Annotated in this window: 52 protein-coding genes and 1 tRNA gene (2 of these 53 only partly in view); 21 read left to right on the forward strand and 32 right to left on the reverse strand. The window is 69.6% G+C overall.

The genetic code is table 11. The annotated features are described in order from the left end of the window. The 3 genes from cydB to cydC form a co-directional block, all read left to right on the forward strand. Positions 1–548, forward strand: partial view of a cytochrome d ubiquinol oxidase subunit II gene (gene cydB, locus ITJ43_RS12875; RefSeq protein ID WP_194584246.1) — the 3' portion only. It extends 487 nt beyond the left edge of the window; the window shows 548 of its 1,035 coding nt (coding positions 488–1,035); its start codon lies beyond the left edge, outside the window; the stop codon is at positions 546–548. Between the two features lie 78 nt (positions 549–626). After that, positions 627–2,351, forward strand: coding sequence for a thiol reductant ABC exporter subunit CydD (gene cydD, locus ITJ43_RS12880; RefSeq protein ID WP_194584247.1), 1,725 nt, complete (start codon positions 627–629; stop codon positions 2,349–2,351). After that, on the forward strand, positions 2,348–4,015 hold the full coding sequence (gene cydC, locus ITJ43_RS12885) for a thiol reductant ABC exporter subunit CydC (RefSeq protein ID WP_194584248.1): 1,668 nt from the start codon (positions 2,348–2,350) through the stop codon (positions 4,013–4,015). Before cydD ends, cydC begins: the two co-directional genes overlap by 4 nt. 13 nt (positions 4,016–4,028) lie before the next feature. On the opposite strand, the gene moaA is transcribed toward cydC, so the two are convergent. Continuing rightward, the gene (gene moaA / locus ITJ43_RS12890) at positions 4,029–5,099 is read right to left on the reverse strand and encodes a GTP 3',8-cyclase MoaA (protein WP_194584249.1); all 1,071 of its coding nucleotides are present in this window, start codon (positions 5,097–5,099) and stop codon (positions 4,029–4,031) included. A 182-nt stretch (positions 5,100–5,281) separates the two neighbouring features. Between moaA and ITJ43_RS12895 the strand changes: the two genes are divergently transcribed. After that, positions 5,282–5,509, forward strand: a complete 228-nt coding sequence (locus ITJ43_RS12895) for a hypothetical protein (protein ID WP_194584250.1) — start codon at positions 5,282–5,284, stop codon at positions 5,507–5,509. A 17-nt stretch (positions 5,510–5,526) separates the two neighbouring features. On the opposite strand, the gene ITJ43_RS12900 is transcribed toward ITJ43_RS12895, so the two are convergent. The 4 genes from ITJ43_RS12900 to ITJ43_RS12915 are packed head-to-tail and all read right to left on the reverse strand — an operon-like array spanning position 5,527 to position 8,647. Next, positions 5,527–6,627, reverse strand: coding sequence for a sulfate/molybdate ABC transporter ATP-binding protein (locus tag ITJ43_RS12900; protein ID WP_228495865.1), 1,101 nt, complete (start codon positions 6,625–6,627; stop codon positions 5,527–5,529). Further along, entirely contained in the window at positions 6,624–7,448 is an 825-nt protein-coding gene (locus tag ITJ43_RS12905; RefSeq protein WP_194584252.1) for an ABC transporter permease, read from the reverse strand. The genes ITJ43_RS12900 and ITJ43_RS12905 overlap by 4 nt, the downstream gene beginning before the upstream one ends. Then, entirely contained in the window at positions 7,445–8,251 is an 807-nt protein-coding gene (modA, locus tag ITJ43_RS12910; RefSeq protein ID WP_194584253.1) for a molybdate ABC transporter substrate-binding protein, read from the reverse strand. The genes ITJ43_RS12905 and modA overlap by 4 nt, the downstream gene beginning before the upstream one ends. Before the next feature lie 3 nt (positions 8,252–8,254). Next, positions 8,255–8,647, reverse strand: a complete 393-nt coding sequence (locus tag ITJ43_RS12915) for a TOBE domain-containing protein (RefSeq protein ID WP_194584254.1) — start codon at positions 8,645–8,647, stop codon at positions 8,255–8,257. Positions 8,648–8,771: 124 nt separating this feature from the next. Here ITJ43_RS12915 and ITJ43_RS12920 point away from each other — a divergent pair, with 124 nt between their 5' ends. Genes ITJ43_RS12920 through ITJ43_RS12935 form a run of 4 tightly spaced genes read left to right on the forward strand, consistent with a single transcriptional unit; the run spans position 8,772 to position 11,852 of the window. Beyond that, entirely contained in the window at positions 8,772–9,890 is a 1,119-nt protein-coding gene (locus tag ITJ43_RS12920; protein ID WP_323741226.1) for a ThiF family adenylyltransferase, read from the forward strand. After that, on the forward strand, positions 9,887–11,152 hold the full coding sequence (glp, locus tag ITJ43_RS12925) for a gephyrin-like molybdotransferase Glp (RefSeq protein ID WP_194584340.1): 1,266 nt from the start codon (positions 9,887–9,889) through the stop codon (positions 11,150–11,152). The genes ITJ43_RS12920 and glp overlap by 4 nt, the downstream gene beginning before the upstream one ends. Then, positions 11,149–11,619 (forward strand): cyclic pyranopterin monophosphate synthase MoaC, encoded by a 471-nt coding sequence (gene moaC, locus ITJ43_RS12930; RefSeq protein WP_194584256.1) that lies wholly within the window; start codon positions 11,149–11,151, stop codon positions 11,617–11,619. The genes glp and moaC overlap by 4 nt, the downstream gene beginning before the upstream one ends. After that, the gene (locus ITJ43_RS12935) at positions 11,619–11,852 is read left to right on the forward strand and encodes a MoaD/ThiS family protein (protein WP_194584257.1); all 234 of its coding nucleotides are present in this window, start codon (positions 11,619–11,621) and stop codon (positions 11,850–11,852) included. The genes moaC and ITJ43_RS12935 overlap by 1 nt, the downstream gene beginning before the upstream one ends. Positions 11,853–11,877: 25 nt before the next feature. Here the strand turns inward: ITJ43_RS12935 and ITJ43_RS12940 are convergent, their stop codons facing one another. The 7 genes from ITJ43_RS12940 to ITJ43_RS12970 form a co-directional block, all read right to left on the reverse strand. Next, a complete protein-coding gene (locus tag ITJ43_RS12940; RefSeq protein WP_194584341.1) occupies positions 11,878–12,306 on the reverse strand; it encodes a molybdenum cofactor biosynthesis protein MoaE in 429 nt (142 codons plus the stop codon). Continuing rightward, complete coding sequence (locus tag ITJ43_RS12945) at positions 12,303–12,779, reverse strand: MogA/MoaB family molybdenum cofactor biosynthesis protein (RefSeq protein ID WP_194584258.1); 477 nt, start codon at positions 12,777–12,779, stop codon at positions 12,303–12,305. Before ITJ43_RS12945 ends, ITJ43_RS12940 begins: the two co-directional genes overlap by 4 nt. A 46-nt stretch (positions 12,780–12,825) precedes the next feature. After that, positions 12,826–13,437, reverse strand: coding sequence for a GNAT family N-acetyltransferase (locus ITJ43_RS12950; protein WP_194584259.1), 612 nt, complete (start codon positions 13,435–13,437; stop codon positions 12,826–12,828). 9 nt (positions 13,438–13,446) lie between these two features. Then, positions 13,447–15,009 (reverse strand): SDR family oxidoreductase, encoded by a 1,563-nt coding sequence (locus ITJ43_RS12955; RefSeq protein WP_194584260.1) that lies wholly within the window; start codon positions 15,007–15,009, stop codon positions 13,447–13,449. A gap of 91 nt (positions 15,010–15,100) precedes the next feature. Beyond that, on the reverse strand, positions 15,101–16,948 hold the full coding sequence (locus tag ITJ43_RS12960; RefSeq protein ID WP_194584261.1) for a helicase HerA-like domain-containing protein: 1,848 nt from the start codon (positions 16,946–16,948) through the stop codon (positions 15,101–15,103). A gap of 5 nt (positions 16,949–16,953) precedes the next feature. Next, on the reverse strand, positions 16,954–17,598 hold the full coding sequence (locus ITJ43_RS12965; protein ID WP_194584262.1) for a phosphatase PAP2 family protein: 645 nt from the start codon (positions 17,596–17,598) through the stop codon (positions 16,954–16,956). Positions 17,599–17,622: 24 nt separating this feature from the next. Beyond that, a complete protein-coding gene (locus ITJ43_RS12970) occupies positions 17,623–19,020 on the reverse strand; it encodes a multidrug effflux MFS transporter (RefSeq protein WP_416361076.1) in 1,398 nt (465 codons plus the stop codon). A gap of 203 nt (positions 19,021–19,223) precedes the next feature. Here ITJ43_RS12970 and ITJ43_RS12975 point away from each other — a divergent pair, with 203 nt between their 5' ends. Both ITJ43_RS12975 and ITJ43_RS12980 read left to right on the forward strand, forming a co-directional pair. Beyond that, positions 19,224–19,931 carry a DUF3105 domain-containing protein gene (locus ITJ43_RS12975; protein ID WP_194584263.1) on the forward strand — a complete coding sequence of 236 codons (708 nt, stop codon included), beginning with the start codon at positions 19,224–19,226 and terminating at the stop codon, positions 19,929–19,931. Further along, positions 19,928–20,611, forward strand: a complete 684-nt coding sequence (locus ITJ43_RS12980; RefSeq protein WP_194584264.1) for a DUF305 domain-containing protein — start codon at positions 19,928–19,930, stop codon at positions 20,609–20,611. Before ITJ43_RS12975 ends, ITJ43_RS12980 begins: the two co-directional genes overlap by 4 nt. Positions 20,612–20,615: 4 nt before the next feature. Here ITJ43_RS12980 and ITJ43_RS12985 read toward each other — a convergent pair whose 3' ends face one another. From ITJ43_RS12985 to ITJ43_RS13005, 5 genes are all read right to left on the reverse strand, one after another. Further along, a complete protein-coding gene (locus tag ITJ43_RS12985; protein ID WP_194584265.1) occupies positions 20,616–22,283 on the reverse strand; it encodes an amidohydrolase in 1,668 nt (555 codons plus the stop codon). Positions 22,284–22,311: 28 nt separating this feature from the next. Beyond that, complete coding sequence (locus ITJ43_RS12990) at positions 22,312–25,179, reverse strand: HAD-IC family P-type ATPase (RefSeq protein ID WP_194584266.1); 2,868 nt, start codon at positions 25,177–25,179, stop codon at positions 22,312–22,314. A 77-nt stretch (positions 25,180–25,256) separates the two neighbouring features. Continuing rightward, on the reverse strand, positions 25,257–26,234 hold the full coding sequence (locus ITJ43_RS12995) for a carbohydrate ABC transporter permease (protein ID WP_194584267.1): 978 nt from the start codon (positions 26,232–26,234) through the stop codon (positions 25,257–25,259). Continuing rightward, positions 26,231–27,577, reverse strand: coding sequence for a carbohydrate ABC transporter permease (locus ITJ43_RS13000; protein WP_194584268.1), 1,347 nt, complete (start codon positions 27,575–27,577; stop codon positions 26,231–26,233). The genes ITJ43_RS12995 and ITJ43_RS13000 overlap by 4 nt, the downstream gene beginning before the upstream one ends. 120 nt (positions 27,578–27,697) lie before the next feature. Continuing rightward, positions 27,698–29,032, reverse strand: a complete 1,335-nt coding sequence (locus tag ITJ43_RS13005) for an ABC transporter substrate-binding protein (protein ID WP_194584269.1) — start codon at positions 29,030–29,032, stop codon at positions 27,698–27,700. 228 nt (positions 29,033–29,260) lie between these two features. Here ITJ43_RS13005 and ITJ43_RS13010 point away from each other — a divergent pair, with 228 nt between their 5' ends. Continuing rightward, positions 29,261–30,277 (forward strand): LacI family DNA-binding transcriptional regulator, encoded by a 1,017-nt coding sequence (locus tag ITJ43_RS13010; RefSeq protein WP_194584270.1) that lies wholly within the window; start codon positions 29,261–29,263, stop codon positions 30,275–30,277. 75 nt (positions 30,278–30,352) lie between these two features. Here the strand turns inward: ITJ43_RS13010 and rplL are convergent, their stop codons facing one another. Then, positions 30,353–30,736 carry a 50S ribosomal protein L7/L12 gene (gene rplL, locus ITJ43_RS13015; protein WP_194584271.1) on the reverse strand — a complete coding sequence of 128 codons (384 nt, stop codon included), beginning with the start codon at positions 30,734–30,736 and terminating at the stop codon, positions 30,353–30,355. Positions 30,737–30,787: 51 nt separating this feature from the next. Beyond that, a complete protein-coding gene (rplJ, locus tag ITJ43_RS13020) occupies positions 30,788–31,276 on the reverse strand; it encodes a 50S ribosomal protein L10 (RefSeq protein ID WP_194584272.1) in 489 nt (162 codons plus the stop codon). Between the two features lie 319 nt (positions 31,277–31,595). Here rplJ and ITJ43_RS13025 point away from each other — a divergent pair, with 319 nt between their 5' ends. The 4 genes from ITJ43_RS13025 (at position 31,596) to ITJ43_RS13040 (ending at position 35,789) form a co-directional block, all read left to right on the forward strand. After that, the gene (locus ITJ43_RS13025; protein WP_194584273.1) at positions 31,596–32,285 is read left to right on the forward strand and encodes a YqaJ viral recombinase family protein; all 690 of its coding nucleotides are present in this window, start codon (positions 31,596–31,598) and stop codon (positions 32,283–32,285) included. A gap of 136 nt (positions 32,286–32,421) precedes the next feature. Then, positions 32,422–34,128, forward strand: a complete 1,707-nt coding sequence (locus tag ITJ43_RS13030; RefSeq protein ID WP_194584274.1) for an MDR family MFS transporter — start codon at positions 32,422–32,424, stop codon at positions 34,126–34,128. Continuing rightward, on the forward strand, positions 34,121–34,585 hold the full coding sequence (locus tag ITJ43_RS13035; RefSeq protein ID WP_194584275.1) for a MarR family winged helix-turn-helix transcriptional regulator: 465 nt from the start codon (positions 34,121–34,123) through the stop codon (positions 34,583–34,585). Before ITJ43_RS13030 ends, ITJ43_RS13035 begins: the two co-directional genes overlap by 8 nt. Positions 34,586–34,733: 148 nt before the next feature. After that, positions 34,734–35,789 carry an NADP-dependent oxidoreductase gene (locus tag ITJ43_RS13040; protein WP_194584276.1) on the forward strand — a complete coding sequence of 352 codons (1,056 nt, stop codon included), beginning with the start codon at positions 34,734–34,736 and terminating at the stop codon, positions 35,787–35,789. Positions 35,790–35,807: 18 nt separating this feature from the next. On the opposite strand, the gene ITJ43_RS13045 is transcribed toward ITJ43_RS13040, so the two are convergent. Then, a complete protein-coding gene (locus ITJ43_RS13045) occupies positions 35,808–36,689 on the reverse strand; it encodes a LysR family transcriptional regulator ArgP (protein WP_194584277.1) in 882 nt (293 codons plus the stop codon). A 27-nt stretch (positions 36,690–36,716) separates the two neighbouring features. Between ITJ43_RS13045 and ITJ43_RS13050 the strand changes: the two genes are divergently transcribed. Both ITJ43_RS13050 and ITJ43_RS13055 read left to right on the forward strand, forming a co-directional pair. After that, on the forward strand, positions 36,717–37,391 hold the full coding sequence (locus ITJ43_RS13050; protein WP_194584278.1) for a LysE/ArgO family amino acid transporter: 675 nt from the start codon (positions 36,717–36,719) through the stop codon (positions 37,389–37,391). Positions 37,392–37,420: 29 nt separating this feature from the next. Beyond that, the gene (locus ITJ43_RS13055) at positions 37,421–37,696 is read left to right on the forward strand and encodes an acylphosphatase (RefSeq protein WP_194584279.1); all 276 of its coding nucleotides are present in this window, start codon (positions 37,421–37,423) and stop codon (positions 37,694–37,696) included. Between the two features lie 85 nt (positions 37,697–37,781). Here ITJ43_RS13055 and rplA read toward each other — a convergent pair whose 3' ends face one another. The 6 genes from rplA to ITJ43_RS13085 form a co-directional block, all read right to left on the reverse strand. Then, positions 37,782–38,471, reverse strand: a complete 690-nt coding sequence (gene rplA, locus ITJ43_RS13060) for a 50S ribosomal protein L1 (RefSeq protein ID WP_194584280.1) — start codon at positions 38,469–38,471, stop codon at positions 37,782–37,784. Positions 38,472–38,484: 13 nt separating this feature from the next. Next, positions 38,485–38,916 carry a 50S ribosomal protein L11 gene (rplK, locus tag ITJ43_RS13065; RefSeq protein WP_194584281.1) on the reverse strand — a complete coding sequence of 144 codons (432 nt, stop codon included), beginning with the start codon at positions 38,914–38,916 and terminating at the stop codon, positions 38,485–38,487. 145 nt (positions 38,917–39,061) lie between these two features. Further along, positions 39,062–40,144, reverse strand: coding sequence for a transcription termination/antitermination protein NusG (gene nusG, locus ITJ43_RS13070; RefSeq protein WP_194584282.1), 1,083 nt, complete (start codon positions 40,142–40,144; stop codon positions 39,062–39,064). Positions 40,145–40,197: 53 nt separating this feature from the next. After that, the gene (gene secE / locus ITJ43_RS15365) at positions 40,198–40,500 is read right to left on the reverse strand and encodes a preprotein translocase subunit SecE (RefSeq protein WP_194584283.1); all 303 of its coding nucleotides are present in this window, start codon (positions 40,498–40,500) and stop codon (positions 40,198–40,200) included. Positions 40,501–40,547: 47 nt separating this feature from the next. After that, positions 40,548–40,620 (reverse strand) — tRNA-Trp (locus ITJ43_RS13080). Between the two features lie 135 nt (positions 40,621–40,755). Further along, a complete protein-coding gene (locus tag ITJ43_RS13085; RefSeq protein WP_194584284.1) occupies positions 40,756–41,190 on the reverse strand; it encodes a pyridoxamine 5'-phosphate oxidase family protein in 435 nt (144 codons plus the stop codon). Positions 41,191–41,291: 101 nt separating this feature from the next. Between ITJ43_RS13085 and ITJ43_RS13090 the strand changes: the two genes are divergently transcribed. Continuing rightward, complete coding sequence (locus ITJ43_RS13090; protein WP_194584285.1) at positions 41,292–43,154, forward strand: HSP90 family protein; 1,863 nt, start codon at positions 41,292–41,294, stop codon at positions 43,152–43,154. Next, positions 43,151–45,946, forward strand: a complete 2,796-nt coding sequence (locus ITJ43_RS13095; RefSeq protein ID WP_194584286.1) for a hypothetical protein — start codon at positions 43,151–43,153, stop codon at positions 45,944–45,946. Before ITJ43_RS13090 ends, ITJ43_RS13095 begins: the two co-directional genes overlap by 4 nt. A gap of 19 nt (positions 45,947–45,965) precedes the next feature. Here the strand turns inward: ITJ43_RS13095 and ITJ43_RS13100 are convergent, their stop codons facing one another. Genes ITJ43_RS13100 through gabT form a run of 6 tightly spaced genes read right to left on the reverse strand, consistent with a single transcriptional unit; the run spans position 45,966 to position 54,016 of the window. Further along, entirely contained in the window at positions 45,966–47,330 is a 1,365-nt protein-coding gene (locus ITJ43_RS13100) for an NAD-dependent succinate-semialdehyde dehydrogenase (protein ID WP_194584287.1), read from the reverse strand. A 34-nt stretch (positions 47,331–47,364) separates the two neighbouring features. Then, complete coding sequence (locus tag ITJ43_RS13105; RefSeq protein WP_194584288.1) at positions 47,365–48,822, reverse strand: NAD-dependent succinate-semialdehyde dehydrogenase; 1,458 nt, start codon at positions 48,820–48,822, stop codon at positions 47,365–47,367. Next, a complete protein-coding gene (locus ITJ43_RS13110) occupies positions 48,819–50,378 on the reverse strand; it encodes an APC family permease (RefSeq protein ID WP_194584289.1) in 1,560 nt (519 codons plus the stop codon). Before ITJ43_RS13110 ends, ITJ43_RS13105 begins: the two co-directional genes overlap by 4 nt. Further along, positions 50,375–51,265: a universal stress protein gene (locus ITJ43_RS13115; RefSeq protein ID WP_194584290.1), complete on the reverse strand. Its 891-nt coding sequence runs from the start codon at positions 51,263–51,265 to the stop codon at positions 50,375–50,377. The genes ITJ43_RS13110 and ITJ43_RS13115 overlap by 4 nt, the downstream gene beginning before the upstream one ends. Next, a complete protein-coding gene (locus ITJ43_RS13120) occupies positions 51,262–52,623 on the reverse strand; it encodes a flavin monoamine oxidase family protein (RefSeq protein WP_194584291.1) in 1,362 nt (453 codons plus the stop codon). The genes ITJ43_RS13115 and ITJ43_RS13120 overlap by 4 nt, the downstream gene beginning before the upstream one ends. A 43-nt stretch (positions 52,624–52,666) precedes the next feature. Further along, a complete protein-coding gene (gabT, locus tag ITJ43_RS13125) occupies positions 52,667–54,016 on the reverse strand; it encodes a 4-aminobutyrate--2-oxoglutarate transaminase (protein WP_194584292.1) in 1,350 nt (449 codons plus the stop codon). 110 nt (positions 54,017–54,126) lie between these two features. Here gabT and ITJ43_RS13130 point away from each other — a divergent pair, with 110 nt between their 5' ends. Continuing rightward, on the forward strand, positions 54,127–55,671 hold the full coding sequence (locus ITJ43_RS13130) for a helix-turn-helix domain-containing protein (RefSeq protein ID WP_194584293.1): 1,545 nt from the start codon (positions 54,127–54,129) through the stop codon (positions 55,669–55,671). Positions 55,672–55,722: 51 nt separating this feature from the next. Beyond that, positions 55,723–55,829 carry the beginning of a response regulator transcription factor gene (locus tag ITJ43_RS13135; RefSeq protein ID WP_228495866.1) on the forward strand. 592 nt of this gene lie beyond the right edge of the window, so 107 of the gene's 699 nt are visible here — the first part of the coding sequence; it begins with the start codon at positions 55,723–55,725; the stop codon falls past the right edge of the window.

The following is a 55,829-nucleotide window of genomic DNA, read 5'->3' on the forward strand; positions in this document are numbered from 1 at the left end:
GGGTCGGCGTGACCACCCTGCTGCTGTTCTTCCTGCACGGCGTCTACTTCGTCGGGCTGAAGACAGACGGCCCGGTGCACCACGATGCACAGGCGCTGGGCAAGAAGCTCGCGATCCCGACGGTCGTCTTCGCCGCCGGCACCGTGGTCTGGACGATCTTCCTGGCCGCGGGACGCGAAGCCCCGCTGCTGTGGGCGGTCATCGCGTGCGGCGTGATCGCCGCCGTCGCGCTGCTGATCTCGGTCGCCGCGAACTGGGCCGACCGCGACGGACGGGCATTCGCGGCCGGTGCGATCACGATCGTGTTCGCGGTGCTGACCCTGTGGCTGGCGCTCTTCCCGTACGTCATGCCCTCGAGCACGGACGATGCGTTCAGCCTCACGATCTCCAACGCGTCGAGCACGCCGCTGACGCTGCAGATCATGTCGTGGGCTGCGCTCATCTTCCTGCCGCTGGTGCTGGCCTACCAGGCCTGGACCTACTGGATCTTCCGCAAGCGCATCACGCGCTCCACGATCGAGAAGGCAGAGCTGACCGGAGCGCACTGACGCTCCCCCGCCGGCCCCGGCACTCGCCCGACGGGTGAGGACCGGGGCCGACGTATGTTTATGAGGCAGGATCGAAGGATGGCGACGGTGACCGAACAGCAGCGCACGCGTGTGCGCCCGGTCGACCCGCGACTGATTCGCTACGCGTCGGCATCCCGCGCCTTCTTCGTCGCGATCGCCGTGATCGGCGCGGCGCAGACCGCCGTGATCGTCGCCTTCGCGTGGCTGCTCACGCACGCCGTCACCAGGGCGATCGAGGGGATGCCGTGGGCCGAGCTCATCGCGATCCTCACCGCTCTCGCGGGCGTCATCGCCCTGCGTGCTGTCCTCCTCTGGGCGCGCGAGGTGCTGTCGGCACGCGCCGCCGCTCGCGTGCAGGCACAACTGCGGGCGCAGCTGGTGGATGCCGTCGGCATCCTGGGCCCGGGCTGGCTCGCCCGCCGCAACACGGCACAACTGGCCGTGACCGCGGGCCGCGGGCTCGAAGCGCTCGACGCGTACTTCGCGCGGTACCTGCCGCAGCTGGTGCTGACGGTCATCACGACCCCGGTGCTGCTGGCGGTCATGTGGTGGCAGGACTGGATCTCCGGGCTCACCGTGCTGCTCACCCTCCCGCTCATCCCGCTGTTCATGGTGCTGATCGGTCTGGCGACCCGCACCGTGCAGCAGAAGCAGTGGCAGACCCTGGGGCGACTCGCCGCGCGCTTCGCCGACACCGTGCAGGGACTGTCGACTCTGAAGGTCTTCGGTCGCCAGCATCGCGCGGTGCGATCGATCGAGAAGGTCACCGACACCTACCGCGGCGAGACGATGCGCGTGCTGCGTGTCTCGTTCCTCTCCGGTTTCGCCCTCGAGCTGCTGGCCTCCATCTCGGTGGCGATCGTCGCGGTCTCGATCGGCTTCCGTTTGCTCGACGGGTCGCTGACGCTCGTCGTCGGGCTGTTCGTGCTGCTGCTCGCACCGGAGGCGTACCTACCACTGCGCCAAGTGGGCGTGCAGTTCCACGCTGCTGCGGAAGGCGTCGCCGCCACGGAGGACATCTTCGCCGTGCTCGATGAGGCGCGCGCCACCTCGACGACACCGTCCGCGGAGCCGACGGCCTCGCCGCGGGCGGTCGGCGGGCTTCTCGACGTGCGCGACCTTCGCGTGCGCCGCGGCGAGCTGACCCTGCCTGCGGTGAGTTTCACCGCCGCGCCCGGCACCGTCACCCTCATCGAAGGCCCCAGCGGCGCCGGCAAGTCGAGCGTTCTCGCGGCGCTGCGCGACGCGGCACCGTTCGCGGGTGAGGCCGAGATCGACGGCGTTCCTGTGACGACCCTCTCCCCCGCCGCGTGGCTCGCCTGGGCCGGCCAGAACCCCGGCCTCATCGCGGGCACCATCGCCGACAACGTCGCGCTCGGCGACGAGGACGACCCGGCGGATGCCGGGGGCTCCCCGTCACGCGCGGAGCTCATGGCCCACGCGCTGCGCATCGCTCAGGCCGACGAACTCGACCCGGCACTCGAACTCGGCGTCCAGGGCGCCGGGCTGTCTGGTGGTCAGGCGCAGCGGGTGGCCGTCGCCCGGGCGGTCTTCCGTCATCTGCGCGGTCGCGCGCCGGTGATCGCGCTCGACGAGCCGAGCTCCGCGCTGGATGCGGAGACCGAGGCGGCGCTCTGGGGTGGGGTGCGGGACCTCGCGGATGCCGGGGCCACCGTGGTTCTCATCTCGCACCGGCGTAGCGCCCGCACCATCGCGGATCAGATCGTCGCGCTGGGCGCAGCACCCGCGGCACCGCGCGCGACGCCGGAGGCGATCGCATGACGCACGCGAACGATGTCCTTCGCCGGGCCATGCCGCCGTGGCGGCGGTTCTGGCCGGGCGCGGCATCCGGATTCCTCTCCGAAGCATCCGCGGTCGCCCTGCTGGCGTGCAGCGCCTGGCTCATCGTGCGGGCCAGCGAACAGCCGGCCGTGATGTACCTGTCGGCGGCCGTCGTGGGCGTGCGCGCGTTCGCCCTCAGCCGTGCCGCGTTCCGCTACACCGAACGTCTCACCAGCCACGATGCCGCCCTCCGGCAGCTCGCCGTCACGCGCACCGACCTCGTCCGCCGGCTGATCCCGCTCGCGCCCGACGGCCTCACGCGCACGCGGCGCGGGTCGGTGCTGGGCGCTCTCGTCGACGATGTCGACGAACTGCAGAACCTGCCGCTGCGCGTCGTTCTGCCGCTCGTCTCGTCGGCGACGGTGGCCATCGGCGCCGTGGCGCTCGTCGCGGCGGTGTGGTGGCCCGCAGCGCTCACGCTCCTCGCCTGTCTCGTGGTCGCGGCGGTCGTCGCGGGAGGATGGGGCTGGGCGGCGGGCTCACGCGCGGAGCGGTCGATCGCTCCGCTGCGCGCGCGCCTCGCCGACGCCGTACTCGATCACCTCGCCAGCCTCGATGTGCTCACCGCCTACGGCGCCGCCGCGCGCAGCGCCGAGCGCATCACCGCCGCCGACGCCGAACTGCGCCGAGCCGTGACCCGCCGCGCCGGCGCGCAGGCCGGAACGACCGCGCTCGTGTCGGTTCTCGCCGGAGCGGCATCGCTGCTGGCCGTGCTGAGCGCCGTCCCCGCCGTCGGCGACGGCACGATCACCGGTCCGGCGTTCGCGGTCGCCGTGCTCGTGCCGATGGCGGTGTTCGAGGTCTTCGCGGCCGTTCCCGCCGCGGCTTCCTCGTGGCGACAGGTGCGCGCGGCGGCCGAACGCATCGCCCGAGCCGTGCCCGACAGCGTGCCCGCCGGTGTGCCGACAGATGCCATCGCCCCGACCGGCACCCCGCCCGACCTCGGCACAGGACTCGAACTGCACGGCGTCGACGCGCGCTGGCCGGGCGCCGACGACGATGCGCTGCACGGACTGGATCTGGCCGTCGCCCCCGGCGAGCGCGTGCTCGTGGTGGGATCGAGCGGGGCGGGCAAGACGACGGTCGCCCACGTGCTGGTGCGCTTCCTCGACATCGCCGCCGGCAGCTACACGATCGGTGGCGTCGACGTGCGAGAGCTCAACCCCGACGACGTCCGCGAGACGGTCGGGCTCTGTGAGCAGCAGCCGATGCTGTTCGACGAGGACATCCGTCAGAACCTCCTCTTCGCGCACGACACCGCCACCGATGCCGAGCTGGAGGCCGTGCTGCAGCGCGTCGGTCTCGGCGACTGGCTGCGCGAGCGCGGCGGACTCGACGCGCGCGTGGGTGAGCGCGGCGCCCTCGTGTCGGGCGGACAGGCGCAGCGCATCGCTCTGGCCCGTGCCCTGCTGCATGGATTCCCCGTGCTGGTGCTCGACGAGCCGACCGCCGGTGTCGACGTCGATGCGTCCGATGCACTGCTGACCGACCTGTTGTCTGCGGTCGGATCCGACCGCGCGGTCATCTTGATCTCGCACGTCGAGGTGCCCGACGGCCTGGTCGATCGCACCGTCCGCCTGGCCGGTGGCCGTATCGACGCCTGACGGCGAGCGGCTGCTAGCCGCCGATAGCGTTCATTCCGCGCACCGGCTGCAGGAACGACGGGTCGTCGATGGCGTGCCCGGGCAGTTTTCCCGCGACGCACGCGTGCAGCCGCGCCGCGATCGGCTCCGAGCCCGGCTCTTCCGAGCGCAGCAGCGGCAGCAGGTCGTACTCATCGTTGGAGAAGAGACAGTTGCGCAGCTGTCCGTCGGCGGTCAGACGCAGACGGTCACAGGCTCCGCAGAACGGCGCGGTGACCGAGGCGATGACGCCCACCGCTGCAGGGCCGCCATCGAGCAGGAACCGTTCTGCCGGCGCGCCGCCGCGACCCGGGATCGGCTCCAGGCTCCACCGGGTCGCCAGCGCCGCGAGGATCTCGTCGCGCGTGACCATGCGGGCGCGATCCCAGGTGTGACCAGCATCCAACGGCATCTGCTCGATGAAGCGCATCTCGGCGTCGTGATCGAGCGCAAAGGCGACGAGGTCGACGAGCTCGTCCTCGTTGACGCCACGCATGGCAACGGCGTTGAGCTTGAGGGGACGAAGTCCCGACGCCGCGGCGGCGGCGATGCCCGCGCGCACGTCATCGAGCCGGTCGCGCCGGGTGAGTTCGCGGAAGCGGTCACGGTCGAGGGTGTCGATCGAGATGTTCAGGCGGTGCAGCCCAGCGGCGACCAGGTCCGGGAGCACCTCGCCCAGCCGGATGCCGTTGGTGGTCAGCGCGACCTCGACCGGCCCGGACGGCGACTCGAGGGCGGCGAGACGTCGGACGACGTCGACGATGTCGGCGCGCAACAAGGGTTCGCCGCCGGTGAGGCGGAATGTCGTGATCCCGGATGCCGCGGCCACCTGCGCCACCCGCACGATCTCGTCCGTGGAGAGGATGCTGGTGCGAGCGAGCCACTCATTGCCCTGCTCGGGCATGCAGTACGTGCAGCGCAGCGAGCAGCGGTCGGTGAGCGAGATGCGCAGGTCGCGATGCACCCGGCCGAAGCGGTCGACGAGCGGTTGGCCGAGGGCCGGAGCAGTCGGGTCCTCCGCCGACAGACTGCGCCCTGTGCGCAGAGTGAGGGGAACGGCGACCATGGTCCGAGGCTACCCGGCTCACGGCGGGGGTCGGCCGTGAGCACCGTGGGTAGTGACGACGGGACGGCAGAAGGTCTTGCAAGATTCGAAGCTATGTTCTATATGAGGAGCAAGAAGTCCCGCGAGTGCCCGCCTCGGAGCGGGTCCTGTCCACCGGCATCTGCGCCGGTTCAGGGTGATCGATGCACGCGTTGGTGGAGACCGGACTGAGGGATTCGCTGTGGCCGGCGTGGGACAGTGTCGTGACTCGGCTGCGTGCAGCGCGGCGGCGGATTGCGGCGGCCTACGCCGATGAGGCAGCGATCCTCGCCGAAGCGGTTGATCTGGTGGTGCTACGCGACCACCCACCCGCGACCGTCAGATTCGTGGCCGCTCCGCCCGAGCGCGCGGAAGGACACCCACCGTTCTGAGACGGCAGACGCGTAGATCAGTGCGCGATCACCCGCACGGCCGACGGATCGACCCGCAGTCGAACGAGGTCTCCCTCGCCGAGCCGGCCGTCCGTGATCGCGGTGATCGGAACATCGCAGACGATGTCCGGCTCCGCCGTGCGCACGCGCGCACCGGATGCCGTCGCCTCCAGCCGCACCACCGGAGCGGTCCAGGTCGCGACAGCATCCGCAGCATCCACGACGTCCGCCGCCTCCCCCTGACCGAACGGCTCCGTCGAGAGCTGCGGGTGCACGGCGGCGTGCGGGATGAATGCGACAGCATCCCCGTCGGCCCACCCCGGCGCCGCCAGTCGAAGTCGGCCGGAGCGCCAGATACCCGACTCGATCCGCCCGGGCACGCGATTCATCCCCGCCAGCGTCGCGACGAAGTCCGACGCCGGCGTCATCAGCACGTCGCGGACGGCGCCCTCCTGCGACACCCGGCCGTCTTCGAGGACGATCAGGCGGGTGGCGAGCGCGACCGCATCGACGACATCGTGCGTCACCATCACCGTGGTCACCTCCGCGGCGGGCAACCGCGCGACGAGCATCGCACGGATGTCGCCACGCGTCGCGGGATCGAGCGCCGTGAACGGCTCGTCCAGAAGCAGCACACGGGGCTCGGTCGCGAGCGCACGAGCCAGCGCGACACGCTGCTGCTGCCCGCCGGAGAGTTCCGCCGGACGCCGATGGCCCCGACCTGCGAGCCCGACGCGCTCCAGCCACTGCTCCGCCCGCGCACGGCGCTCGACGCGCGCGGCCGCCCGCCCGCCGCCGCCAGAGACGGAAATCCCGAAGGCCACGTTGTCCCGCGCGGACAGATGCGGGAACAGGTGCGGATCCTGCCCGAGCAGCACCACTCCGCGGCGCTGCGGAGAGGTCTGCACGTCGGCAGAGGAGACGACCTCCGAATCGATGCGCACCTCACCGCCCGAAGCGCGCAACAGGCCCGAGATCACGGCCAACACGCTCGACTTGCCCGCGCCACTCGGTCCCATGACCGCGACGACCTCGCCTCCGGCCGCGGTGATCTCGGCATCCAGGACGAATCCGTCGCGCTGGACGATCACGTGCGCCGCGAGTGCCGGGGCGGTCATCGCGCCCCCGCACTCGCGGGGCGCCACCCGCGCACGAGCAGCAGCACGACCAAGGCCGTCACCAGCAGCAACAGCGACAACGCCACCGCCGTGCCCTGCGTGACACCCGCCCCGTTGAACGCGGTGTAGATCGCGAGCGGCATCGTCTGCGTCACACCGGGCGCATTGCCGGCCAACAGCGCGGTCGCCCCGAACTCACCGATCGCCCGGGAGAAGCACAGCACGACGCCGGCGACGAGTCCCGGTGCCGCCAGGGGCAGTGTGATCCGCCAGAAGATCCGCCACCGGCCCGCCCCGAGCGCCGCGGCCGCGCGCTCGTAGCCGGTGCCGGTGGCGCGCAGCGCTCCCTCCAACGCCAGCACGAGAAACGGGAGGGCGACGAAACTCTGCGCGATCACCACCGCCGTCGTGGTGAACGGGATGCGCACCCCGATCCCGGCGAGAACCTGCCCCAGCCAACCATTGCGGCCGAGCAGAAAGAGCAACGCGACCCCGCCGACCATCGGCGGAAGCACCAACGGCACGGTAACGACCGCCCGAAGGATGCCGGCGAGTCGAGACCCCGCGCGGGCGAGCAGCAGCGCCAACGGCACCCCGAGCACGAGGCACACGAGCGTTGCGAGTGCCCCGGTACCGAGCGACAGGCCCAATGCCGACAGCGCGGCCGGCGACGTGATGTCGGCCCAGAAAGTCGTCACATCGACGCGACCGACGAGCGCGACCAGCGGAATGACGAGAAACGCGATCCCGACGATCGCGGGTACCAGCAGCCCCGGCGGCACGAACCCGCGCTCGGCCTGCGCGCGCGGGCGACGGATCATCGCGGACTCCCGAATCCCCACCCCGACAGCACGGCGCGGCCGGCGTCGGAGCGAACGAAGTCGACGAACGCCGTCGCCGCGGCCGGATTCTTCGCGCCGGTCAGCGCCGCGATCGGGTAGGTGTTGACCACCGCGTCGGCACCGGCCGTGGTCACGGTCTCGACATCGGTGGTCGTCTTGGCATCGGTGACGTAGACGAGCCCGGCGTCGGCCTCCCCCGATGCAACCTTCGTCAGGACCGCGGTCACGTTCTGCTCGTAGCTGTCGACCGACGGTGTCACGCCCGCGTTCTGCAGCAGTGTGGCGGATGCCGAGCCGCAGGGAACCTCGGCCGCGCAGAGGACCACGCTGAGTCCGGGCGTGGCGAGATCGGCGAGACCGGTCACCCCACCGGGGTTGCCTTTCGGCACGACGAGGGTGAGGACGTTCGTCGCGAACGGTTGCGCGGCACGAGCCACACCGGCATCGAGCACCTTCGTCATGTTCTTCTGATCGGCCGATGCGAACACGTCGGCGGACGCTCCCTCGATGATCTGCGTGGCGAGCGTCGACGATCCGTCGTACGTGATCGGCCGGATCGTGACCGCCGGGTTCTGAGCTTCGAAGTCGGCGGCCAGTTCGGTGAAGGCTGCCTTCAGCGACGCCGCGGCGTAGATCGTGAGCTCGCCCGAGAGCACAGGGGTCGCCGCGGACGACGCGTCTGCGGACGACACGGCCGGCTGCGGCGCGGCGGCGGCGCAACCGGCAAGAAGGGCGGCGAAAGCCGCAGCAGCGACGAGGGCGACAAGCGGATGACGGCGCACGGTTCAGTCCCTCGGTGTCTCGACGATGACGGTGGTGGCCTTCACGACGGCGACGGCGAGCGACCCGGGCTCCAACCCCAGTTCGCGCACCGCTTCGGCTGACATCAATGAGACGACGCGATGCGGGCCCGACTGGATGTCGACCTGGGCCATGACGCCGTCGATCTGCACCCGTGTGACGAGCCCAGTGAAGCGGTTGCGAGCGCTGGAGAGGACATCGTTCGGGTCGTCTGCCGCATGGGCGATGTCGACGGCGCGCGCCGCCAGCACGTCGCCGGCGATGCGAGCGGGCGACCCGCCAGCCGCAGACAGCGTGCCCTGGTCGACCCATCGACGGACGGTGTCGTCGCTCACGCCGAGCAGACGGGCGGCCTCGGCAATGCGATACGTGCGCATATGTCGAGGCTATCGCGCATTCGCGGACTCTCGGCTCGAAAACAGACGCATCTGCGGCAGTGGAGCGGAGCGCGGCCCGTCGCCGACGGCCCGGTCGTGCGTGGCAGCGGTTTACGCTGACACCGTGGCCCTGCACCCTCTCGTCGACCCCGTTCCCGCTCTCAGCCCCGCCGAGCGTACGCGCACACAACGCCACCTGGTGCTGTCCGGCATCGGAGAGGTGGGGCAGCGGCGCCTCGCCGGCGCACACGTCGCCGTCGTGGGTGCCGGAGGCCTCGGCTCCCCCGTGATCATGGCCCTCGCCGCCGCCGGCGTCGGATCTCTCACCGTGATCGACGACGACGACGTCGATCAGAGCAACCTGCAGCGTCAGCTCCTGCACCGTCACGCCGACATCGGAGCGGCGAAGACCGCCTCGGCCGCGCGCGTCGCCGCCGACCTGTCGCCCGAGACGGTCGTGACCGCGGTGCGCGAGAGGCTGACCGCCGGCAACGCAGACCAGCTGCTCAGCGGCGCCGACCTCGTCGTCGACGGCAGTGACACCTTCGAGACACGCACAGCGGTCGCGGGCGCCTGCGAGGCCCTCGGCATCCCCCTGGTCTGGGGCGTCGTGCAGGAGTTCCATGCGCAGGTCACGGTGTTCTGGAGTGCACCTCCGGCCGGCATCGAACCCGTCCGCCTCTCCGATCTGCACCCCGCCGACGCGGTCGGAGAACCACCGACGTGCGCGGAGGTCGGGGTCCTGGGCGCCCTGTGCCTCCAGGTCGGCGGAATCCTCGCCACCGAGGCGGTCAAACTGATCGTCGGCATCGGCGAGCCACTCCTCGGGCGCGTGCTCGTCATCGATGCGCTCCGCGCGACGCAGACCGAGGTGCCGCTGCGCGCGGCGGCATCCGCCGCGTCGGCGGTGGCGCCCATGCCTGCACCGACGTCCACGACGATCCCGGCCGCGGCCCCGGACGAGATCCGCGAGCTGACCGCGACCGAGATGCTCGCCGCTCAGGATGCCGGCGCCACCCTGCTCGATGTGCGTGAGCCGTGGGAGACGCAGAGCGGCATTCTCGCCGACTCGGTGCTGATCCCGCTGGGCGATCTGCTCGCCGACCCGGCGCAGTTCGAGGACGATCGCGTGGTCGTCATCTGTGCCCACGGTGTTCGCGCACGTCACGCCGCGGAGGCGCTGCGCGCCCGCGGCGTGACAGCCGACATCCTCGCCGGTGGCCTGGCCGCGTGGCAGGCATGACCGGCTCCGAGCTGCGCACGGTCGAGGAGCACCTCGCCGACGTGCTCGCGGCGGTGGCGCTGCTGCCCTCGCGTGCCGTGCCGCTCGCGGAGGCGGCGGGAGCGACGCTGCGCGAACCGCTGCGCGCCGCGGTCGACATCCCGGTCTTCGACAACTCGGCGATGGACGGCTTCGCCGTGCGCTTCGCCGACGTCGCCGACGCGAGGCCGACCTCCCCCGTCCGGCTGCGGGTCGTTGCCGACATCGCGGCCGGAAGCGCTGACGACCCGGCGATCGGACCGGGCGATGCCGCACGCATCATGACCGGAGCGCCCGTGCCGAGCGACGCCGACGCGATCGTGCCGTTCGAGGACACCGCCGGCGGGCTGTCCGATTCTCTGCAGACCGCCGTCGTGGAGAGCGCCCCGCGTGCAGTCGGAGTGTTCGTGCGGCGCGCCGGCGACGACGTGCGCGCCGGCGACGTCCTCCTCGAGGCGGGGACGCTCCTGGGACCGCTGCAGATCGGCGCGGCCACCGCGGCGGGCATCACCACGGCGACGGTCTCGCGTCGACCCCGGGTCGGGATCGTCTCCACGGGCGACGAGCTCGCGGTGGCGGGATCCCCCCTCCGGCGCGGTCAGATTCCGGAATCCAACGGCGTGCTGCTCGCCGGTCTGTCCGCCGCCGCCGGAGCCGAAGTTCTTCCCCTGGTACGCGTCGACGACGAGGGCGCTGGCTTGCGTGACGCGGTGGCGGAGCTGCTCGCGGCATCCGTCGATGCCATCGTCTTCTCCGGCGGCGTCAGCGCCGGAGCGTTCGAGGTCGTACGCACAGAGCTGTCGGCGGCGATGGCGTTCACGCGGGTCGCCATGCAGCCGGGCAAGCCACAGGGCTTCGGCCGACTACCCACCCCCACCGGAACGGCGTTGCTGTTCGGGCTGCCCGGCAACCCGGTGAGCGCGGCGGTGTCTTTCGAGGTGTTCGTGCGCCCGGCACTGCTCGCGATGCAGGGTCGGCGCATGATCGAGCGCCCTGCGCTGCGTCTGCCCGCCGGCACGTCGTGGCACACGCCCGAGGGCCGGCGCCAGTACCTCCCCGCGGTCATCAACGTCGCCGCCGATGGGTCCTGGAGCGTCCGGCCGGCGACGACGGGTGGATCGGGTTCTCACCTCGCCGGCGGGCTCGGACACGCCCGCGCTCTCGCCGTCGTGCCCGCCCACGTGACCGAGGTGCACGAGGGCGACCCGGTGAGCGTGCTGCTGCTGGAAGGATGGGACGCATGAGCTTCACGCACCTCGACGACGCCGGTCATGCCCGCATGGTCGACGTCACGCAGAAGCAGCCGACGGTGCGGGCGGCGACCGCATCCGGCCTCGTCCGCTGCGCGCCGACCGTCGTCGCGGCGCTGCGCGACGGCACAGTACCCAAGGGCGACGTGCTCGCCGTGGCGCGCATCGCCGGCATCCAGGCGGCAAAGCGCACGCCCGAGCTGCTTCCGCTCGCACACGTCATCGGTGTGCACGGGGCGAGCGTCGATCTGCACATCACCGACGAGGGCGTCGAGATCACGGCCACCGTCCGCACCGCCGATCGCACGGGCGTCGAAATGGAGGCGCTGACAGCCGTCGCCGTGTCAGCTCTGGCCGTCGTCGACATGGTGAAAGGCATGGACAAAGCCACCGCCATCGAGTCGGTCCGCCTGATCGCGAAGACCGGTGGCAAATCGGGCGACTGGGCGCGGGACGCCTGATGGCGCGGGTGCGCTACTTCGCCGCCGCAGCAGAGTTCGCCGGCCGTGACGACGAGATCCGCGCGGAGCACGACCTCGCCGCTCTCCGGGCCGCGTGGAATGCCGAGTACCCGGCGCTCGGACGCATCCTGCCGCGGTGCGCCGTGCTCGTGGATGGTCGCCGTACAGACGGCGACGCACGGTTGGGCGTCGACACGCTCGTCGACGTGCTCCCCCCGTTCGCCGGAGGCTGAGGGTACTGAACGGTCGGGGCCGGCGTCAGCCGCCGAGGCCCTTCCAGGCGGCGGTGCCGTCGGCCGAGAGCTGACGCTTCCAGACCGGGAGTTCGCGCTTGATCGCTTCGATGATCTCGCGGCAGATCTCGAACGCCTCGGCCCGGTGGGGTGTCGCGACGACGATGACGACGGCGACGTCGCCGACCTCGAGGCGTCCGATGCGGTGGCTCACCGCCACGATGGCGCGGCGGTCGCCGATCGCGGTGACCGCGATGTCGTGGAGAGTGGCCTCGGCATCCGGATGCGCGGAGTACTCGAGCGCGATGACCGCACCGGCCGCATCGGGATCATGATCGCGCACCGTGCCGATGAAACTGGCCACGGCGCCCGCGGCGGCATCTTCGACGGCGGCGAGATGCGCGGCGACGTCGAGCTTCTGGTCGCTGAGGCGAGCGATGCGCACCGACATCAGTGGTCTGCCCCGTCGAGCTGTTGGCACACGTGATCGGCGATCGAGAGGATCACCGGCATCCCCGACACCACGGCGGCCGAAGACCCGGGAAGGTTGACGATCAGGGCCGCGCCGGCGATGCCTGCCCTCCCTCGCGACAGCATGCCCCCGGGCTTTTCCGCGACCGAGCGACGCCGAAGCTCTTCCGCGATGCCGGGCACCTCGCGCTCGATCACGCGGTCGGTGCCCTCCGGCGTGAGATCACGCGGCGCGACACCGGTTCCGCCTGTCGTGACGATCAGACGCGCACCGCCCGCGACCGCTTCGCGCAGCGCTGCCTCGACCGTGTCGACGCCATCCGGGATGACGCGGGCATCGGCGCACTCCCACTCGGCCTCACGCAGTGCGGCGACGGCGAGGGGACCGGCGGTATCGGCGCGCGCCCCGCTCGCGGATCGGTCGGAGACGGTCAGAACGACGGCGGAGGCGGACACGCCGCCAGCCTACGCCCGCCCGATGCCCGCCGAGCGGGAGAGCGGGCTACAGAGGCATGCCGAAGGCGGCGACGTCGACGGGCGCCTCCAGGCGGGTGAAGCCGAGCCGCTCGTAGAAGGCGATGGCGTCGGCATTCGTCCCCGAAGCCACCAGGTGGATGCCAGGGCTCTCGGCAGCACGCAGAGTGTCGGTGAGCGCGGCGATCAACCGCCGCCCCCACCCCTGACCCTGCAGTTCGGGCAGCAGGTCGATGTGCAGGTGCGCGGGATACCTGACGGCGAACGACTCGGCGTCAGCCCGCCGACTATAGGCGTAGCCGAGCACAGCATCCTGTCGCGAGCGCGCGGACTCCGGCAGATCCGTCGCCGGCTGTGGCCAGCGCGCACCGACGCGCGGCCACCAGTCGGTGCGGAACCACTCCTCGAACCCGTCGGTGTCGTCGGTGCCCACCACATAGCCCGCGACCCGCCCGTCGTCGGTTTCGACGACGAAGGCGAGGTCCGGATGCCGCGCGACATACGGCAGCACGAACACCTCGGCCCAGATGTCGTCGTCATCCAGGATGCCGGTGCCGTCGGAACCGGCGTCGGCGGTACGCAGGCAGATGTCGGCGAGCGCCGGCTCGTCGCCGGAGCGGAAGGGGCGCAGGTGCGGCATCCGGCGATTCTATGCCGCGGGCGCGCCAGCCTCGGGCGCGGCCCGGTGAGCCTCTGCTGCCGCCGTGATCCGATTGGCCATGCCGCGGAAGATGAACCCGTGGAAGGGCAGCACCGACAACCAGTACAGCCGTCCCGACAGACCCGAGGGGAAGAACACCGCGCGCTGGCGATACACGGCGCCACCGTCGGGTCCCGGCTCGCACCCGAGGTCGAGCCACGCGAGTCCGGGCACTTTCATCTCGGCGCGCAGTCGCAGCAACCGCTCGGGTTCGACCTTCTCCACGCGCCAGAAGTCCACGACGTCCCCGACGGCGATGCGCCTGCGGTTGCGTCGACCACGCACGAGACCGACCCCGCCCACGAGCCGGTCCATCCAGCCGCGGAGGGCCCAGAGCACGGGCGCCGAGTACCACCCGTTCTCGCCGCCGATGCCCTCGATGACCTCCCACAGCCTTTCCGGGCTCGCGGCGGTGACCGCTGTACGCACATCGGTGTAGACGGTGCGCCCAGCCCACTCGGGGTCGGACGGCAGCGGATCGGAGGCGACGCCGCTGACCTCGGCATCCTGCCAACTCGTCTCGACGCTGTCGGCCGCGACCCGTCCGAGGGCGAGCGCGACGGCACGACGGTAGGAGGTGAGACCGCCCGCCGGGGGCGGGATGATCGCGTCGATGTCGTGATCGTCCATGACGCACTCGTTCTGCAGCGAGGCGATCAGCGGGCGTGCGATCGCGCGCGGCACCGGCGTGACGACATTGACCCAGTGCGAAGCGAGACCGGGCGTGAGCACCGGAAGCGGCGCGATCGGACGCTGCGGAAGGCCCGCCTCGACCGCGTATCCGTTCATCATCTGCCCGTAGCGCAGCACGTCGGGGCCGCCGATGTCGACGGCGCGATTGACGTCGGGGGCGACCCGCGCCGCGCCCAGGAGGTAGTGCATGACGTCGCGCACCGCGATCGGCTGGATGAAGTTGCGCACCCACCGCGGGGCGGGCATGTACGGCAGCACCTCGGTGAGGTGGCGGATCATCTCGAACGACGCGGAGCCCGACCCGATGACCACGCCGGCCTGCAGCACGAGGGTCGGCACACCGCTCTGGAGGAACACCTCGCCGACCTCGACGCGCGAACGCAGGTGCGGGCTCAGCGGCACGCCATCGGGATGCAGCCCGCCGAGGTACACGAGACGGTCGACGGATGCCGCGGCCGCCGCCGTGGCGACGGTGCGCGCGGCGGCGAGATCGGCGTGCTCGAACCCCGTGCCCGCGGCCATCGAGTGGATCAGGTAGTAGAGCACGTCCACGTCGTCGCAGGCCTCGGCGAGGGCGGCAGCGTCAGCGGCCGCGCCGACCACCGCTTCGACGTCGTCGCCCCAAGCGAACGCCGCGAGCCGTGCCGCATCGCGCACGAGTACCCGCACCCGGTACCCGGCGGCGATCAGCCGCGGTACGAGGCGCCCGCCGATGTAGCCGGTGGCGCCCAGCACGAGCGCGCGCGGCGCGGTGCCGTCGGCGCGCGGCACGGCGCGCAGTTCGGGTTCGCGCCCGGTGGGCGAGGACTGCTCACTCATGCCCGCCACGCTAGCCCGCCCGGCCCCCTCTCCCCCACCCCTTGCGCGAACCGCGACGTTCTGCCCGAGCCGCAAGAAGGGAGCGAAGCGGTCAGCGACGGCCGTTGCCGAAGACGCCGCGGATCACGGAGTTCAGGATCGTCTGCGTCGACCGAGAGTTGAGCACCTTCTCCAGCGGCGAGCTCTCCCGCGCGCGCGACGTACGCGTGGTGCGCGTCGTGCCCCCGGTCGAGCGCATGATGCGGTCGTACTCCTTCTGCCGCTCGCGCTCCCCTGCGGCATCCGCCTTGGCGACGGCCGCCTGCTGGCGGGCGAGTTCTTTCGCGGCCTGCTCCTGGGCTTTCGCCTGCTCAGCCGCCGCCTCCGCCTCGGCCGCGGCGTTCATCTTCGCGGTGAGGATCTCGCGGGCCGACTCGCGGTCGATCGCGGTGCCGTACTTCGCCAGCAGCGGCGAGGCGTGCACGGCTCGGTCGATCTCGGGCGCGGGCGACGGCGACATGAGTCCCTGCGGCGCGCGCAGGCGCGTCCACGCGACGGGGGTCGGCGCCCCCTTCTCGCTCATCACCGTGACGATCGCCTCACCGGTGCCGAGCTCCTGCAGCACCCGCTCGAGGTCGTACCCGCTCTTCGGGTACGTGCTCACCGCCGCGCGCAGCGCCTTCGCGTCGTCGGGCGTGAACGCGCGCAGCGCGTGCTGCACCCGCGAGCCGAGCTGCCCGAGCACGTCGGAGGGCACGTCCTTCGGCGTCTGCGTGACGAAGAACACCCCCACACCCTTCGACCGGATGAGGCGGACGGTCTGGGTGATGGCCGACACGAAGGCCTTCGACGCGTCGCGGAAGAGCAGGTGCGCCTCATCGAAGAAGAACACGAGCTTCGGCTTGTCGAGATCGCCGACCTCGGGGAGCACGTCGAACAGCTCGGCAAGCAGGTACATCAGGAACGTCGAGAACAGCGCCGGCTTATCGGCGACCCCCGGGACCTCCAGCAGCGAGATGACCCCGCGACCGTCCGATGCCGTGCGCAGGAAGTCGCGGACGTCGAACTCGGGCTCACCGAAGAACACATCGGCGCCATCGTCGGCGAAGGTGATGAGCGTGCGGAGGATGACTCCCGCGGTGGCCGCCGAAAGGCCGCCGAGATCTTTCAGCTCCGCCTTGCCCTCGTCGCTCGTGAGCCACGATAGTACGGCCCGCAGGTCGGACAGATCGACGAGTGCGAGCCCGTTCGCGTCGGCGTAGTGAAACACCAGACCGAGGCTCGACTCCTGCGTCTCGTTGAGCCCCAGCACCTTGCTCAGCAGCAGCGGGCCGAACGCCGACACGGTCGCGCGCACCGGAACGCCGGCGCCGACTCCGCCGAGGGCGAAGTACTCGGTGACGGATGCCGCGGGCGCCCAGTCCTGGCCGATCGCGGCGGTGCGGGCCCGCAGCTTCTCGTTGGGTTCACCGGGGGTGGCGACACCCGACAGGTCGCCCTTCATGTCGGCGGCGAACACCGGAACACCCTTGGCCGCGAGTTGCTCGGCAAGGCCCTGCAGCGTGCGCGTCTTGCCTGTTCCGGTCGCGCCGGCCACCAGCCCGTGCCGGTTCATCATGGCGAGCGGAATACGGATCTGCACCGCCGGCAGCGGATCGGTGTTCACGAGCGCGCCGAGGTCGAGAGTCAGCGCGTCGAACGCGTACCCCTTTGCGATCGCCGCGACCTGGCCGGCATCGAGGGGTCCGGATGCCGCGGCATCCGTCGGGGCCGGCGGTGCGACAGCCGGCGCGGCTGCCGCGGGCGCGTCCCCTGCCTCGCCGTGTGCGGCCTCGGCGCGGGCGGCTTCGGCGCGGGCGGTGGCGAGCGCCGCTGTGGCCTGGGCCAGTCTCAGTGCGGCTTCGGCGGCATCCGCGTCGGCCTGCAGGCGGGCGAGTTCAGCATCATCGACAGCACTCATGGCGCTCAGCCTAGCGAGCGGGCCCGTTCACCTTCCCGGTCGAGGGTGCGAGTGAATACGGCGGCGATGATCAGCGTCGCACCGATGCCGACGAGCGCTCCGCCCACGGTGTCGCTGAGCCAGTGCGCGTGCACCTGCGTGCGGCTGAACGCCATGGCGAACACCCACGCACCGCCGACGATGGCGACACCGATACGGGGAAACAGGACGACCGCGATCACGGCGATGGTCGCGGCATTGCCGGTATGGCCGGACGGGAACGATCCGCTGTCGGAGGAGACGATCATGTCTTCGGGGCGCGCACGGCCGAAGACGGCTTTGAGCAGCTGCACGACCGCGACGCTGCCGACCGACGCCACGACGACGAACAGTGCTCCGCGGGGTCTGCGCAGCACCAGCATGAGGGCGACGCCGCCCAGGGGAACGACGAACGTGGCGAACCACCCGCCGCCGAGGAAGTTCATCACGAGGGCGGCCGGGTCGAGGAAGGCGAAGTGATCGACGAAGACGTTCCACCATTCGTCGACGTTCACGTCGGCCTCGACGACGACCTGGATGCCGAGCCAGACAGTCACCGCGATCAGGAGCACTCCCACGACCAGCCGCTGAAGTGCGACCGTCGTGAGGTCGTCATCGGTGGGGGCTCTCATCGCCCCATTGTGCCCGACGCCGACTCAGGGAGCGAGGCGTTCGACGGTTCGCGGGCGCACGATCGCCCACAGCGCCGTGCAGCCGATGAGCGCACAGCCGACCATCACCGAGGCCATCGTGGTCGCCGTGATGCCGGCGTCCTTGGCCAGCCACCCAACGACCGGCGAGATGATTCCGGCGACGCCGAAGTTCGTCGCACCGAGGATGGATGCCGCGGTGCCGGCCGCCTTGCCGTGGCGATCGAGGGCCAGCACCTGGACGCATGGGAAGGTGAAGCCGCAGCCGGTCATGAACACGAACAGCGGCACCATCGTGCCCCAGAGCCCGAGACCGAGCTGATCGCAGACGATGATCGCCACGGCGGCGAGCACCAGCACACCGGTCGATACGGCGAGCACCCACTGCGGGCCGAAGCGCGCGGCCAGACGCGCCGCGACCTGCACGCCGATGACGAGGCCGAGTGAGTTGGCGGCGAACAGCAGCCCGTATTGCTGGGCGTCGAAGCCGTACGTCTCCTGGAACAGGAACGACGACGACGACAGGTACGAGAACAGACCGCTGAAAGACATGCCGCCGATGATCAGCACGCCGACGAAGACCCGGTCGCTGAACACGGCCCGGTAGCGCTGGAGCACGGTCGTCGCGCCCCGCTCGTGACGACGTGCCGCGGGCAGGGTCTCCGGCACGAGGGCGATCGCGGCCACGAGCATGACAGCGCCGTAGATCGCGAGCACCACGAAGATCCCTCGCCACGGCATGACCGTGAGCAGCGCTGAACCGATCAGCGGGGCCACGACCGGCGCGGCGCCCGACACCAGCGCGAGCCGGCTGAGCATGACGACGAGGCGGCGCCCCCCGAACAGGTCGCGCACGATCGCCATGGCGACCACTCCGCCTGCCGCGGCGCCGACGCCCATCAGCACCCGCGCGATGGAAAGAAGGGTCAGATCAGGCGCGAGGGCTGCGGCCGTGCTCGCCACGACATGCAGTGCGGTCACGGCGAGGAGCGGGACCCGCCGGCCCACCTTGTCACTGAGGGGACCCACGATCAGCTGGCCGAGCGCGAAGCCGATCATCGTGCCCGTCAGCGTCAGCTGGATGGCGGCCGCGGAGGTGCGGAAATCCGCCTGCAGCGTCGGGAACGCGGGCAGGTACAGGTCGATGGTGAACGGTCCGAGCGCGGTGAGCGCGCCCAACAGGATGATGTACACCACCCGTCGCGACGCGGAGATGGCGTCACCCGGATGCAGCACGACCGGCGCCGTCGCGGGGTGCGCACCCAACGTGCGGATCGCTCCGGTGGCGGAGCGATCGGCGGGCGCGGTGGGGCGGGCGGAGGTCGAGGGGGAAGCGGTGGTGTCGCGCACGGTGTCCAGACGGGGTGGGATGACGGTCAAGGCGGCGGGGCCGGCAGCGGGCACGCGTGTAGCCGGAGCGGCTGCCGAAGAGTGGGACAGGGGTGCCGATTCAGGGCGGGAGGCTACCGGCGGGGATGCTCGAAACGATTCGAGCCAAGTTCGATCTTAATCGTTTCCCCAGCCACCGAGGCATGCAGACGCATACGATCGGAGGACCGCTCCGCTCCGGGACGGTCACCGCCCGTCTCCAAGCCGAGGACATCCCCATGACCCCGACGCCTCCCGGCAAACGCACCAGTGGCAATCCCGCCGCACGCGCCCACATCGAACTCACGGTGAAGCAGCAGCGCGAGCAGCAGAAGCAGCAGAAGCTCGCCGAGTATCAGCGTCAGCTGGCTCGGCGCCGGCGCAGCCGACTCACCTGGTGGATCGTAGGCGGCGCGGCCGCCGTCGCCATCGTGGCGGTCATCACGGCATCCATCGTCTTCGCACCGAAGCCGGCGGGCTACCAAGCGGGCGGCACCGGCGCCACCATCGAGGGCGTCGAGACGTTCTCGAACGCGACCCAGCACGTGTCCGGCACCGTCGACTACCCGCAGAATCCGCCCGCCGGCGGCCCGCACAATCAGTACTGGCTCAACTGCGGCATCTACGACCAGCCGCAGACGAACGAGAACGCCGTGCATTCGCTCGAGCACGGCGCCGTGTGGGTCACCTACGACAAGACGCGGGTCAGCGCTGCCGATCTCGATGCGCTGAAGGCGCAGCTGCCCCCCTCGTACGCGATCCTCTCGCCGTACGAGGGCTTGCCCACCCCGATCGTGCTCAGCGCGTGGAATGCGCAGCTAAAACTCGACAGCGCCACCGACAGCCGCATCCCGACGTTCTTCGAAGAGTACTGGCGCAGTCAGAATGTGCCCGAACCGACCGCCTCCTGCAGCGGCGCGATCGACGGGCCGGGCAAGCAGTCGTGACCGAACCGGCGACCCCGTCGGCCCGCGCGCTGCCCCCGTGGTGGACGGTGCTGGTCGTCGCGATCGCGATCGCCGGGGTCGCCTTCGCGATCGGACGCTTCTCGACCTTCGGGCCAACCGCGGCGGCGGCGCCGGGAACGCAGTCGGCCGAGGCGGGGTTCGCGCGCGACATGCAGGTGCACCATGGCCAGGCCGTGGAGATGGCGATGGACATCTATCGCACGACCGATAACCCCGACGTGCGGGTGCTCGCGTACGACATCGCCACCACGCAGTCGGCGCAGAAGGGCGAGTTCTACGACTGGCTCGTCACCTGGGGACTCCCCCAGGCCGGCGGGCCTCTGATGGCATGGATGGATGCCGCGGACACCGCGCACCACCACGGCGGCTCCGCCACGTCGGGCGCGCGACCGTCCGACGCCGAACTGATGACGCAGATGGGAATGGCGAGCGCCGCGGAACTCGCCGAGATGCGTGCGCAGACCGGAACGACGGCCGACTGCACTTTCCTCCAGCTGATGATCCGCCACCACCGGGGCGCTCTGCCGATGGCGCAAGCGCTGCTGCAACTCGGGCACGACCCGCGCGCCCTCGCCGTGGCTCAGGGTGTCATCGACACACAGTCGGCCGAGATAGACCTGATGACGTCGCTCCGGTCGCAGCTCGGCTGCACAGGCTGAGCGCTCACTCGCACGCAGGGCACGCGCGCGCCGAGGCCGCGGTGCCCGCCGCACCAGCGGCGCTGCCGGCCACGACCTCGCCCGCGACGACTGTCCATGCCGTCGTGGTCTGCGCGATCTCGGTGACGTCCGTCCGGAACGGGTCACGGTCGGCCACCGCGATATCTGCCGCGGCGCCCACGACCAGCCGGCCGGCTGTCCCGTCGCCGATGAGCGTGTGCGACCCGCGGGAGTAGGCGGCGAGCGCGACGGCGAGTGGGAGAGCTTCGTCGGCGCCGAGCGGCTCGGCATCGGGCTGTCCCGCCTCCCGGCGGGTGACGGCGACGGCGATCGCCTGCCACGGATCGGGCGCCGAGACCGGCCAGTCCGATCCCATGGCCAGGGCGGCCCCGCTGCGCCAGAGCGACCCGAACGGGAACTGCCAGCTGCTGCGTTCAGGCCCGAGCAGAGGCTCGGTCACGGTGCGCATGACGTCGCTGCGGCACGCCCACAGGGCCTGGGCGTTGACAGTCGTCCCGGTTGCGGCGAACCGCGGCACGTCAGCGGGGTTCACCACCTGCAGATGCGCGATGTGATTGCGCACTCCGCTCGGCGCCGGTCCCGCGGCAGCGAACGCATCGAGGGCCTGGGTGACGGCGGCATCGCCGATCGCGTGGACATGAACCGGAATATGCGCGGCATTCAGCTGCGCGATGACGGCCCGCACGAGGTCATCGTCGAAGTAGCGGAGCCCGGTCGATCCGTCGGCATAGCCGTCGCGCAGCGCCGCGGTCTTCGATTCCACGATGCCGTCGAGCATGAGCTTGGCGGTGCGCGTCGCGAACCCTGCCGCCTCTCCGCGCTGAGCGCGCTCGCGCACCGCCGAGACGAAGTCGGCGACGCCGTCGACGGTGAGATCGCGCGGCACCCACACCGCACCGGTCGGCCGACCCCGGAGCCCCGCGGCGAGGGCCGCGTGGTACGCGTCGGTGAAGTCGGGAATGCTGCCGAACGACGCCAGCGCCGCCTCCTGCCACCCTGTGATGCCGAGAGAGAGCAGGTGGTCGGCGGCTCGACGAATGCCGGGGGCCAGCTCTGCCGCGGCGGGCTGCGGCGCGATGCGGCCGACGAGATCGACGGCACCTTCGCGCAGAGTTCCCTGCGGCGCGCCGTCGGCATCGCGCACGATCCGTCCGTCCGGCGGGTCTGCCGTCGTGCGATCGATGCCTGCGAGAGCGAAGGCGCGGGAGTTGGCCCAGCCGCCGTGGCGGTCGCTGTCGAGCAGGAGAACCGGCCGGTCGGGGACGACGGCGTCGAGGGCCGCGCGGGAGGGGGTTCCGCCCGCGAACCATTCGGCCCGCCATCCGCCACCGCGCACCCAGGCGGCCGGATCGTCGAGGGCGGCCGCGTGTGCACGCACGCGGTCGAGACAGCCCTGCTCCGAACCTGCGTCATCGAGGGAACAGTCCAACCCTTCGAGCGCGACGAGACCGAGGTGCACGTGCGCGTCGGCGAACGAGGGGGAGATGAGTCCTCCGGCGGCATCCACCTCTTCCGCGTGCGGCAGGGCGCCGCGCACATCGCTGCGGCTGCCGACCGCGACGATGACGCCGTCGCGGACGCCGACGGCGTCGGCATCCCGCAGCTCGGCGCCGTCGAAAACGGGACCTCCCGATACGATCAGCTCGCTCATCGCCCGGCCTGCCTCTCTGGAATCACGCTCAACTGGCGTGCAACACGGGGCGGAAGAACCGTCGTGCATGCGGGGTCCACAGCGCGAGGACGATCAGTACCGACACCACGATCTGCGCCACCGACCATCCGTCCCAGTCATGGTCGACCGCGAGACTCCACGCCTGCAGCGCGACCAGCCCGACGGCGAGGACGCTGACGAACAGGCGCGAGAGCCCGCTGCCGCGCCCCAGCCCCGACGCCGCGGCCATCGACAGCAGCCCGAACAGGATGACGCCGACGCCGATGAGCGAGACGCTCATCACCATCGAGCCGGGCACATCGTACCGGCTGAGCAGGAAGAGGATGCCGAACATCGCATTGGCGATGCCGCTCAGATACACCAGCGCGACGCCGATGGTGACGGCGACCGGACGCGATACCTCACGCGTGTGCGACACGGTCGATCGGGGCGCGGACGCCGCGAGGGCCCGTGCGACGTAACGGCGCTGGACCATGCGGACGACCTCGATCAAGACGATCGCGCCGATGCAGGCTGCCGTCACGACGAGCGCGGTGTTCTGCGACGGGTCGACGAGCAGGAAGAACGACCGCGACAGCGCCACCGAGAAGATCACGACCAGCGCGATGAACATGCCACCGACGACGGCACCCTTGTAGCGGTTGAGCGGGCGGCTGAGAACCGCCAGGATCCAGATGCCCACGACGGCCAGGATGATGGTCGCTCCGGTGCGCAGCTCATCGACGCCGACACCCGCGCTGCGCACGCTCAGCGTATAGATGGTGAGCGTGCCCGCCACGATGACGCCGGTCGGGATGGCGAAGCTCAGCGAACGGCGGAGGAAGCCGGGGATGTAGCGCTGCGCGTTCGGCATGAGCGCGAGGAAGAACGCCGGGATGCCGATCGTCAGGCCGTCGGTGATCGACAGCTGCCGGGGCAGGAACGGGAACTCCAGCAGGAGCACGCCGAACAAGATCGCGAGCAGCGTCGCGTAGGTCGTCTTGGTGAGGAAGAGCATCGACACACGCTCGATGTTGGCGATCACCTGACGCCCCTCCGCGACGACGTCGGGCAGGTGCGAGAAGCGCCCGTCCAGCAGGACGAGCCGGGCCACGGCCTTCGTCGCGGCGGCCCCCGAGTTCATCGCGATGCCGATGTCGGCGGTCTTGATGGCGAGGGCATCGTTGACCCCGTCGCCCGTCATCGCGACCGTGTGTCCCCGCGACTGGAGCGCGACGACCATGCGCTTCTTCTGGTCGGGGCTCACGCGTCCGAACACCGCGTGCTCCTCGAGCACGTCGGCCAGGGCCTCGTCATCATCGGGCAGCTGCCGGGCATCGAAGCCCTCCTCGGCATCCACGCCGACCTCGCGGGCGATGGCGGCCACCGTCCGTGGGTTGTCGCCGGAGATGATCCGGATGCCGACGCCCTGCGCACGGAAGTACTCGAGGGTCTGGGCCGCATCGCTGCGCACCTTCTCGCGGAACGTGAGCACAGCGACCGGGATGAGATCGGCGGGCAGCCGTTCGGCCTCCGCATCGGCGGCGGTGAGCTCGGTCGGCGCGTACGCCAGCACGAGGGTACGTCGCCCCGTCGAGGCGCGCTCGATGACCGCGGCACCCAGCGGATCGTTCGCATCGGTGGCGGCGGCGCCGAAGACCATCTCCGGCGCGCCGAGCACCCAGGCCCCGGCGGGGTCGCCGTCGTCGGCGAACGAAGCCGCACTCCACTTGCGCGCCGACGAGAACGAAATCGTCTCGCGAGCCGCGCGGGCGCCGCCCGCCGCGTCGGGCGCGAACGGCTCTCGCAGCGTGCGAGCGGTCGCGTTCGCCTCGGGGGCGGCCCCGTACCACGCGAGCGTGCGCCGCCAACCGGCGACCTCGTCGAGCACGAAAGCGTCGTCGTACGCGATCTCGCCCTCGGTGAGGGTGCCGGTCTTGTCGAGACAGATGATGTCGACGCGCGCGAGCCCCTCCACGGCCGGCAGTTCGTTGACGAGCACCTGCCGGGCGGCCAGACGCGCGGCACCCACCGCGAAGGTGATGGAGGTCATCAGCACCAGGCCGAGCGGGATCATCGCCGTCAGCGAGGCGATCGTGTTGACCACCGCCTGCACCCACGATCCGCTCTCCCAGGCGACCCGCCAGCCCCCGGCGACCTGCATCTGAGCGTTGAGCACGAGCAGACCGATCGGACCGATCCCCCACCCGACCCACGTCAGCACGCGGTTGATCGAGTCGCGCAGCTCCGAGCCGACGAGCGAGAACCGCTTGGCCTCGTCGGCGAAGGTATTGGCGTACGAGTCCGCGCCGACGCGGATGACCTGGGCGTCACCGTCACCGCCGACGACGATCGAGCCGGACAGCGCTTCATCACCCGCTTGCTTGTCGACGGCATCCGACTCACCCGTGAGCATGGACTCGTCGATCTGCAGCCCGCGCGAGCCGACGACGCGGGCATCGGCGGGCACCTGATCGCCCGCGCGCAGCACCAGGATGTCGCCCAGGACGACCTCCGTCTGCGCGATCTCCCGCTCCACCCCACCCCGCCGCACACGTGCACTCGCCGCATTGAGGAGCGCGAGCTTGTCGAGCGCCGCCTTGGCGCGAAACTCCTGCACCGAGCCGATGACGGCATTGGCCACCGCGGCGAAGCCGAACAGGGCGTCCTGCCAGCGCCCCAGGGCGAACAGGATGCCGAAGCAGGCGAACACGATGCCGTTGAACAGCGTGAACACGTTGGCGCGGATGATGCTCGCCGCGCTGCGGCTGGTCTCTGCCCGGTAGGCGTTGGATCTGCCGTCCGCGGTCCGGTTCTCCGCTTCTTCCGCGGTCAGGCCGACGGCGGGATCGACCTCCTCGATCTCGGGTTCGATCGTGTCCCCAGGGGTGGTCATGGCTTCACCCTAAAGGAGCGGCGCGGCTCATGTGCCCACGAGTTCCGCGCCGCTCCCGGTGAGGTTCGATCCGCCGATCAGCCCTTGGTCGCACCGGCCAGCAGGCCGCGGACGAAGAAGCGCTGAAGGGCGAAGAAGACCACCAACGGAACGATGATCGAGATGAAGGTTCCGGCCGCCTGCAGGAACCACTGGTCGCCCCACGTGCCCGACAGCGAGTTGAGCGACTGGGTGATCGGCAGCGATGACGACGGCGCGAAGATCGTCGCCACCAGCAGGTCGTTCCACACCCAGATGAACTCGAGCACCGCGAACGACGCCAACGCGGGAGCAGCCAACGGCAGGATCATCCGGAAGAAGATCTGTCCGTGTCCGGCCCCGTCCACCCGCGCCGCCTCGATGACCTCGCTGGGGATCTCGGCGATGAAGTTGTGCAGCAGGAACACCGCGAGCGGCAGCGCGAAGATCGTGTGTGCGATCCACACCGTCGCGAAGCTGTGCTCCAGCCCGCGAAGGTCCAGCGGCGGGAACACCGTGACGTCGCCGATCGTCATCCCACGCGAGAACAGACTCAACAGGGGTACAAGGGCCATCTGCAGCGGCACGATCTGCAGAGCGAACACCGCGATGAAAGCGATGTTGCGCCCCTTGAAGTCGATCCACGCGAAGGCATACGCCAACAGCGACGCGATGGCGAGGGCGAAGAACACGACCGGGATGGTGATCGCCAGGGAGTTCAGGAACGACTCAGCGAGCGTGAGCGCCGTCCCGCCCGAGGTGAGGGCCTTCTGATAGTTGTCCAGCGTGAAGGCCGGGTCGACGAAGACCGTCCACCATCCGGTGCTCTGCACGTCCGATCCGGGCCGGAACGACGTGACAAAGAGGCCGAACGTAGGGATCGTCCAGAAGATCGCGATGATGAGCGCCGCGATCGTGGCGCCCTTCGAACTCAGCCGCTTGCGCGCCATGGCCTCGTGCTTGCGCGTCGCGCGGGAGACCTGCCGTGCCGTGCGGGTGTCGGCGACGGGCTCGATGATGTCGACGCTGGTGCTCATCGGATCTCCCTCTGCTTCCGGATCTGGATGATGTTGAAGACGATCAGAGGTGTCACGAAGATGAACAGCACCACGGCGAGAGCGGCGGCGTGCCCGTAGCTCTGGAACCGCTGCTGCTGGTTGACCATCTCGAACGCGAGCACCGACGTGTTCGCGCGCCCACCGGTCATCACGGCGACGATGTCGTAGATCTTCAGTGCGGCGATAGCCACCGTGGTGACGACGACCACGATCGAGGAGCGGATGCCGGGGACCGTGACGTTGCGGAACCTGTCCCACGCGTTCGCGCCGTCGAGTTCTGCGGCTTCCATCTGCTCCGTCGGCACTGCCTTGATGGCCGCGGAGAGGATGACCATGGCAAGCCCGGTCTGGCTCCAGATGAACACCACCATCAGCAGCAGGCTGTTCACGAGAGGGGTCACGCTCAGCCATGCCACCGGGTCACCGCCGAACGCGGTGATGATCGCGTTCAACAGACCGAGCTGGTCACCCTGGCGGTAGTCGTACATGAACTTCCAGATGATGCCGGCACCGACGAACGAGATGGCGAACGGCATGAAAATGAGCACCTTCAGGAAGCGCTCGCCCGCGGCCCGGTCGATGAACACGGCGTAGGCGAGACCCACGATCGTCGCGATCGTCGGGCAGATGAGCACCCAGATGACGGTGTTGATCACCGACCACGTTCCCTCGGGCTGAGTGAACACCCAGGCGTAGTTCTCGAAGCCGACGAACTCGGCGCCGGTCTTGTCGTAGAACGACTGCACGAATGTCGCGATGAACGGATAGATGAGACCGATCAGCAGCAGCACAGCGGCAGGAGCGGCGAACAGCACCAGCTGGAACAGGTACCCGGCGCCCTTGCGCGCGCGATAGTCGAGCAGGAACAGCGCCCCGCCGGCGACCAGAGCGATCGCGAGCACGTAGATGAAAGCGTTCTGGTAGGGACGCAGCAGCATCAGGGCGATGATCGGGATCACGAAGCACGCGACGAGCCGGATCCAGAAGTAGAGGCGGCCCGGGCGCGGCGCGTACTCGATGAGCAGCAGCAGAACGCCGACGACAGCGCCGAAGACGACCAGGATGATCGGGATCTGAACCAGGGGGCCCATCACGCCGAGCCACTGGAAAAAGGCGGTGAGGGAGACGCCCGGAATGACGATCTTGGCGGGATCGGCGGCGGGCTTACTGATCAGCAGCAGCGCGACCAGGGCCAGGACGACCACGAGGGCACCGGTGGCGATACCTGCCGTGGCGCGGGGTGAGAAGGCGCGGCGCCTGCCCGGCGGAGGCGTGGGGCCGTCCATCTGGGAGCGCGTCGGCGCGGTGGTGGGTGCGGACATCGATGAGCCTCCGTGTGCTTCGTCGGACGCGGGACGGGAAAGAGGGAGCGCGCGGCGGGTACTGCGGGCGGGATGCCGGGTGAAGGGCATCCCGCCCGCAGTCTCACGCGCGGGGCGCGATCAGTTGCTGTAGCCGGCCTGGATGTCGCTCAGGACGGTGGTCTGGTCCTTGCCGTCGATCCAGTCGACCATGCCCTTCCAGAACGAACCGGAACCGACCGTGGCAGGCATGAGGTCGGAGGCGTCGAAGCGGACCGTGGTGTTCGGGTCCTGCAGCAGCTTCATCGCCTCGGTGAGGAACTCGCTCGAGGCCTTGCTCGGGTCGGCCTTGAGGTTGGCCGAGATGGCGCCGCCCTCGCTGACACGCGCGTCGGCGAACTCGGGCGTCGACATGAACTCGAGCACCTTCTGCGTGGCGTCGCTGTCCGAGAAACCGGCGACGAACTCGCCACCGACCTCGATCGTGGCCGCACCCTCCTTGTAGCCGGGGAGCACGAACGCGTAGACGTCGCCGTCGGGCGCGATCTTGGGAGTCTGACCCGAGGCCGTCTTCACCGTGAGGAAGTTCGCGGTGAGGAACGAGGCCTGGTGGGTCATCGGGCACGAGCCGTCGGCGACCTTGGCGGCGACGTCGCCGAACGCGGTGCTGTTGATGCTCTTGACGTCGCCGTAGCCGGCGTTGACGTACGCCGGGTTGAGCAGGATGTCACCCACCGCCGTGAAGGCGTCGGCGATCGGCTTGTCGGTGAACTTGACCGAGCCGTCGACCCACTTGTCATAGACGTCCGGGCCGGACTGACGCAGGACGAGGTCCTCGATCCAGTCGGTGCCCGGCCAGCCCGACGCACCGCCCGACTCGAAGCCGGCGCACCAGGGTGCCGTGCCGGTCTTCTCCTGGATGGTCTTGGTCAGGGTCAGCAGTTCGTCCCACGTCTTCGGCGGCTGCACACCCCACTCCTTGAACTTCGCGGGCGAGTACCAGACGTAGCCCTTGATGTTCGCGAGCATCGGTGCGGAGTAGAACTTGCCGTCGAACGTGCCGTACTTCTTCCAGTCGGGCGACCAGTTGGCATCCACATTGTCCTCGACCGCCTTCGGCGCCGTCTTGACGTCGCCGGTGCCGACGAGCGTCTTCAGCAGACCGGGCTGCGGGACGATCGCGATGTCGGGCGCGTCACCACCGGTGACCTTCGTGACGATGTTCTGCTCGAAGCTCTTGTCACCCGTGTACTGGACGGTGACTCCGCTCGTCTTGCTCCAGTCGTCGAAAACCTTCTGCAGCGCGTCGGCCTCGGATCCGGTGATACCTCCCGAGATACGAACCGTTCCCCCGGCCGCCCCCGATCCGCTCGCGCCGCCGCCACTGGTGCCGCCTTCCGCGCAGCCGGCCAATGCAAATGCCGCTACGCCCATGATGGCAAGAGGCGCAATCCAGCGCCGCCGTGACATCCCCATGTGATTCCTCCTCATTGAGTGCTCGGATCATTCCTGGTGCACACGGCTCCATTTCCGGAACCGATTCCAGGCCAAGGTATTGGACACGCTCCCACGACACAAGCCAGCGATTGTCACAACCCGATAACAACGGCTTTCGCGCGGAACGATCGCCCAGCAAGATGAGAACAACCGGTTCCATACTGAACCGTGAGAATGACGGCTGAATCAGCTCGAGGAGGAGCGCCAATGGCGGGCATCGCGGAGGTCGCCGCCCATGCGGGTGTCTCGAAGGCCACGGCGAGCCGCGCATTGAGCGGTGCCGGATATGTGTCCGAGACGACCAAGTCCCGGGTACGGGCGGCCGCCGCCGAACTCGGCTACGTGCCGTCGGCCGGCGCGGTGGGGTTGGCCACCGGACGCACCCAGAACGTCGGCGTCGTCATGCCTTACGTCAACCGGTGGTTCTTCGCCGAGGTGCTCGAAGGCATCCAGCAGGCGCTCCTGGAGCGTGGCCTTGATCTGACTCTCTACGACGCAAAACCCGGAACCGACGGGCGGGCGCGCATCTTCGACGACTTCCTGGCCCGCAAACGATTCGACGGGCTGATCGCCGTCGGGCTAGAACCCGTCGACCACGAATTGGAGCGGTTGACGCGCATAGATCGGCCGATCGTCAGCGTGGTGGGATCGAGCGATCTGACCAGCGTCGTCGCGGTCGACGACGATTATGCGGCCCGACGCGCCACCGAGCACCTCATCGCCCTCGGCCACCGCGACATCGCTTTCGTCGGCGGCGCACCGCAAAGCCACTGGGCGCACGTCGACCAAGAGCGTCTTGCCGGCTACCAACACGCAATGCGCGAAGCGGGGCTGTCGCAGTTCCTGCGCCACGCCCACTCCGAGGTCACCCTGCCCGACGGCTATGCCGCGGCGGCCGATCTGCTCAGCGACGCCCGGCACCGTCCGACCGCCATCGTCGGCGTGTGCGACGAGGTGGCGATCGGCACGATCATCGCGGCCCAGCGACTCGGCATCCAAGTACCTTCGGCCCTCAGCGTCGTGGGCATCGACGACCACGAGTTCGCCGAGATGTTCGCTCTCACCACCCTCCAGCAGATGCCGCGCGATCAGGGGCGTGCAGCCGTCGGCGTGCTGCTCGCAGAGATCGCGGAGCCCGGGCGCGAACGCACGGAGCTGCGCGTTCCCGCGCGGCTCGTCGTGCGCAACTCGACCGCGCCGCTCGGCCACACCGACGAAGGCTGACCCCCACCCCCATACGCGCGGAAGACCCCCGGGCATGCCCGGGGGTCTTCACTGCAGTTCTTCGAGAAGAGCTGATTACTTCAGAATCACCGTAGCGCCGGCTTCCTCGAGGGCAGCCTTCGCCTTCTCGGCGGTCTCCTTGTTCGCACCCTCGAGCACGGCCTTGGGGGCACCGTCGACGACGGCCTTGGCCTCGCCGAGGCCCAGCGAGGTGAGCTCGCGGACCGTCTTGATGACCTGGATCTTCTTGTCGCCAGCAGCCTCGAGGATGACGTCGAAGGAGTCCTTCTCCTCGACCTCTTCCGCGCCACCCGCGGCACCCGCAGCGCCGGCAACGGCGACGGGGGCGGCAGCGGTGACGTCGAACTTCTCCTCGAACGCCTTCACGAACTCGCTGAGCTCGACGAGGGTCAGGCCGGCAAACTGCTCGAGCAGCTCCTCAGTGGTGAGCTTAGCCATGATGTATCTCCTAGATAGGTGGGGTGTGTGGGGAAAGAGCTCGCCGGTCGCTTACGCGGCTGCGGCGGTCTCCAGCTTTTCGCGAAGCGCGTCGATGGTGGCCGCAGCCTTGCCCATCGTCGCCTTCATCATGCCCGCGGCCTTGGCCAGCAGAACCTCACGGCTCTCCAGGGAGGCGTACTTGTTGATCTCGTCGGCACTCAGGGCGTTGCCCTCGAAGATGCCGCCCTTGATCACGAGAAGCGGGTTGGCCTTGGCGAAGTCACGCAGAGCCTTGGCGGTGGCGACAAAGTCACCGTGCACGAACGCGACGGCCGAGGGACCCTTGAGGTCCTCGTCCAGCGCCGTGATCCCCGCGTTGTTCGCGGCGATCTTGGTCAGCGTGTTCTTCACCACGGCGTAGCTCGCGTCCTGACGAATGCTGTTGCGCAGCTGCTTGAGCTGGGCAACCGTCAGACCGCGGTACTCGGTCAGCAGAACGGCGGTCGAGTCCTCGAAGTTCTTCGTGAGCTCGGCGACCGATGCATCCTTCTGCGCCATGGTCACTCCTTGATGTGAATGTGACACCCCGCGGTGGCGGAGCATCGGCCGTGATCGCGGCTCTGGTGAACGACGCCCCACAACGCGAAAAAGCTCCGGCGCAAGCGCACGGAGCTTCGAATCGGTTTCCCGGAGTCTGTCTGTGACACCTGCGCGGGCCCCTGCACTGCAGAGCTTCGTCGGCATCCGCTTTCGCGCACACCGAGACCAGCGGTCTTTGGCTTCGATAAGCATACGTGCCCGCGCCCCGCCCGCCAAATCTGCGACGGCGTGGGTGTCGCGGCTTGTCCTGTCGACGGTGCGGGTTAGCCTCGATGTCATGACTCCGGAGGCTTTCGCGCGCATCGCCCCGGAAGTGGCCGCACGGATCGTCGCCGATTCCCGCGATCGCGTCGGCTGGATGCGCGCCCGCTCGCGAGGCATCACCGCCACCGACGTCGCCCAGCTCACGAGTCCCGCGGCGATCGCCCGCGCGGCGGACGCCAAACTCGGCGCGGGCCGCGGATTCTCGGGCAATGCGTACACCGATCACGGCCGCCGACGTGAGCCTGAAATCGCCGCCTGGGTGGCGGCGACCCACGGCATCCATCCGTCTTCCGCCCTCTTCCACGCGGTCGTCGAGAAACGCCACCTGGCGACCCCCGACGGCATCGCGGTCGATCCGGACGGTCGGGTCACGCTCGCCGAGATCAAGACCACCAACAAGACCTGGCGGTCGATCCCGCGCACCTACCTGCGTCAGGTGTGGTGGCAGCAGCACGTGCTCGGCGCCGAGCGCACCCTGGTCGTGTGGGAGGAGCACGACGGCTTCGTCCCCGTCGGCGACGAGCCACGGTGCGCCTGGGTCGACCGGGACGAACGGGAGATCGGCACACTCGTACGCCTGGCCACCGAACTGATCGACGAGCTCTACCGGCGCACCGTTCAGAACCGTCGCAGTGTGGTCGCTCCCGATGCCGCGGCTTCCCGCGCCCGAGAGCCCTACCGCGCCCTGGCTCTTTCCGACTGAGCTTTCAGCACAGAGGGAATAGTTGACGTAGGTCAACGTTGACCATATAGTTGACGCAACTCAAACGTTGACTGAGATCAACTTTTTCGCCGTATCCGGCGACACCTCCGCACTGCAGCACCTTTAGGAAGTACCTATGTCACAAGCGACCACCCGCGACACTGCGTCGCGCATGAACCACCGACAAGTGCTCGAGGCACTGTCGGGACTCCTGCTGGGAATGTTCGTGTCGATGCTCGCGTCGACCGTCGTGTCCAGCTCGTTGCCGGTCATCATCCACGATCTCGACGGCAACCAGACCGCCTACACCTGGGTGGTCACCGCGACTCTGCTCACGACCGCGATCTCCACCCCCATCTGGGGCAAGCTCGCCGACCTCACGAATCGCAAGGTGCTCTACCAGCTCGCGATCGTGATCTTCGTGCTCGCCACCGCGGCAGCCGGGTTCTCACAGAGCCCCGAGATGCTCATCGCGTTCCGCGCCGTGCAGGGCATCGGCGCCGGTGGCCTCGCCGCCCTCAGCCAGGTGCTGATGGCCGACATCATCAGCCCGCGTGAGCGTGGACGCTACATGGGTCTGTTCGGCGCCGTGATGGCGCTCGCCACGATCGGCGGCCCACTGATGGGTGGTGTCATCACGGATGCCTGGGGCTGGCGCTGGAACTTCTTCGTCGCGCTGCCCGTCGCCGTGGTCGCCCTCATCCTCGTGCAGGCGACTCTGCACGTGCCGGCGCGCGCGAAGAAGAAGACCACGATCGACTACCTCGGCATCGTCCTGCTCTCCACCGCCGTTTCACTGCTGCTGGTCTGGGTGACCAACGCCGGCACGCACACCTCCGACAGCTGGGCCGACCTCGGCAACAACGCCTGGTGGAGCATGACGACCGTGCTCATGGTGGGCGGCGCTCTTCTGGCCGCCGTGCTGTTCATCATCGTCGAGTTGCGCTCGCGTGAGCCGCTGGTGCCGCTGACGCTGTTCCGCAACCGCACCTTCACCCTCTCCGTCGTCGCCTCGATCGCGACCGGTATCGCGATGTTCGGCGCATCGGTGTTCCTCAGCCAGTACATGCAGCTGGCGCGGGGCGCGACACCCACTGAGGCAGGCCTCATGACGATCCCGATGATCGGCGGTCTGCTCGTGGCCTCGGTGGGCGTGGGTACCCTCGTCACCCGCTACGGCAAATGGAAGCCCTACCTCGTCGTCGGTGCGGTGCTGCTGATCGCGGGCTCGTACCTGCTATCGACCATCCACTACGACACGGACTTCTTCTTCGTCTCCGTCTACATGTTCCTGCTCGGTGCCGGTGTCGGTATGACGATGCAGAACCTGGTGTTGGTCGTGCAGAACACCACGCGCCCGGAGGAGATCGGCGTCGCCAGCTCGGGAGTCACCTTCTTCCGCAGCCTCGGCGGCACGATCGGAGTGTCGGTGATGGGCGCCGCCCTCGCCTCGCGCGTGGTCGACCTGGTCGCCGAGCGCAAGCAAGACATCACGAACGCGATCATGGGCCTCGGAGACCAGGCGCAGTACTGGGGACAGCAGCTGCAGTCCGGGTCGCTGCCGAAGGTCTCAGCCATGCCCGATACGCTTCGTGTCGTGTTCGAGGACATCTACGCCAACGGCATCTCGCACTCCTTCCTGATCGCCGTGCCCTTCGCGGTGATCTCGCTCATCGCGATCGTCTTCCTCCCCAACAAGCCGCTCACCACCATGACCACCGGTGAGCGCCTGCAGGCGAGCGAAGCCGACTTCGCGACGGTGTCCGTGCCGGAAGGCATGGATGCGCTGGCCGCGACCGGCTCGACGCGCACCGTGCGCGCAGGAACCCGCGACGATGGCTGAGACACCCGATGCTTCCAGCTCGCGCACCGATTCGGTGCGCGAGCTGGAAGCGGAGTTCAGCGAGCTGATCACCCGCTTCCAGCGGGTGATCAGCGAGTTCGCCGAGCGTGTCAGCCCCGGGCTACTGCCCGGCGGGTACAAAGTGTTCACGACAATCGCCCGCAGAGACGGCGTGACCCTCTCTGCCCTCGCCGACCACATGATGATGGACAAGGGGCAGCTCAGCCGCACGATCCGCGAGCTCGAAGCGCGCGGTCTCGTCTCTCGCACCGCCGACCCCGCCGATGGGCGATCGAGCCTGCTCTCCCCCACACCGGAGGGCCTCGCGCGCCTCGAGGCCGCCCGTGCTCCGCAGCAGGGCCTGCTGCTCGACGCGATCGAAGACTGGCCGCTCGACGACATCCACGCGCTCACCCGCCTCCTGCGCGCCCTCGGCGACAGCGTCACGCGACGGTGAGAGCGGCGTCGGGAGCTTAGCCGCCCGGTAGCACCGGCGTAACACGGTTGAGACATCGCCGGGGTTGACTGGTCGCCACAGCGGCACCGAGCCGCCGCGGCAGCTCACGTGCAGCCAACGCCGACACGCACGCGGAAGGAGCGACCCGATGGTCTCTCATCGCCTCACCCGAATCCTGCCGCACCGTGGGTCGACCTCGGGTGCCGCCGACGCCACACCCGCCCCCGTCCCGGCCCCGCCTGAGCGCATGCGCGCCATGGTCTTCGATGCCCCAGGAGCGGCCGACGTCCTGCACGCCACCGAGATCGCGGTACCCATTCCGGTGCTGAGCGAGCTGCTCGTGCGCGTTCACGCCGCCGGCGTGAACCCCATCGACACCAAGACGCGGGCGGGCACCGGCGTCTCCGGCGCCATCTCCGCCTTCCCCAGCACTCTCGGATACGACTTCAGCGGGGTCGTCGTGTCGGCCCCGTACGAATCGCACCCCTTCCCTCCCGGTACCGAGGTGTTCGGGATGACGCCGTTTCCCCGTTCGGGTGGCTCGTACGCCGACTACCTCGTCGTCCCGACGCTGTCGGTGGCACGCAAGCCGGCGGCTCTCTCCCACGCCGAGGCGGCCGCAGTGCCGCTGGCCGCATTGACCGCGTGGGGCCTGGTCGTCGAGACCGCGCACGCGCACGAAGGTCAGCGGGTGCTGATCCACGCGGGCGCCGGTGGCGTGGGGCATTTCGCCGTACAGCTGGCGGCGTACTTCGGGGCGCACGTGACGGCCACGGGCTCGGCCGCCAACCTTCCGTGGCTTCGTGAGCTCGGCGCGGCGGTGGCCATCGACTACGCGACGACGCGCTTCGAAGACCTGGTCGGAGGCGTCGATGTGGTCATCGACCTCGTCGGCAACATGCACGACGAGACCGGTACCCGTTCACTCGGAGTGCTGCGCCCCGGCGGCCTCTACATCCTCGTACCCACCGGTGGCTGGCCCGACTACGCCGACGCCGCCGCGGCGGCGGGCGTGCGCGCCACGTCGTACAAGGTGATCCCCGACGGCGGGGTGCTGGCCACCCTCGCGCGCCTGCTCGATTCGGGGGCGATCCGGGTGTTCGTCGACCGGGTGTTCGATCTCACCGAAGCTGCGGCGGCACACCTCGAGCTCGAGCGTGGGCACACGCGCGGCAAGCTCGTGCTCGCCGTCGGCGACTGCTAGGTCCCGACAAGGGCGCACTCACGCGGGCAGCACCCGGCGGCCCTCCATCACGATCTCGTCCGCGACGGCATCCAGCAGCGCGGAGCGCACGTTCCACTGCTGCCAGTACAGCGGCACGGACACGGTCGGGCCACCGAGCGGCACCAGGATGCCGGCGTCGAGCGACGACTGCGACTGCAGACGAGGCAGCAGCGCCCATCCGAGTCCGAGCTCTACGGCGGCCCCGAAGTCGTGCGACGCCGGAACGCGGTGACGCGGCGGCGCCGCCGGATCGATCCCCTGGGCGGCGAGCCAGCGCGTCTGCAGGTCGTCGCGGCGATCGAAGTCGATCAGTGGCGCCTCACGCAGATCGGCCGTCGCCGGCCCGCCCAGCCACCGATCCCGGAACGCAGGGGTGGCCACGGCTTCGTACACCAGCGATCCCAGCGCGCTCACGCGACATCCGGCGACGGGTTCTGCCCGCGAGGTGACGGCTCCCATCACGGCGCCCGACTCGAGCAGCCCGGCGGTGAAGTCCTGATCGTCGCGGTGCAGGTCGAAGACCACCGGATGCCGCGCACTCGAGCGGACCAGGGGCGCGAGAAACCAGGTCGCAAGGGAGTCGGCGTTGACGGCCAGCGGCACACGGAGCGTTCCCGCGCGCTCCCCCAGCACCGCGAGCGCGTCGGCTTCGAGAAGGTCGAGCTGCCGCGCATAGCGGAGGACGGCGTGCGCGGCCTCGGTCGGGCGGACGGGCTTCGTGCGAACGAGCAGCACACGTCCGAGCGACTCCTCGAGGGCCTTGATCCGCTGGCTGACCGCCGACGGGGTGATGTGCAGCCGTCGGGCGGCGGCATCCAATGTCCCCTCGTCGATCACCACCGCGAGCGTGGCGGCCAGTTCAGGCGGAATCCGTGACATAAGCAGAGCTTATGGTGCGAAAGAATCATGAGCTGGTCTGTCTGCACGCTGCCGCCTAGGGTCGCACCCGTGCTCTCCTTCGTCGCCGCCGGGTTCTCGCTCGGCCTCTCGCTGATCGTGGCCATCGGCGCCCAGAACCTCTTCGTGCTGCGGCAGGGCATCCGCCGCGAACACGTCCTCGCGGTCGCCAGCGTGTGCGCACTGTCCGACGCCGTCCTCATCGTCGCGGGGGTCTCCGGCATCGGCGCGCTCCTGCACGCGTGGCCCGGGCTGATCGAGGTGGTGCGCTGTGCCGGCGCGCTCTTCCTGCTCGGCTACGCCGGTCTCGCCGCACGGCGAGCTCTTCGCGGAGGCGGTGACGTCCTGCAGGTCACGCCGACCTCCCGACCGGCCGGCAGTGAACCCGCGCGATTGATGCCGGTTCTGCTCACGTGCTTCGCACTCACCTGGCTGAACCCGCATGTCTACCTCGACACGGTCTTCCTGCTCGGCTCGGTCGCGAACACGCACGGAGCGGCGGGACGCTGGTGGTTCGCCGGCGGCGCGGCGGCGGCATCCGTGGCGTGGTTCTTCTCCCTGGCCCTCGGCACCCGCTATCTGGGGCGCTGGCTCTCAACCTCGCGCGCCTGGCGCGTGCTCGACGGCGTGATCGCGGTGGTCATGGCAGCGATCGCCGTGAGTCTCGTCTGGCCGCACGACTGAATGTTGAGGGCAGAGGGCAGGATGGATGCATGCGACGTGTGCACGTGATCGTCACCGGTCGGGTTCAGGGCGTGGGCTTCCGCTTCACCGCGCAGGCCGCCGCGTCCCGCGCCGGCGCGACGGGATGGGTTCGCAACCGGATGGACGGCACGGTCGAAGCGCAGATCGAGGGATCGGAGGCCGCGGTCGGCGCGGTGCTCGACGCGATCCGCACCGGGCCGCGTGGTAGCCGGGTGACACAGGTGGAGGTCGAGGAGATCGTCCCCCAGTCATCCACCGTCTTCGAGATCCGCCGAGACGGCTGATTCGGGCGCCGGCACTGCCGCGCGCATGACGATGGGGCCCCACCCGAAGGTGGAGCCCCATGTGTGTCTTGCGCTGACGCGTCGCTCAGACGAGCGAGTTGACGTCCAGCGGGATGCCGGGACCGAAGGTGGTCGACACGGCGCCCTTCTGGATGTAGCGGCCCTTCGCGCTCGAGGGCTTCAGACGCACGATCTCTTCGAGAGCCGCAGCGAAGTTCTCCTCCAGCTGCTCGGCCGTGAACGAGGCCTTGCCGACGACGAAGTGCACGTTGGCGTGCTTGTCGACGCGGAACTCGATCTTGCCGCCCTTGATCTCCTCCACGGCCTTGGCCGGGTTGGGGGTCACGGTGCCGGTCTTCGGGTTGGGCATGAGGCCACGGGGACCCAGCACCTTACCGAGGCGACCGACCTGGCCCATGAGCTCGGGCGTCGAGACGGCCGAGTCGAACGCGGTCCAGCCGGCGGCGACCTTCTCGATGAGCTCGGCGCCGCCGACCTCATCGGCACCCGCGGCGATGGCGGCCTCGGCGGCCGGGCCCGTCGCGAAGACGATGACGCGGGCGGTCTTGCCCGTGCCGTGCGGGAGGATGACCGTGCCACGCACCATCTGGTCGGCCTTGCGCGGGTCGACCGCGAGCTTGAGGGCGACCTCGACGGTGGAGTCGAACTTCTTCGAGCCGGTCTCCTTGGCGAGACCGACGGCCTCGGTGGACGTGTAGAACTTGTCGCGGTCGATCTTGGCCGCGGCAGCTTCGTAAACCTTGGACTTAGCCATTGTGCGTTTCCCCTCAGCCCTCGACCGTGATGCCCATGGAACGGGCGGTGCCGGCGATGATCAGCGAGGCAGCCTCGATGTCGTTCGCGTTCAGGTCGGGCATCTTCGTCTCGGCGATCTCGCGGACCTGCTCCTTGGTGAGCTTCGCGACCTTGACGGTGTGCGGGGTCTTCGAGCCCTTCTGCACGCCGGCAGCCTTCTTGATGAGCTCCGCGGCGGGCGGGGTCTTCAGGATGAACGTGAAGCTGCGGTCTTCGTAGACGGTGATCTCAACGGGGATCACGTTGCCGCGCTGCGACTCGGTCGCCGCGTTGTAGGCCTTGCAGAACTCCATGATGTTCACGCCGTGCTGACCGAGCGCAGGGCCGATCGGCGGCGCCGGGTTGGCGGCGCCAGCCTTGATCTGGAGCTTGATCAGGCCGGTCACCTTCTTCTTGGGTGCCATTCTCTTTTCCTTCTGTCGTGCGCCCGTCCGCCGTGGCGTCGGGGCGCGCTTCCACGCAACCGGCGGACCCGGAAGGTGGTGGGGATGTCACGCGACAGGCGCGCAACCTCTTGATTCTACCGGATGCCGCGGCATCCGGGGGAAATCACTGCTTGGTGACCTGGTCGAACGACAGCTCGACCGGCGTCTCGCGCTCGAAGAGCGACACCAGCACCGTGAGCTTGCCGCTCTCGGGCTTGATCTCGCTGATCGAACCGGGAAGGCCCGCGAACGAGCCCTCCTTGATCGTGATCGTCTCGCCGACCTCGAAGTCGACCTCGGTGATGACACTGCGGGCCTGGGTAGCGGAGCCCTTGGCCGCGCCGCCCTTGGCCGGAGCCGTCTCGGTGACCTGCACGAGCGACTTCAGCATGTTGAACGCTTCTTCGAAGCGCAGCGGCGTCGGGTTGTGGGCGTTGCCGACGAAGCCGGTCACGCCGGGCGTGTGACGCACGACCGACCAGGTGTCTTCGTTGAGCTCCATGCGCACGAGCACATAGCCGGGGATCCGGACGCGCGTGACCATCTTGCGCTGACCGTTCTTGATCTCGACGACGTCCTCCATCGGGACCTCGACCTGGTAGATGTCTTCCTCGACCTCGAGCGAGTTCTTGCGCTGCTCGATGTTGGCTTTGACCTTGCGCTCGAAGCCGGCGTACGAGTGAATGACGAACCACTTGCCGGGAAGCGACCGCAGCTCGGCGCGGAACGCCTCGTAGGGGTCCTCGGGGGTGGCGTCGGCATCCTCGTCTTCGACAGCCTCGACGACGCCTCCGGCCGCAGCGACCTCGTCGACGAACTCCTCGTCGAGCGCGGGAGCGTCGGGCTCTCCGTTGACGTCGGGGCCGTCGTAGGGGGCGACCTCGTCGGCGGCCTGCGCGGCGGCTTCGGCCTCTTCTTCGGCGAGCGCGTCGGTGAGCACCTCGGCGGCAGCCTCGGCCTCGGCGGCCTGGTCGATCTCGAGTGCGTCGTTCACGATGGCGTCTGCCTCCGGGTCGTCGATGTCGATGTCTTCGTACTCGCCGTCGTCCACGGCATCCTCGTCGACGACGTGCACCGCGAGGTGCTCGGCGGGCGCGGATGCCTCTTGCTCGGCCGCCAGGATGTTGCCTTCCTGCGCCTCGTCGTCCTCACTGGACTGCTCGGCGGCGGTGGCCCAGTCGGCGTCGTCGGTGTACTTCTCAGACACGTAGGTCCTCTTCCCTCGGGGGTCGTGCGGTGACAGCTCTGGCGTCGGCTGGATCAGCTCGGCACGCCGAAGACGACCTGCACCACCCAGGTGAAGAGCAAGTCGAGGCTGTACACGACCGCCATCATGACGACGACGAAACCGAGAACCACACCCGTGAACTTCAGCAGCTCCTGGCGGGTCGGCGTGACTACCTTGCGGAGTTCGCCGAAGACCTGGCGCATGAAGAGCGCAATCCGCTGGAAGAAGTTGAGCTTCTTCTCACGGGGCGTGCCGCCTGCTGCGACGACCTCGCCGTGCGCCTCTTCCTGGACCATGTACCCCACCCGTGTGACGTGCTCGGACTTGCTTTCCACGCCGGCGTGTACCGGCGCGCCTGCTGTGTCAGCTGATCGCTGACGCGCAGGGCGGACAGGAATCGAACCTGCAACCTGCGGTTTTGGAGACCGCTGCTCTGCCAATTGAGCTACCGCCCTAGAGATCGTGAGATCCCGGGTGAAATCCACCGCTCCCGCACGACACCCGCGCGAAAGTCACGCGGGCACGGCAAAAGAATGCAGATTTCAACTGCACTGTCCAGTGTACGTCATGCCATCTGGACGCGCGAACCGTCAGTACTGCTGCACCCCGTAGCGCTCGGGCTCCGGCCCACGTCGGAAATCCCGCCCGGACAGGGATGCCGCGCGCACGCGGACGTAGTTGTATTTGACGGTGGGAATCCACGGGCGAAGCTCGAGCTGGTCGGCGGCGTGCACCTCTTCGGTCGTGGTGAGGCGGTGAGCGTGGCCGCGCACGACGACACTCCACGCGTCGGTGTCGGTGTACTCGTCGACTTCGAAGAGCACATCGTCATTGATCGTCAGTTCGGTGAGCTTGCTGCCCTCCGCGGTGCGGAACACGATGCTGTCACCGTCGACGACGTAGTTGACGGGAAAGATGTCCAGAACACTGCCGACATGGGTGACCAGCCGACCCAGTTCCTGTTCTGCCAGACGCTGCCAGCACTCACGGTCATCGAGGAAGCTGACCGCATCCGAGGTGTCCATGACCCCATCCTGGCCATCGTCGTCCCGGCGCACCACCCCCACCGCCGGACAAAAGGTCGAATAGCCTGGAAGCTGCCACCCGCTGAGACAACCGAGGAGCGATGCTGAACGAGAGCACTGCCGCCCACCAGTTCCAGGTCGATCTGCGCGGAGTGATCGATCTGCTCAGCCGGCACATCTACTCCGGACCGCGCGTGTACCTCCGAGAGCTGCTGCAGAACGCCGTGGACGCGATCGCCGCCCGGCGCGCGCTCGACGGCAGCGGCGGACGCGTGCGCATCACGCCCGTGAGTGCAGCATCCGACGAGTTCGTCATCCGCGACGACGGCATCGGGCTGAGCGCCGAAGAGGTGGCCGACATGCTCGCCACCGTCGGGCACAGCTCGAAGCGCGACATCTTCGATCTGCCCCGCAGCGACTACCTGGGGCAGTTCGGCATCGGGATGCTGTCGTGCTTCATGGTGTGCGACACGATCGTGATCCGTTCGCGCAGCGCCGCGGGCGCGCCGCCGGTGGAGTGGATCGGACGCGCCGACGGAACCTTCACGGTGGCCGCCGGTGCCGACGATCTGCCCGTGGGCACCAGCGTGCACCTCGTGCCGCGCGCGGAGACGAAGACCCTCGTGAGCACGCCGACCGTGCGGGAACTCGCCGAGACGTTCGCCGCGTATCTGCCGACCACGATCGTCGTCGACCTGCCCGGAGGCGGAGAGAGCACGGTCACCACAGCACCGCCCTTCCTCTCCGACGATCGCGAGACCCAGCTGGGCTACGGACGCTCGCTCATCGGTGCGGAGCCGCTGGATGTGATCTCGCTGTCGGTGCCGGGCACACAGACCCGCGGCGTCGCGTATGTGCTGCCCTACGCTCCCCCGCCCTCGGCGCGGCAGAGCACGCGGGTGTACCTGCGGCGGATGCTGCTCACCGAGCGCGCCGACGACATCCTCCCACCCTGGGCATTCTTCGCCCGCGCGGTGATCGACTCCGGCGGCCTGCATCCCACCGCCAGTCGGGAGTCGCTCGTCGACGACGATGCTCTGGAGCAGACGCGGCGTGAGCTGGGCGACGGCATCCGGCGGTGGATCCTCGATCTCGCGCTGCACGACCCGCTGCGCCTGGCGCAGTTCGTCGCCATCCACGAAGTCGCCCTCAAGTCGCTCGTCCGCCATGACGAAGAACTCGCGCGGTTCATCGTGCGCTGGTTGTCGGTGGAGACCACCCAGGGCCGGTTGCGCATCGAGGAGCTGGTGCGCCGCTATCCGCACGTGCGCTACACCGAGACCGTCGACGAGTTCCGTCAGGTCGCCAGCGTCACCGATGCGGGAACGGTGCTCGTCGACGGCGGCTACGTGTACGACGCCGAGCTGATGAGGCTCGTGCCCGACATCTTCCCCGGGGTGACGGTGGAGAAGGTCGACGTCCTCGACGAGATCGACCGCCTCGATCTGCCGCCGCTCGATGACCGCGCGGCTGCCCTCGACCTTGAACGCCGCGCCGCCGCTTCCCTACCGGAGGTGGACGTGCTGGTGCGCGCGTTCGATCGTGCCGACCTTCCCGGCCTGTTCGTCTCGGACCCGGCGGTGCTGCGCGCCCTCGACCGCGGACGCGCGCGCAGCGCGGGCGGCGCTCTGTGGGGCGGGGTGCTCGACCGTGCCGCCGTGGCGCAGGGCGACGCCGCCGCCGGCTCATCGCCGGCCGCGCGGCTGTGCCTGAACTGGACCAACGACGTCGTGCGTCGCCTCGCCGCCGCTGCCGACGGAGACGTCTTCGGTCTGAGCGTGCGCCTGTTGTACGTGCAGTCGCTCCTGGCGGGACACCATCCGCTCGGCTCCGACGACCGTGCACTGTTGACCTCATCGCTGTCACAGCTGCTCGGTCGCGCGCTTCAGGCAGAAACGGCCGGTGCCGATCACGCCGTGACCGCCTCCCCCGCCCCCGACGTCCGGCACGAAGGAGAATCATGACGAGTTACGCCACCCGGATCCGCAGCCTCTTCGACGAGATCGACCGCACGCCGTGGGGCCCGCAGGAGCGCGCACTCGTGGCCGAAGCCGTCGCGCTGGCGCAGGAGAGCGGTGATGAGCGACTCGAGTACGAAGCGCGCATGCGCCAGACCTCCAGTGCGAACATGATCGGCGACACCGACCTGATGCTGACCTCGTTCGCGTGGTGTCTGGCCCACCACGACAACGATCCGGAGCGGTTCCCGGCAGTCGTCGAGCCCGCCGGCGACCTGCTCTGGCAGTACAAGTGGATGGCCGGTGCCCTGTCGAACTCGCCGGAGTTCGCGCCCACGCAGATCTCCGCGGTGCTCGACGACATGGACGATCACTACCGGCGCGCCGGCGTCGGGTCGTCGGGCGTGCTGATGGCGCGCTTCGAGGATGCCTGGTCGGCCGGACGGATGGACGAAGCGGCCGAACTTCAGCAGAAGCTGGAAGCGACGCCTCGCGACGACTACAGCCACTGCGATGCGTGCGTGCGCAGCCAGTTCGCCGGCTTCTTCGCCGAGACCGGACGTGAGGACGAGGCCATCCGCCTGGTGCAGGAAATGCTCGACGGCGGCTTCTCGTGCGGCGAGGAGCCCGAGCACGCCCTCGCGCGCATCCTGCTGCCCTACCTGCGTGCGGGAAAGCTCGACGACGCGCGCTCGGCGCACCTGCGCAGCTACCGGCTGGCCAAGGACAACGCCGCCAACCTCGCGATCATCGCCCACAACGTCGTGTTCTGCGCGGTGACCGGAAACGAGGCGCGCGCGCTCGCGCTGGTCGAGAAGCACCTCCCCTGGCTCGTGCACGACGGCTTGGATGCCGCGGCGCACGAGACCGCCCTCGCCTCGTTCGCTGTCGGTCTCGACGCCGTGGCCACCGCGGGCCACCCCGATGCGCCCGTACGGGGATCGGACGCAGGTGAGCTGGTGAGCGTGTTCGGAGAACACGACGGGCCGTGGGGCGCGGCGGAACTGGCGGCGCGCGCGTGGCAGGAGGCGGAGAAGATCGCCGCCGCGTTCGATGCCCGCAACGCCACCGACGCCCATGCCCGTGAGCTCGCGAGGCTCCGCGAGGCGGCGACCGAACGCTACGACGTGCCGATCCGCTCGCACGAGTTCTCGACGCTCACCCCGGCAGAGGAGCCGCAGACGGCGCAGCAGCGCGTGCAGCGCGCTCTCCTGCTCAGCAGCGCCGGCTCCAGCGCCGCGATCGACGTCATCCGCTCCGCCCTTCCCGACGCCGCCGGCGACGACCGCGTGGCGCTCACCTCTCACCTGGTCTCCGCCCTCGTCTCGTACGGTCAGACCGACGAGGCGGCGGCGGCGCTCGCCGAACGACTCCCGGTGCTGCGCGCAGAGGGTCACGCCGTGCAGGCGGGCCTCGAGGAGAAGCTGGGGCTCGTGCTGTTCGGCGTCGATCTCGTGGAAGCGTTGCCGCGCGTCGAGGCCGAACTCGCCGCGCTCGGCGCCGAGCATCTCGCCCCGCGTGCAGACCTGCTGTCGACGATCGCGATCGGTCGGCTCTGGGCAGGCGAGCACGAGGCTGCGGCATCCACCGGACATGGCGCCGCGGAGCTCTTCGCGCAGGCCGGCGACATCCGCCGCGCGCACGGGATGCGGCTCCTCGAAGCCGACGCGCGCTCCGCCTCCGGAGACGGGGTAGGCGCAGCGGAGATTCTCGACGCGCTGTTGGCCGACCCGGCGGTCGACGACGGTCGCCGCGTTCGCACCCTGGTCACCCGCGCACGCCTGCACGGGGCCGCGGAGGAGTTCGCGGCCGGCGCGGCGGCGGCCGACGACGCCGCGCGGATCGCGGTGTCGATCGGCGTGGACGATGCCATGACCTCGGAGGCGTTCCTGCTCGCGGCCATGCTGCACGAAGACGCGGGCGCGCCGGCGGAGGCCGTCGGCCGTTACCGTGTCGCGGCCGAACGCCGTGACACGGCGGGCCTGCCGAGCACCGACGTGCGCTTCCGGCAGGGGCGCGCGATGCTCGCCGCCGGATACGCGGCCGAGGCCGTCGACACGCTGAACGACGTGCTCCGCGAAGAGAGCGAGAGCGGTGTCGAAGCGGCATCCCGCGCACTCACGGCGGCACTGCTCGCGCAAGCGCTCCAGGCTGCCGAGGAGTACGGCAACGCCGTCGGCGCCTGGTCGTATGCTGCCGATCTGCGCGAGGAGGCGGAGGATGCCGTCGGTCGCGCCTACGCCCTCGTGCAGCAGGGTCGACTGCTGGGCCGCTTCGGCGCCACCGACGATGCGATCGAGGTGCTGACGGAGGCCGTGGGCATCGTCCGCGGCAACGACGACGAGGTGGGACTGCTGGCCGACGGGCTGCACACTCTCGCGCAAGCCCACCAGCAGCGCGGCGATGACGAGGCGCTCGTCCTGATCGAAGAAGCGCTCGAGCTCGGCCGTCGCCACGACGCCGACTGGTTCGTGGCTGACGTCCTCGACACCCGCGCCCGCCTGCACGCGTCGCGCGGTGAGGTCGACGCGGCGGTGGCCACGGCGCTGCACGCAGCCGACGGATTCGCCGGCGCGGGCGATATCGGCGGCGCGGGCGGTTCGGAACTGTTGGCGGCCAGGGTGCTGCGCGAAGCCGATCGCCCCGGCGACGCCGTCGCGCTGTACCGGGCCGCGTTCGACCACGCGAGCGAGATCGAACCGCTGCGCCAGACCGTCGCTCTCGAGCTCGGTGACGTGCTCGAGAGCCTCGGCCGGCACGCGGAGGCCGCCGAGGTGCGCGCCGTGCTGCCGGCCTGAGCCGGCAGCACGCGCACGTTCAGCCGGCGATGCGGATCAGCTTCTTGTTGACGAACTCCTCCGCCGCCAGCAATCCCATCTCGCGGCCGGTGCCGCTGCGCTTGACACCGCCGAAGGGCAGCTCGGGCGAGTCGGCGAGGACGACGTTGACGTAGACCATGCCGGCATCGATGCGGTCGGCGACCCGCGCGGCCTGGTCGGGGTCGGTCGTGAACACGTACGAACCGAGACCGAACTCGGTGCCGTTGGCGATGCGGATGGCCTGGTCTTCGTCGCTCACGCGGTAGACGACACCTACCGGCCCGAAGAACTCTTCGCGGTAGGCGTCCATGTCCTCAGTGACGCCGGTGAGGACGGTGCCCGGGAAGAAAGCACCGTCCCGCGTGCCGCCGGTGACGACGGTCGCCCCCTGGGCGACAGCCCGATCGACCTGGTCCTGCAGACGCTCCGCAGCGGCGAGCGACGACAGCGGACCCAGCACGGTGTCGTCGGCGAACGGGTCTCCGACGGTGGCCCCTTCGAGCGCGGCCGCGAACTTCTCCACGAACGCGTCGTACAGCTCGTCGGCCACGAGGAAGCGCTTGGCGCCGTTGCACGACTGGCCGTTGTTGTCCAGTCGTGCATCGACGGCGGCCTGCACCGTGGCATCCAGATCGTCGGTGGAGAACAGGATGAACGGATCGGATCCGCCGAGCTCGAGCACCACCTTCTTGAGGTTGCGGCCCGCGATCTCTGCGACGGCCGCGCCGGCACGCTCGCTGCCCGTGACCGAGACGCCGTGCACGCGCGGGTCGGCGATCACCTCGGCGGCTTGGTCGTTCGTGAGCCGTACATCGACGTACGCACCGGCGGGGAACCCGGCGTCGGCGTACATCTGCGCGATGGCCGCCGCCGATTCGGGGCATTGCGGCGCGTGCTTGAGCAGGATGGTGTTGCCGATCGCCAGGTTGGGCGCCGCGAAGCGAGCGACCTGGTAGTACGGGAAGTTCCACGGCATGATGCCCAGGAGCACGCCGAGCGGCGACCGGCGGATCACGGCGGTGCCGTCGCCGAGGATGTCGATCGGGGTGTCACCGGTGATCTCGTCGATGTGATCGGCGTAGTACTCGGTGATGTCGGCAGCGAAATCAACCTCGCCCTCGGCCGCGGCGAGCGGCTTTCCCATCTCGCGCACGATGATCGCGGCCAGCTCGTCGCGGCGCTCGCGGTGCAGCTCGGCGACGCGGCGAAGCAGCGCCGCGCGCTCCGCAGGCGCGGAGCTGCGCCCCCACGTGCGCGCCGCCTCGGCGGCAGCGGCGATGGCAGCCGAGACCTCTTCGGTCGTCGCGTCGGGGTAGGTGGCGAGGGTCTCGCCGGTGGCGGGGTTCACAACCGCGTACGTCATCGTCGTTCTCCGTTCGTCTCGGGTCGGGTGGGGGTCAGGTGGCGGGGACGAGGGTGTACTTCGTGGAGAGGTACTCGTGGATGCCTTCGAGCCCGCCTTCGCGGCCCATGCCGGACTGCTTGACACCGCCGAACGGCGCGGCCGCGTTGGAGACGACGCCCACGTTCAGGCCCATCATGCCCGTATCGAGGCGATCGATCATCCGCAGGCCCCGAGCGAGGTCTTCGGTGAACACGTACGACACAAGGCCGAACTCGGTGTCGTTGGCGAGACGCACACCCTCGTCCTCGTCGGCGAACGTCGTGATGGCGAGCACCGGCCCGAAGATCTCCTCACGGAGGATGTCGCTTCCTGCGGCGACATCGGAGAGCACCGTCGGGGCGTAGAAGCTGCCCGCCCCCTCGACGGATTCGCCGCCGGTGAGCAGGCGCGCTCCGCGGGCGACGGCATCCGCGACCAGCGCTTGGGTGCCCTCGACGGCCTTGCGGTCGATGAGTGGACCGATCTGCACACCGTCTTCGGTGCCGCGGCCCACGCGCATCTCGGCGACGCGCGCGGTGACGCGGCGAGCGAACTCCGCCGCGACGGGCTCCTGCACGATGAATCGGTTGGCCGCGGTGCAGGCCTGGCCGATGTTGCGGAACTTGGCGAGCATGGCCCCGTCGACCGCCTTGTCGAGGTCGGCGTCGTCGAACACGACGAACGGCGCGTTGCCGCCCAGCTCCATCGACACCCGCAGCACGCCCTCGGCAGCCTGGGCGATGAGCTTCTTGCCGACGGGCGTCGAACCGGTGAAGGAGAGCTTGCGCAGACGGGGGTCGGAGATGATCGGCGCCGACAGTGCGCCCGAGTGCGTGGTCGTCACCACGTTGACCACACCGGCGGGCAGCCCCGCCTCGACGAGCAGCTGCACGAAGGCGAGCGTCGTCAGCGGGGTCAGCTCGGCGGGCTTGACCACGACGGTGCAGCCTGCGGCGAGCGCTGGGGCGATCTTGCGCGTCGCCATCGCCAGAGGAAAGTTCCACGGGGTGATGAAAAAGCACGGACCTACCGGGCGCTGACTGATCAGCATGTGCCCGGTACCCTCCGGGTTGGACCCGTATCGGCCGGCGACGCGCACCGCCTCCTCGCTGAACCAGCGGAGGAACTCTCCCCCGTACGTGACTTCGCCGCGGGACTCCGCCAGCGGCTTACCCATCTCCAGCGTCATCAGCAGAGCGAACTCTTCGGCCCGCTCGGTGAGCAGGTCGAACGCCCGGCGCAGGATATTGCTGCGGGTGCGGGGCGGGGTCGCCGCCCACTCCTCCTGCGCCGCCACGGCGGCATCCAACGCGCGGATGCCGTCTTCCGGCGAGGCATCGGCGATCTCGAGCAAGGTGTCGCCGGTTGCGGGATCCTTCACCGGAAAGGTCCCCGCCGATCCGTCGACCCACTCGCCGCCGATGAACAGCTGGCGGGGGGTCTTTTCGAGCAGTGTGCTTTCACTGATCAACGTGCGGCCTCCTTCAGGCGACGGGTGCTGGCCGGGGCATCCATCGAGAGCGTCTCACCACGGAAGAACGCGGGGCGCCGGATGAACTGGCCGACCATGAGGACGATGCCCACCACGATGATGAGCATGCCGAGGATGAAGACGATACCGACGCCGCCGACGTTCGCGCCCGAGCCGTAGGCGGGGTCGATCGAGTCACTGAACGTCGTGAAGAACAGGATCGCCAGGATGACGCCGCCCACCAGCGGAAAGAGCAGCGTGAAGAACACGTTGCGCACCGAGTCGAACCACTGCTTGCGGAAATACCAGACGCACGCGAACGCCGTGATGCCGTAGTAGAAGCAGATCATCATCCCGAGGGTGAGGATCGTGTCCCACAGGGTGTTCTCACTGACGACGCGCATCACGGCGTAGAACGCGGAGGCGACGATGGCGGAGACGATCGTCGCGAAACCGGGCGTGAAGAAGCGCGGGCTCACCCGGGAGAACGCGGGAGGCAGTGCTCCGTAGTGCCCCATCGACAGCAGTGTGCGCGCCGGCCCGACGAACGTGGACTGCAACGAGGACGCCGACGAGGTGAGCACGGCCAGCGAGACGAGGAAGGCCAGCGGTCCGAGGATCGGCCCGGACAGGTGGAAGAAGACGTTGCTCTGGATGGCTTCGTTGCCGAGCCCCAGCTCTCCGGTGCCCACACCCGCGTACATGATCATGGCGACCGCGAGCAGGAGGTAGATCGAGACGATCGTGAGCACCGTGATGGTGGCGGCGCGTCCCGGGGTCTTCTCCGGGTCTTTGGTCTCCTCGTTCATCGTGAGGGTGACATCCCACCCCCAGAAGATGAAGATCGACAGCGACAGACCCGCGGCGAACGCGCTGAAGGAACTGACCGCGAACGGGTTGAACCACCCGATGTCGAACGGATGGACGTCGAAGCCCTTGCCACTGACCGCCTCGACGATCGCCGCGATCGCGAAGAAGACAAGCACAGCGACCTGGAACGTGACGAGCACGTACTGCAGCTTCTGGGTGGTCTGCATATCGCGATAGGAGATGAAGGTCGCCGCCAGCATGAACAGCAGGCAGACGCCGACGTTCACCCACGTGTTGCCGGCCAGATCGGCGATCTCGGCGTTGCCGGTGACCTGCGACAGCAGCAGGAACAGGAAGTCGACGGCGACACCGGCCAGGTTCGACAGGACCAGGATGGTGGCCACCACGAGGCCCCACCCGGCCATCCACCCGATCCACGGGCCGAACGCGCGGGAGGCCCACGTGAAAGAGGTACCGGCATCGGGCATGCGGTTGTTGAGCTCGCGGTAGCCGAAGGCGACGAGGAGCATCGGGATGAAGCCGACGAGGATGATCGCCGGCACCTGCGCGCCGACCTCGGATGCCGTGGGGCCGACAGCCGCGGTGAATGTGTAGGCCGGCGCAATGCAGGAGATTCCGATGACGACGGCGCCGAGCAGTCCGATCGTGCCGGCGCTGAGGCCCTTCTTCGACAGGCCTCCGGCGGCCTCGGCGATCGGCGGAGCGGATGCGGAGGGTGCGCTCATCGTCGAGCCTCCTCGGAGTGCGAACGGGTACGGGGAACGACGATCACCGGGACGGTGATCTCGTGGAGCATCTTGGCCGCCGTCGAGCCGAGGAACAGGCGACGCGGTTGGGCGAGGCGGCTCGATCCGACGAGGGCGACCTCACCGGGCTGCCAGTCGAGGTAGGAGACGGCTTCCTCGATGCTGTCGCCGGCGGCCACCGTGACATCGGTGTGCAAGCCCGCGGGCAGCTCGGCGCGGGCGGCGGCGAGGACCTCGTCGGCCCGGGTGGTGCCGGCGACACGGATCGCCGCCGTGTCTGCCGAGGGCGGCAGATCCACCGGAAGCAGTGACAGCAGTCGCACCGGCACACCGGCCGCGGCGGCGAGTTCGGCCGTCTCGGCGATGAGCGCATCGGCCCCCGGACGGACGCCGATCGCCACCGTCACCCGCGTGATGCCCGTCTCGGGTGCGACCTTGCGCGCACCACGCGGCACCAGCACGACCGGCACATCCGACGAGTGCAGCAGTTCGGTGGTCGTCGATCCGAGCCGGTGGCGTCCTCGCGACGCGCCGTCGGCGGCGCCGACCACGATGTACGAGGCGGCGAGCTCATCCGCCACCGCGATGAGCCCCTCCGCGAACGACTCCGCAGTCCGCACATGCGCGTGCGCGACCACCTCGGCCGGGATCCGGTCGATGGCCTGCGCGATCCACGTCTGCGCCTGGGCGTGCAGGTGACGCTCGTACCCGGCATCCGGAGGGGTGATCACACTGCGATCGCCACGCGGCAGGATGATCGCGACATCCAGAACGGCGTCGACGGCCGCCGCCAGGCGCGCGGCGAAAGCCACCGCATCGCGCCCGGGCTTGGTGGCGGTGTACCCGACGACGACGTGCCCGCTCATGCGTGGATCTCGTCGAGGATCTGCGACGCCGCCAATCGCCCCATCCGGATGGCGCCGTCGACGTGCTGGTAGCCCGCTCCGGCCATGTCGCTGCAGGCGAAGTGGATCGGTCCGACCGGCGTGCGCAGGTCGGCTCCGTAGCGGTGCAACCCGCCGAGGTCGAAGGATGCCGCGTACGCTCCGCGCGTCCACTCCTCGCTGCCCCAGTCACTCTCGTAGTAGACGACCGGGTTCTTCGCCTCGGGGCCGTAGTAGTGACTGAGCGACTCGAGGATGCGCTCCTTGCGCTCTGCGGCGCTGAGGCGGAAGAGATCGTCGGCCGTGCGGTCGGAGACGAAGCCCACGAGGGTGCCGCGCTCGTCGCCGTGGTTGGTGTTGTCGTAGGCCTCGTGCGACAGCTCGTACGGGCTGAATGCCGTGCCCGAGAGCCCCTTGTCGCGCCAGAACGGCGTCTCGTAGACCGCGTGCACCTTGATGACGAAGCCCATCGAGATGTGCTGGTGCATCTGGTGCTGCAGCCGCGGCAGCGGCGGCACGAACGAGATCCGGTTGTAGAGCACGGGTGCGAGCGCGAGAATCGCGTGTCGCGCGCGCACGGTCACGCCTTCGGCGATCGCGACGACGCCCTCGCCCGCGGAGTACTCCAGGGTGCGCACCGGCTGACCGAGGAACACGTCGCCGGCGAGGCGTTCGGCGAGCAGCAGCGGCACCTGCTGCAGGCCGCCGACCACGCGCTTGTCGAGGATGAAGTCGGCGTCGACGAGATTCGTGTAGCTGCCCGCGGATGCCGCCATCAGCAACGACTGCAGCAGCGAGAACGAGTGCGTGGGCTTGGTGAGCATGGCCGAGCCGGTCGGGAAGGCGAGGTTGCGGATCGCCTCGTCGTCGTCGGTCTGCGCGTGCAGCCAGGCGTCCCACGACACGGTGTCCCACGCGGCGGCGTTCGGGTGCGCCCAGGGGCGGTCGGGATCGATCTCGGCGACCATCTCGTCCAGGCGTGCGGTGACGTCGGCGATGATCTTCTCGGTCTCCGGGCTCACCGGGAACATGTCGCCGGTGAAGCGGTGTGCGGTGCCGTCGGGACCGACGTAGACGCTGTCGCCTTCGCGATAGCGGTCGAAGGTCTCCAGCCCCAGCTCGGCGATGGTTTCCTTCAGGGCGTCCTGATCGGGAGACACCCACTGGCCGCCGATCTCGAGCATCGCCCCCTCGATGGTGTCGGTCCACAGGCGACCGCCGACGCGGTCGCGGGCTTCGAGGACCGCGACGGACAGCCCGGCCTTCTTCAGCTGGTTGGCAGCGGTCAGGCCGGCGGCTCCGGCGCCGATGACGACGACGTCACGGGTGATCTCGGTCATGGTTCTCCTTGCTCGGTATCCCAGAAAGTCGTGCGACGAGTGTTCAGTGGGCGGCGAGCGCCGCGACGACGATCTCGACGCCCTCGGTCAGCAGGTCGTCGCCGATCGACAGGGGCGGGAGGAAACGGATGACGTTGCCGAATGTTCCGCAGGTCAGCACGATGACGCCCTCGGCGATGGACGCCTTCGCGACGGCCGACGTGAGTGCGGCATCCGGTGCTTTCGTGTCGGGGTCGACGAACTCGACGGCGATCATCGCCCCGGCCCCGCGGACGTCGCCGATGCGCGGGTCGGACTGCTGCAGGGACTCGAAGCGGGCGCGGACGATGCCCCCGATCTCTCGCGCCCGCTCGAGCAGCCCATCGTTCTCGAACGCGTCCATCGCGGCCAGCGCCGCCGCGCACGCGACGGGGTTGCCGCCGTACGTGCCGCCCAGGCCTCCGCCGTGGGTCGCGTCCATGATCTCCGCGCGCCCCGTCACCGCGGCCAGCGGCATGCCCCCGGCGATTCCCTTGGCCGTCGTGATGAGATCCGGAACGATGCCGAACAGTTCGCTCGCGAACATCGCGCCGGTGCGGGCGAAGCCCGTCTGCACCTCGTCGGCGATGAAGACCACACCGTTCGCCCGGCACCATTCGGCGACGGCCGGAAGGAAGCCCTCTGCGGGCACGATGAAGCCGCCCTCACCCTGGATGGGCTCGATGATGACCGCGGCCAGGTTGTCTGCCCCGATCTGCTTCTCGATGAGCGTGATCGCCTTCGTCGCGGCATCCCCGCCGGTGAGGCCGTCGCGGAAGGGGTACGACGCCGGCACGCGGTAGACCTCGGAGGCGAACGGGCCGAACCCGCTCTTGTAGGGCATGGATTTGGCTGTGAGGGCCATCGTGAGGTTCGTGCGGCCGTGGTAGGCGTGGTCGAAGGCGACGACGGCCTGGCGGCCCGTCGCCTTGCGCGCGATCTTGATGGCGTTCTCCACGGCTTCGGCGCCCGAGTTGAACAGCGCCGACTTCTTCTCGTGGTCGCCGGGGGTCAGCCGGTTGAGCTTCTCGGCGACCGCGACATACGACTCGTACGGCGAGATCATGAAGCAGGTGTGCGTCATCTGCGCGACCGCGGACTGCACCGCTTCGACGACACGCGGATGGGCGTTGCCCACGCTCGTGACGGCGATACCGCTGCCCAGATCGATGAGCGAGTTGCCATCGGCGTCCACGACGACTCCCCCGCCCGCGGCGACGGCTTCGATGGGCACCGTGTGGGCGACACCGGCCGCCACGGCCGCGCTCTTGCGGGCCAGCAACTCCTGCGAGCGGGGGCCCGGGATGCTCGTGACGAGGCGGCGCTCCTGCGCCAGAGTCGGTCCGCCGACGACGGCGCTGTCGATGATGCTCATGCCGGGAGCGTACGAGGAGCGGATGCCGGTCCACACCCTCCACCGTGTACATTCTGAATCCAGGCTCGTACATCGCGTACAGTCTGTCGCCGTGCGAGGAGTCCGCCGCCATGACCGATCCGCAACCCACGCTGCGCGCCCTGCTCGCGCGGCGCGATCTCGAACTGCGTCTGGCCTCCGACATCGATGACCTCGACAACGGAGCCCTCGATGCACCGCTGCGCTGGGTGCACAGTTCCGACCTGCGAGACCCGACGCCCTTCCTCGCCGAGGACCTGCTGCTGTTGACGACCGGTACGCAGTTCGTCACCGCGTCCGACAGTGCCCCGGCCGCCGCGGACGGCGAGTACGGCGCGTACGTCGCGCGGTTGCGCGGCCGAGGCGTGCGCGGCCTGGGTTTCGGCACCGAGGTCGTGCGCGAGGGCATCCCGCCGGCGCTCGCCGACGCGTGCCGCGCCGAGCGGATGCCGCTGTTCGAGGTGCCGTACCGCACGCCGTTCATCGCGCTCGCCCGCGCCAACGCCGAGGCCATCGCCGCGCAGGCCTATGCCCGCCGCACGTGGGCGTTGTCGGCGCAGCGGGCGATCTCGCTGGCGGCGCTGCGACCCGACGGACTCGCGGCGACCGTCGCGGAGCTCGCCGCGCAGCTGAACGCCTGGGTGGGGCTGTTCGATGCTGCCGGGACGCTCACGCAGAGCGCGCCGGCCGACGGCCTCGACGAAGCGGCGTCCGCGGCGGTGACGGCGGAAGCCGGCGCGGTACTGCGCCGGGGTGCCCGAGCCGCGTCGAACCTCGACATCGCCGACCGGCACGTCACGATGCAGACCCTCGGCCGGGGCGGTCATCTGCGCGGTCTCATCGCCATCGTCGGCGCCGACCTCGACCTGGAGGGACGCAGCGTCGTGACCTCCGTCATCGCCATGGCAGGCCTCGCCCTCGAGCAGAACGTCGGGCTGGGGCGAGCCCGTTCGGCACTGCGCGCGGGCCTGCTGCAGAGCCTGCTCGACGACGATCCGCAGCTCGCGCGACGGGTCTCGCGCGAAATCTGGGGGCCCCTGCCGACCGCGCCGATCGTCGTGGCCGTGGCAGCAGTCACAGCGAGCCGCAGCGACGCCGCCGCCGATTGGCTGGAGCTGCGCGCCGCCGAGCGCGGCGGCCTGTTCTACGCGCGCGGCGGCGAGGGGATCGTGCTGGTCGCTCCGGCTGCGGACGACGCCGACACCACCGCCATCGCCACCCTCCTGGACGCAGCCGTCGGCGTGTCCGACCCCACCGACTACACGGGCTTCGCGCGGGCGCACGCGCAAGCACTCACGGCTCTGCGCTCGGCGCGGCCCGGCACCGTGGCTCGCTTCGCCGACGCGGTCGGCAGCGGCGTGCTGTCGAGCCTCGACACCCCCGTAGCGCGCTCTCTCGCCGAGGCGCGCCTGCGCCCCCTGAGCACCCACGATCAGGCGCAGGGAACGGCACTCGTCGAGACGGTTCGTACCTGGCTGAGCCACGATGCGCGCATTGATGAGGCGGCCCGCGCCCTCGGCATCCATCGACACACCGTGCGCGCCCGGGTGGCGCAGGCCCAGCAGTTGCTCGGCGTCGACCTGACGAGCTTCCCGGTGCGCGCCGAACTGTGGGCGGCGCTGGTCGCCGCAGGCTGAGAGCGCACACACCGATTCTTGGTGATGTCTTGGGCCGCGCGTGGGTGAATGATGGCAGACAGGATCGGAGGTCGGATGGTGCGCGACTGCGGGCGCCCGCGAGTGCTGTACGTGGAGGACGATCCGACGATTGCCGGCATGACCGTCGAAGTGCTCGG

Source organism: Microbacterium sp. VKM Ac-2870, from assembly GCF_015350795.1.
Taxonomy (GTDB): Bacteria; Actinomycetota; Actinomycetes; order Actinomycetales; family Microbacteriaceae; genus Microbacterium.

What these genes read in the sequence shown, in the direction of transcription:
- ITJ43_RS13095 (WP_194584286.1), top strand. Translation starts at nt 43,151, where the DNA reads ATGACGAGTTACGCCACCCGGATCCGCAGCCTCTTCGACGAGATCGAC.
- ITJ43_RS13085 (WP_194584284.1), bottom strand. Translation starts at nt 41,190, where the DNA reads ATGGACACCTCGGATGCGGTCAGCTTCCTCGATGACCGTGAGTGCTGG.
- rplK (WP_194584281.1), bottom strand. Translation starts at nt 38,916, where the DNA reads ATGGCACCCAAGAAGAAGGTGACCGGCCTGATCAAGCTCCAGATCAAG.
- ITJ43_RS13110 (WP_194584289.1), bottom strand. Translation starts at nt 50,378, where the DNA reads ATGAGCGCACCCTCCGCATCCGCTCCGCCGATCGCCGAGGCCGCCGGA.
- rplJ (WP_194584272.1), bottom strand. Translation starts at nt 31,276, where the DNA reads ATGGCGCAGAAGGATGCATCGGTCGCCGAGCTCACGAAGAACTTCGAG.
- ITJ43_RS12935 (WP_194584257.1), top strand. Translation starts at nt 11,619, where the DNA reads ATGGCGCGGGTGCGCTACTTCGCCGCCGCAGCAGAGTTCGCCGGCCGT.
- cydC (WP_194584248.1), top strand. Translation starts at nt 2,348, where the DNA reads ATGACGCACGCGAACGATGTCCTTCGCCGGGCCATGCCGCCGTGGCGG.
- ITJ43_RS13100 (WP_194584287.1), bottom strand. Translation starts at nt 47,330, where the DNA reads ATGACGTACGCGGTTGTGAACCCCGCCACCGGCGAGACCCTCGCCACC.
- ITJ43_RS13050 (WP_194584278.1), top strand. Translation starts at nt 36,717, where the DNA reads ATGAGCTGGTCTGTCTGCACGCTGCCGCCTAGGGTCGCACCCGTGCTC.
- ITJ43_RS13040 (WP_194584276.1), top strand. Translation starts at nt 34,734, where the DNA reads ATGGTCTCTCATCGCCTCACCCGAATCCTGCCGCACCGTGGGTCGACC.
- ITJ43_RS12995 (WP_194584267.1), bottom strand. Translation starts at nt 26,234, where the DNA reads ATGAGCACCAGCGTCGACATCATCGAGCCCGTCGCCGACACCCGCACG.
- ITJ43_RS13130 (WP_194584293.1), top strand. Translation starts at nt 54,127, where the DNA reads ATGACCGATCCGCAACCCACGCTGCGCGCCCTGCTCGCGCGGCGCGAT.
- moaA (WP_194584249.1), bottom strand. Translation starts at nt 5,099, where the DNA reads ATGGTCGCCGTTCCCCTCACTCTGCGCACAGGGCGCAGTCTGTCGGCG.
- rplA (WP_194584280.1), bottom strand. Translation starts at nt 38,471, where the DNA reads ATGGCTAAGTCCAAGGTTTACGAAGCTGCCGCGGCCAAGATCGACCGC.
- ITJ43_RS12900 (WP_228495865.1), bottom strand. Translation starts at nt 6,627, where the DNA reads ATGACCGCCCCGGCACTCGCGGCGCACGTGATCGTCCAGCGCGACGGA.
- ITJ43_RS13030 (WP_194584274.1), top strand. Translation starts at nt 32,422, where the DNA reads ATGTCACAAGCGACCACCCGCGACACTGCGTCGCGCATGAACCACCGA.
- ITJ43_RS13045 (WP_194584277.1), bottom strand. Translation starts at nt 36,689, where the DNA reads ATGTCACGGATTCCGCCTGAACTGGCCGCCACGCTCGCGGTGGTGATC.
- ITJ43_RS12975 (WP_194584263.1), top strand. Translation starts at nt 19,224, where the DNA reads ATGACCCCGACGCCTCCCGGCAAACGCACCAGTGGCAATCCCGCCGCA.
- ITJ43_RS13055 (WP_194584279.1), top strand. Translation starts at nt 37,421, where the DNA reads ATGCGACGTGTGCACGTGATCGTCACCGGTCGGGTTCAGGGCGTGGGC.
- ITJ43_RS13035 (WP_194584275.1), top strand. Translation starts at nt 34,121, where the DNA reads ATGGCTGAGACACCCGATGCTTCCAGCTCGCGCACCGATTCGGTGCGC.
- ITJ43_RS13115 (WP_194584290.1), bottom strand. Translation starts at nt 51,265, where the DNA reads ATGAGCGGGCACGTCGTCGTCGGGTACACCGCCACCAAGCCCGGGCGC.
- ITJ43_RS12960 (WP_194584261.1), bottom strand. Translation starts at nt 16,948, where the DNA reads ATGAGTGCTGTCGATGATGCTGAACTCGCCCGCCTGCAGGCCGACGCG.
- ITJ43_RS12895 (WP_194584250.1), top strand. Translation starts at nt 5,282, where the DNA reads ATGCACGCGTTGGTGGAGACCGGACTGAGGGATTCGCTGTGGCCGGCG.
- gabT (WP_194584292.1), bottom strand. Translation starts at nt 54,016, where the DNA reads ATGAGCATCATCGACAGCGCCGTCGTCGGCGGACCGACTCTGGCGCAG.
- cydD (WP_194584247.1), top strand. Translation starts at nt 627, where the DNA reads ATGGCGACGGTGACCGAACAGCAGCGCACGCGTGTGCGCCCGGTCGAC.
- ITJ43_RS13010 (WP_194584270.1), top strand. Translation starts at nt 29,261, where the DNA reads ATGGCGGGCATCGCGGAGGTCGCCGCCCATGCGGGTGTCTCGAAGGCC.
- moaC (WP_194584256.1), top strand. Translation starts at nt 11,149, where the DNA reads ATGAGCTTCACGCACCTCGACGACGCCGGTCATGCCCGCATGGTCGAC.
- glp (WP_194584340.1), top strand. Translation starts at nt 9,887, where the DNA reads ATGACCGGCTCCGAGCTGCGCACGGTCGAGGAGCACCTCGCCGACGTG.
- ITJ43_RS12950 (WP_194584259.1), bottom strand. Translation starts at nt 13,437, where the DNA reads ATGCCGCACCTGCGCCCCTTCCGCTCCGGCGACGAGCCGGCGCTCGCC.
- ITJ43_RS12990 (WP_194584266.1), bottom strand. Translation starts at nt 25,179, where the DNA reads ATGACCACCCCTGGGGACACGATCGAACCCGAGATCGAGGAGGTCGAT.
- ITJ43_RS13090 (WP_194584285.1), top strand. Translation starts at nt 41,292, where the DNA reads ATGCTGAACGAGAGCACTGCCGCCCACCAGTTCCAGGTCGATCTGCGC.
- rplL (WP_194584271.1), bottom strand. Translation starts at nt 30,736, where the DNA reads ATGGCTAAGCTCACCACTGAGGAGCTGCTCGAGCAGTTTGCCGGCCTG.
- ITJ43_RS13025 (WP_194584273.1), top strand. Translation starts at nt 31,596, where the DNA reads ATGACTCCGGAGGCTTTCGCGCGCATCGCCCCGGAAGTGGCCGCACGG.
- ITJ43_RS13005 (WP_194584269.1), bottom strand. Translation starts at nt 29,032, where the DNA reads ATGGGGATGTCACGGCGGCGCTGGATTGCGCCTCTTGCCATCATGGGC.
- ITJ43_RS12965 (WP_194584262.1), bottom strand. Translation starts at nt 17,598, where the DNA reads ATGAGAGCCCCCACCGATGACGACCTCACGACGGTCGCACTTCAGCGG.
- ITJ43_RS12985 (WP_194584265.1), bottom strand. Translation starts at nt 22,283, where the DNA reads ATGAGCGAGCTGATCGTATCGGGAGGTCCCGTTTTCGACGGCGCCGAG.
- ITJ43_RS12915 (WP_194584254.1), bottom strand. Translation starts at nt 8,647, where the DNA reads ATGCGCACGTATCGCATTGCCGAGGCCGCCCGTCTGCTCGGCGTGAGC.
- ITJ43_RS13000 (WP_194584268.1), bottom strand. Translation starts at nt 27,577, where the DNA reads ATGTCCGCACCCACCACCGCGCCGACGCGCTCCCAGATGGACGGCCCC.
- ITJ43_RS12955 (WP_194584260.1), bottom strand. Translation starts at nt 15,009, where the DNA reads ATGAGTGAGCAGTCCTCGCCCACCGGGCGCGAACCCGAACTGCGCGCC.
- ITJ43_RS13120 (WP_194584291.1), bottom strand. Translation starts at nt 52,623, where the DNA reads ATGACCGAGATCACCCGTGACGTCGTCGTCATCGGCGCCGGAGCCGCC.
- ITJ43_RS12905 (WP_194584252.1), bottom strand. Translation starts at nt 7,448, where the DNA reads ATGATCCGTCGCCCGCGCGCGCAGGCCGAGCGCGGGTTCGTGCCGCCG.